Below are 56,878 nucleotides of genomic sequence, written 5' to 3' on the forward strand. Positions count from 1 at the left end.
GTAGTTGGGGGACTCCCCCTGTGAGAGTAGGACGTCGCTAGGCACATGATAAAAACCGTTCCCGTTGTGGAGCGGTTTTTTGTGCAAAAAAGCAGTGAATTAAAGGCTTAATTTCCTACTAATTGGATCCTGGACTCAGAAAAAGTGAATCATCGGCTTAGAAAGGGCTTCAATTCGATTCAGAAATCATTCTCCCCTTTAAAAATTATCAGCACTAACTCATTAAATGTTCATCAGTCCCCCTTTTTGCTCAGAAAAAGAGTCACTATAATAAATTTCATTCGAAAAACGATCATCAAAACACAGTCATAAAAACCCTCACCACATATATCCATAGTATGTGCACAACTATCTTCAATGAAGTTGTAATTCGTTGCAAATCTAAATCTCACTGTTGTATAATTTATGTCAAAGATAGTCAAAGTCAGAGGGGTGGGACTCGTGAAAAATATTTCCGACGTCATCGAAATTTATTTGAAAAAGGTTTTAGAAAATAGTGAAAGTGAAGTAGTGGAAATAAAGAGAAGTGAAATTGCAGATAAGTTTCAATGTGTGCCATCGCAGATTAACTATGTAATTAACACTCGTTTTACGCTAGAGAGAGGGTATGTGGTTGAAAGTAAGCGTGGCGGTGGCGGTTATATTCGCATTATTAAGGTGAAAAGCCACGATCAGTCTCATCTAATTGATCAGGTACTTGCGTTACTGCAGTCACATGTTCCACAAGCTGCAGCAGAGAATGTTGTATATCGATTGCATGAACAGGAATGTATTTCCAAAAGAGAGGCAAAGCTGATGTTAGGTGCGATGGATCGGGCATCACTGCAGCTAGAACTTCCGCTTCGAGATGAAATTCGTGCGCGTGTGTTAACGTCAATGTTAATGACGTTAAAGTATAAATGAATTTGCGAGGTGAATAGAATGCTTTGTCAAGAATGCCAAGAGCGTCCGGCAACATTACTTTTTACAAAAGTAGTCGACGGAAAGAAAACAGAGGTTCACCTGTGTCAGGTATGCGCACAAGATAAAGGGGATACGTTTCTTTCAAACGATGCGAGTTCGTTCTCATTTAATAACTTACTTGCAGGTCTTTTAAATATTTCTCCTGTTGTCCAACAAGCAAAGCAACCACAGCAAACGGAACACGATCAGGTTCGCTGTGATGGGTGTCATTTAACGTTTTCGCAATTTTTAAAGCTTGGTAAGTTTGGTTGTTCGCAGTGTTATGAATCTTTTCGAGCGCAATTACCTCCGATTTTAAAGAGACTACACAGTGGAAATAAGGTTCACCAAGGAAAGGTTCCAGCTCGCGTAGGAGGAACGATTCACGTGAAGCGCAAAATCAGTGAACTACGATTAGAGTTAAAAGGATTGATTGAACAAGAAGAATTCGAGCAAGCAGCGACAATCCGAGATCAGATTCGTTCACTTGAAAAGGGTATGCGTGAGCAGAGAGGTGAGCATTCATGACTTTAGAGAAATTTTTAACGCAGGCTGTTAGCTCATGGATGAGTGAGGAAGGGCCTGATTCAGAAATTGTCCTGTCGACGCGCATTCGACTTGCACGCAATAGTAAACATTATGCGTTTCCAACTGTTTTTACTGAAGGTGAGGCAAAGAATGTTTCAGCAGAGGTCAAAAAGGCCATGGAGCATGTGGAAGAGCCGCTTGAGTTACTTCAAATGAATGAACTAAAAGAACTTCAAAAACGAGTGCTTGTTGAAAAGCATTTAATTAGTCCGAACTTAGCTAAGAATTCAACTGCAGCTGCGGTTTGGTTGTCTGAACACGAAAATATCAGCATTATGGTTAATGAAGAAGATCATTTGAGAATTCAATGTCTTTATCCTGGACTTCAATTAAAAGAAGCGTTGGAAAAAGCAAATCAGTTAGATGACGTGTTAGAAGCACAGTTTGATTATGCATTTGATGAGAAATTTGGTTATTTAACGACCTGTCCTACAAATGTTGGTACAGGATTGCGGGCTTCTGTGATGATGCATCTACCAGGTTTAATGATGACGCATCAGATGAACAGAATTATTCCGGCAATTGGACAATTTGGTCTTGTTGCTAGAGGAATTTACGGGGAAGGTAGCGAATCTTTAGGTAACATCTTTCAAATTTCTAATCAAATCACGCTTGGGAAGTCTGAGGAAGACATTGTCGAGGATTTACTTCGAGTCGTTCATCAAATTATTGCCCAGGAAAAAGCCGCGAGAGAAGAGCTGGTTCAAACGTCTGGTATTAGATTAGAAGATCGCGTTTTTCGGTCGTATGGTGTTTTGCGCTACAGCCGAGTCATAGAATCAAAGGAAGCGGCTAAATGCCTTTCGGACATGCGTTTGGGCATTGATTTAGGTTTTATAAAAGATGTACCTAGGACGATCTTAAATCAATTGATGATTTTGACTCAGCCGGGTTTCCTTCAGCAATACGCTGGAGGGTTTTTAGGCCCATTTGATCGTGATTTGCGAAGAGCTTCTCTAATTCGAGAGAGATTGGAAATGGATGATTCACAGTATAAAGGAGGAACAGACCTATGATGTTTGGACGATTTACTGAAAGAGCACAAAAGGTATTGGCATTAGCGCAGGAAGAAGCAATCCGTCTGTCTCATTCAAATATAGGCACAGAACATATTTTGCTGGGGCTTGTTCGTGAAGGAGAAGGAATTGCGGCAAAAGCACTTCAAAGCTTGAATCTAAGTACCAATAAAATTCAAAAGGAAGTAGAAGAACTAATTGGTCAAGGGACTGAACAATCACCTAGCGTTCACTACACACCTCGCGCGAAAAAAGTAATCGAACTGTCAATGGACGAATCACGTAAGCTAGGTCATTCTTATGTGGGAACCGAGCATATCCTTCTTGGACTTATTCGTGAAGGAGAAGGCGTTGCTGCACGTGTATTAAATAACTTAGGTGTGAGTTTAAATAAAGCGCGCCAGCAGGTGTTACAGCTATTAGGTAGTAATGAAGCAAACGGGCATCAAGGGAGTTCAAACACTAATGCGAATACGCCAACGCTCGACGGTTTAGCTCGAGATCGAACGGTAATTGCACGTGAAGGCAGTCTAGATCCTGTTATTGGACGCAGCAAAGAAATTCAACGTGTGATTGAAGTACTTAGCAGACGTACAAAAAACAATCCTGTTCTAATCGGGGAGCCAGGTGTTGGTAAAACAGCCATTGCTGAAGGGTTAGCACAGCAAATTGTTCAAAATGAAATACCAGAAATTTTGCGCGATAAGCGTGTAATGACACTTGATATGGGTACAGTTGTTGCTGGTACAAAATACCGTGGTGAATTTGAAGATCGCTTGAAAAAAGTGATGGATGAAATTCGCCAAGCGGGTAACATCATTTTATTCATTGACGAGCTGCACACGTTAATTGGAGCAGGTGGAGCGGAAGGGGCAATTGATGCATCAAACATCCTGAAACCATCGCTTGCTCGTGGTGAATTGCAATGTATTGGTGCAACAACAATGGATGAGTACCGCAAATACATCGAAAAAGATGCTGCTTTAGAACGTCGCTTTCAACCAATTCAAGTGAATGAGCCAACAGCTGAGGAATCTGTTCAAATTCTTACAGGATTGCGTGATCGTTACGAAGCCCACCATCGTGTTTCCATTACAGATGCAGCAATAAACGCAGCAGTAAAACTTTCAGATCGTTATATCTCAGATCGTTTCTTACCAGATAAAGCAATTGATGTAATTGATGAAGCAGGATCAAAAGTGCGACTTCGTTCTTACACGACACCACCAAATTTAAAAGAGCTTGAAGTAAAGCTTGAAGAAATTCGTAAAGAAAAAGACGCTGCTGTTCAAAGTCAAGAGTTTGAAAAAGCAGCTTCGTTACGTGATTCTGAGCAAAAGACGAAAGAGAAATTAGATGAAACGAAGAGAATTTGGAAAGAAAAGCAGGGGCAAGAAAATACTGAAGTAACCGTTGAAGACGTAGCGCACGTTGTGTCGACGTGGACAGGTGTCCCTGTTTCTCGTCTGGCTGAAACGGAAACACAAAAACTTCTTAATCTAGAAGAAACATTACACGGACGTGTCGTTGGACAAAGTGATGCTGTGACAGCAATATCAAAAGCGGTTCGTCGTGCACGTGCTGGATTAAAAGATCCAAAACGTCCAATCGGATCATTTATTTTCCTTGGGCCTACAGGTGTCGGTAAAACTGAGCTTGCTCGTGCTCTAGCTGAAACGATGTTCGGTGACGAGGATTCGATGATTCGAATCGATATGTCTGAGTATATGGAGAAACACTCGACTTCACGTCTTGTTGGTTCACCTCCAGGTTATGTAGGGTATGAAGAAGGAGGTCAATTGACGGAGAAAGTTCGTCGCAAGCCTTATTCAGTTGTGCTTTTAGATGAAATTGAAAAAGCGCACCCAGACGTGTTTAATATTTTGCTACAAGTGTTAGAGGATGGTCGTTTGACAGATTCAAAAGGACGTACAGTTGATTTCCGTAATGTTGTGCTGATTATGACGTCAAACGTTGGGGCAAGTGCACTTAAATACAATAAACATGTTGGTTTTAACGTGCAAGACTCAAAACAAGATTACAAGGATATGAAAGGGAAAGTGCTTGAAGAATTAAAGCGTGCTTTCCGTCCTGAGTTCTTAAACCGTATTGATGAAATGATTGTCTTCCACGCATTAGAGAAAGGTCATCTAAAAGAAATCGTCATGCTTATGGCGAACGAATTGGTGAAGAGGTTGAAAGAGCAAGATATTAATCTCATCATTACGGAAGCTGCGAAAGAAAAAATTGCGGATGAAGGATATGACCCTGAGTACGGGGCAAGACCACTTCGTCGTGCGATTCAAAAACATATTGAAGATCGATTGTCAGAAGAACTTCTTAAAGGAAACGTGCTCACTGGGTACACGGTCGAAATTGATATTGAAGAAGGCCGATTTGTAGTGAATCGTAAAGAAGAAGTGCATTCAGCTACAATTTGAGAACTAAAGAGCAAGCGATTCGTTCAGCCAAGGCAAGCATAAAGAGTGATGCACAATTAGGCGCATTTTGTCGAATAGGTAGTGCGACTAATGACCTCGAGGGGCTAGCCGCTTGCGCTGGATGAATAATTACTCAAAGTAAATCCACATATATCTGATTTAACTATAATTTACTAATATAATAAAAATCTTTTGGTGCACGTGTTTTAATGTAACGTGCACCATTTTATTTGATAGACCATTTATAAGGAGTTGAGTGACTGCGTGGCAAAGAAGAAAACGAAATTCATGTGTCAGTCCTGTGGATATGAATCTGCAAAGTGGATGGGGAAATGTCCAGGATGTGGCGAATGGAATTCAATGGTTGAAGATGTAATGATTACTGGCAAACAACCGAGAAAATCCTTTACTCATACACCTGAGGGGGCTTTAACAAAAGCTACACCTCTTGTTGCCGTAGAATCGATTGAAGAACCGAGAGTAAAAACGAAAATCGCTGAATTAAATCGTGTATTAGGTGGCGGTGTGGTCCCTGGTTCACTTATTTTAATTGGTGGAGATCCTGGCATTGGGAAGTCTACGTTACTTCTGCAAGTATCCTCACAGCTAGCAGAAACGAACAACAAAGTTTTATATATTTCCGGTGAAGAATCAGTTAAACAAACAAAGCTTCGTTCTGATCGATTAAATGTTTCGTCAAAAGAACTTTATGTGTATGCAGAAACAAATTTAGAATCCATCCATCAATCTATCGAGCAATTATCCCCTGATTTTGTAGTCATTGACTCTATACAAACCGTCTATCATCCTGAGGTCACTTCCGCTCCTGGTAGTGTGTCACAGGTTCGTGAATGTACGGCCGAGCTCATGCGAATCGCTAAAACGAAAAACATCGCTGTTTTCATTGTAGGACATGTCACAAAAGAAGGTTCGATTGCGGGCCCGAGAATTTTAGAGCACATGGTGGATACTGTTCTTTATTTTGAAGGCGAACGCCACCATACCTATCGAATTTTACGCGCGGTAAAAAACCGATTTGGTTCAACGAATGAAATGGGCATTTTTGAAATGAAGGAAACAGGATTAGAGGAAGTCGCAAATCCATCGGAAATTTTTTTAGAAGAACGCTCTCAAGGTGCGGCAGGGTCGACCGTTGTCGCATCAATGGAAGGAACGAGACCAGTACTTGTTGAAATGCAAGCGCTAGTCACGCCGACGAGCTTTAATAATCCAAGACGAATGGCAACAGGTGTCGATCAAAATCGCGTGTCACTGTTGATGGCCGTCCTTGAAAAACGAGTAGGACTTCTATTACAGCAACAAGATGCGTATTTAAAAGTAGCGGGTGGCATACGATTGGATGAACCAGCAATTGATTTAGCAGTGGCGATTAGTATTGCATCAAGCTTCCGAGATCAACCATCGAATGCTTTTGATTGTATTATTGGCGAAGTTGGTTTAACAGGGGAAGTACGACGTGTGTCTCGGATTGAGCAGCGGGTGCAGGAGGCTGCCAAACTTGGGTTTAAACGAGTAATTATCCCATCTAATAACATTGGAGGATGGAAGTTCCCAGAGGAGATTCAAGTCGTTGGTGTTTCAAATGTCAATGAAGCGTTAAAGCAAGTATTGGGGGAGTAGAGGATGGAGGACAAGAAAAAGAAAGAGCGTCCAGTCGTTGATATCATTCAACTCGTTGCGCCAGGTACTCCACTTCGAGAAGGAATTGATAATGTCCTTCGTGCTAATACAGGGGGACTGATTGTCGTCGGTTATAATGACAAAATGAAATCAATTGTTGATGGAGGATTTCAAATCAATTGTCCGTTTTCACCGACGTATTTATACGAACTGGCTAAAATGGATGGTGCGATTATTTTAAATGAAACAGGTAGCAAGATTTTGATCGCGAATGCCCAACTTACCCCCAGTCCACTCATACCTTCATCTGAAACAGGTATGAGACACCGAACAGCAGACCGTGTTGCTCGGGAAACAAATGCACTGGTGATTGCAATTTCACAACGTCGAAATGTCATCACGCTTTACAAAGGAGCGTTCCGTTATGCGCTAAAAGAAATTGCTGTCATTTTGGCAAAAGCGAATCAAGCAGTTCAAACGCTTGAAAAATACCGTGTCGTGCTTGATCAAAGCATTTCAAATCTAACGTTGCTTGAATTTGAAGAGATGGTGACGTTTAGCGATGTTATACAAGTGCTTCATCGATTTGAGATGGTGCTACGCATAAAAAACGAATTGTTAATGTATTTAAATGAACTTGGTACAGAAGGTAGGCTTGTCCGTCTGCAATTAAATGAGTTAATTGCAGATATGGAAGAAGAAACGATGATGATCATGAGGGACTATGCCAAGGAGCGCCATATCAAATCATATGAAGTGATTCATCGTTTTCAAGAAATGGTCACGCCAGAAGTGCTAGACGATTCAATTATATTAAAGTTACTCGGTCATCAAGGTTATGTTGCACTTGAAGATGTGATTGAACCGCGTGGTTACCGTGTGTTAAATAAAATACCTCGTATCCCAATCAATATTGTGGAAAATTTGATCAATGAATTCATGAACTTAAATCAAATGGTTCGAGCTTCCGTCCAAATGCTTGATGATGTGGATGGAATCGGTGAAGTTAGGGCACGAAAAATTAAAGATGGCCTCCGTTTAATCAAAGACCAGTCCATTGCAGACAATCAGTTATAAAAAAATATTGTAGGATATGTAGATTTATGATATAATATGTCGTTTTGAATTAATTGACTTTCATATTCAGATCGTGCTACTCTTTTCACAAGAAGAATAGATATATAGGTAAAAACTAATCACTTACGAATGAAAGAGCATTATAAAGCAATGAAAGGTTTGAAATTTGTTAGATTGTAAATAATAAAACAAGGAGGTGAGGGAATGTTAAAAAGAATTATTCAATCTTGTTTTTTTATTATAGGTGGTACATTAGGAGTTTTTCTAATGCCGGCATTGTTACTAGGACCTTTAAATTTAGTGGATCATGCACTTATTAATAATCCTTACGTCACCGCGATTCTTGGAGCAGTGATCTTTTATGCATTATCGTTCTGGCTCATTGATTACGTGGTCAATTTTGTGAAGTGGGTTGAGGATAAGTTAATCAAAACACCAGTGACGGATATTTTATTTGGAACACTAGGACTTATTATCGGATTAATTGTTGCTTTCCTTCTAGGTGTTCCAATCAATAATTTTAAAATTCCGTTCATCGATCCTGTCATTCCAATCTTACTCACGCTTATTATTGGGTACCTTGGTTTTCAAGTTGGATTTAAGAAACGTGATGAACTGATTCAGCTTTTCTCCCGTACTGGAACAAGCAAGAAACAAGTGGATATTAATGGACAAGTACTTACACTAGAACAGCCAGTATCAAAACGTCATAAAATCCTTGATACAAGTGTGATTATTGATGGACGTATTGCTGACATTTGTCAGACAGGTTTTTTGGATGGTGAAATTGTCATTCCCCAATTTGTCCTTGGCGAGCTTCAGCACATTGCTGATTCATCTGATGCGCTAAAACGAAATCGTGGACGTCGTGGATTGGATATCTTAAAACGGATTCAGCGTGACATTCCGATTCAAGTGACGATTTATGAAGGTGACTTTGAAGAAATTCAAGAAGTCGATAGTAAACTAGTGAAACTTGCGAAATTGCTAAATGGAATTGTTGTAACGAATGATTTTAATTTAAATAAAGTATGTGACTTGCAGGATGTCCAAGTATTGAATATTAACGACCTTGCCAATGCAGTGAAACCAGTAGTTCTTCCTGGTGAAGAGCTCCATGTTCAAATGATTAAAGACGGCAAAGAGCACAACCAAGGTATTGCGTATCTAGATGATGGTACGATGATTGTCGTGGAAGATGGCAAGAACTATATCGGTAAACACATTGATGTTATTGTGACGAGTGTACTGCAAACGTCAGCTGGTCGTATGATTTTTGCGAAGCCGAAAGCGTATGGAAAAGCGCTATAATTTAACGTGTGAACAGGAGCTAAAACCATGGAATACGAAGTAGTGATCCCTGCTGCAGGGCAAGGAAAACGAATGGGTGCGGATCGTAATAAGCTGTTACTTGAGGTAGAAGGGAAGCCGATTATCATCCATACGCTCGAGGTGTTTGAAAAAGATGTGAATTGCCTAGGCATTATTTTAGCTATTCACGCTAGCGACCGAGAAGAGCTGGTATCCCTTTTTAATCAATTTAATATTTGTAAGGTCATTCATACGGTTGAAGGCGGAAGAGAACGACAGCAAAGTGTGCACAATGCACTTAAAAAAGCTTCATGTGACATTGTCCTCGTTCACGATGGGGCCCGCCCGTTTATCCAACCCTCGACGATTCAAAAGCTTGTGCAAACAGCGAATGATAGCGGAGCAGCGATTGCAGCGGTTCCAGTGAAAGATACAATAAAAGTGGTGCGTAAAGGAACTGTGGATAAAACAATTGAACGTTCTAGCTTGTGGTCGATCCAGACGCCACAAGCTTTTCGTCTTTCCATGATCATTAAAGCTTACGACGAAGCTGAGCTCGATGGTGTGATGGGAACGGATGACGCATCACTCGTTGAAAAAATGGGTGAAAAAATTCAAGTTGTTGAGGCAGATTATGATAATATAAAGCTGACGACAAAAGAAGACTTAATTTTCGCTGAAGCGATTTTTAAAAAAAGAAGACGAAGCTAACTCCATCAAAATATACATAGAGAGGGGAGATACGAATGTTTCGAATTGGCCAAGGATACGATGTCCATCAGCTGACAGAAGGACGACCGCTTATTATAGGGGGTGTTACGATCCCTCATGAAAAAGGCTTGCTAGGTCATTCGGATGCAGATGTTTTGTTACATGTTGTAGCAGACGCGGCGCTTGGAGCGATCGGAGCGGGAGATATCGGAAAACATTTTCCTGATAATGACCCTGCATTTAAAGGTGCCGATTCAGGCAAACTTCTTCAGCACGTATGGGACCTTGTGAAAAAAGAAGGCTACATACTAGGGAACATCGATTGCACGATTATTGCACAAAAACCAAAAATGGCGCCACATATCGAATCAATGAGGACGCGTATTGCTGAACTTATAGAAGCATCGCCGGCCCAAGTGAATGTGAAAGCAACGACAACGGAAAAGCTTGGTTTTGCAGGTCGTGAAGAAGGAATTGCTGCACAAGCAACCATTTTACTGCAAGCTACTAACTAATAAGTATTTAAACTATAGGAGGATTATTATGTCATCAGAAATTCGTGTGCGTTATGCACCAAGTCCGACAGGGCATTTACATATAGGAAATGCACGAACAGCTTTATTTAATTATTTGTTTGCTAAAAATAAAGGTGGTAAATTTATTATTCGAATTGAAGACACTGACCAAAAACGTAACATCGAAGGCGGGGAACAATCCCAGCTTAACTACTTAAAGTGGTTAGGTATTGAGTGGGATGAAAGCGTGGATGTCGGTGGAGAATATGGTCCATATCGTCAGTCTGAGCGTAACGATATTTATTCAAAACACTACAACGAGCTGCTTGAAAAAGGATTAGCATACAAGTGTTACTGTACACCTGAAGAACTTGAAGCAGAGCGCGAGGCACAAAGTGCACGCAACGAAATGCCACGTTACAGCGGAAAATGCCGTCATTTAACAGATGAACAGCGTGCCGCTCTTGAGGCAGAAGGACGCGAACCAAGCATTCGTTTTGCTGTGCCAGCAGGGAAGGTCTACACGTTCAACGATATGGTAAAAGACGATGTTTCATTTGAATCAGATGGCATTGGCGACTTTGTTATAGTGAAAAAAGACGGTATCCCAACATATAACTTTGCCGTTGCAGTAGATGATCACTTTATGAAGATTTCTCACGTGCTACGTGGAGATGACCACATTTCTAATACACCTAAACAAATGATGATTTTTGAAGCGTTTGGTTGGGATGTACCCGTGTTTGGTCACATGACTTTGATTGTAAATGAAAATCGTAAAAAGCTGAGCAAGCGTGATGAGTCGATCATTCAATTTATCGAGCAGTACGAAGGCTTAGGTTATCAACCAGATGCATTATTTAACTTCATTGCAATGCTTGGATGGTCACCAAATGGGGAAGAAGAAATTTTCTCGAAGGATCAATTCATCGAGATCTTTGATGCGGATCGTTTATCGAAATCACCAGCTGTCTTTGATCAACAAAAGCTTGTGTGGATGAACAACCAGTATTTGAAAAACCTTGATTTAGATCAAGTTGTTGAGCTTGCTATGCCGCACCTTGAAGAAGCGAAGCGCATTTCAAAAGATCGTTCAGCTGAAGAGGATGCATGGGTGCGTAGCCTTGTTGCGCTCTATCAAGAACAAATGAGTTATGGTGCAGAAATCGTTGGACTGTCCGAGCTGTTTTTCAAAGATGAAATTGCATATGATGAAGAAGCCAGTGCAGTGTTAGCAGAAGAGCAAGTACCAGAAGTGATGGCTGAGCTTCGAAAACAACTTGAAGAACTTGATTCGTTTGAAGCAGCTGAAATTAAAAAGTCGATTAAAGTAGTTCAAAAACAAACAGGTCATAAAGGCAAAAAGTTATTTATGCCAATTCGTGTAGCGGTAACAGGGCAAACGCATGGTCCCGAATTGCCAAATTCAATTGAGGTGCTAGGAAAAGAACGTGTCCTAACCCGCATAAGCAAGCTTTCAAATTAACATTTTCGAAAAAAAAGTATATAGTATATAGTAACACTAGAAGACGATGAAAAAGAACTCGTCTTTGTAGGTAATTACACACGAAATATATTTAAAGCATAGATGAGGAAGAGTAAAGAAATGATGCCAATAAGAGAGAACCACCACTGGCTGAGAGTGGTTCAGGCTACTCGTTTTTTGAAGTGCCCCTCAGAGTCTTTTGCCGAACTTTAGTAGGTAAGAGCGGTTCAGGCCGTTATCCTGATAAGTGGGGAGCAGTGAATGATTGCTGTTTCAAACAGAGTGGAACCGCGCAAACAAAAGCGTCTCTGTCAATCGACAGAGGCGTTTTTTCTATGGGAATGGGGCAATGGGGATAATTACAGGTCATTGGTATGAGCCGTAATAGGGCAACAGAGGAGGGGTGGTACAATGTTTAGGAATATCAAGGAAGACATAGAAACAGTATATGACCAAGATCCTGCTGCACGTTCATCGTTTGAAATTATCTTAACGTATTCTGGACTACATGCGATTTGGGCGTATCGAATTGCGCATAAGTTTTATCGTCGAAAATTGTATTTTATTGCCCGGGTAATATCGCAGATTGCACGATTTGCCACTGGGATCGAAATTCACCCAGCAGCTAAGATCGGTCGGAGGTTCTTTATTGATCACGGTATGGGTGTGGTCATTGGTGAAACGTGTGAAATTGGTGATAATGTCACGGTGTTTCAAGGCGTCACGCTCGGCGGAACTGGGAAAGAAAAAGGAAAACGTCATCCGACTTTAGAGGATAATGTACTAATCGCAACAGGTGCGAAGGTGTTAGGTTCCATCGTTATTGGCGAAAATTCTAAAGTAGGGGCAGGTTCGGTTGTGCTGCATGATGTGCCAACGCATTCAACGGTCGTCGGCATTCCAGGGAAAGTCGTCATTAAAGATGGTGTGAAGGTTCGACGAGACCTTGACCATCAGGATATGCCTGATCCAGTGTTTGATCGCTTGTGCATACTTGAAAAAGAATTAGCTTCTGTAAAAGAACAAATGAAGAAAGAGAAAGGGGAGCTTAATAAATGAGCATCCAACTATACAATACATTTACTCGAAATAAAGAACCTTTTAAACCACTTGAAGAAGGAAAAGTGTCCATGTATGTGTGTGGTCCAACTGTTTATAATTATATTCATATAGGAAATGCACGTCCGCCGATCGTTTTTGATACGGTTCGACGTCACTTAGAATACCGCGGATACGATGTGAAGTATGTGTCGAATTTTACAGATGTTGACGATAAATTAATTCGTGTAGCTAACGAATTAGGTGAAGATGTCCCAAGCATTGCGCAACGCTTTATCGACGCATTCTTTGAAGATGTTGAAGCACTCGGATGCAAACGAGGAAGCGAACACCCTCGGGTAACAGAGAACATTGAATTGATTGTTGATTTTATTCAAGCATTGATCGATAAAGGGTATGCCTATGAATCGAGTGGAGATGTTTATTATCGTACACGAAAGTTTAAAGACTACGGCAAGCTTTCTCATCAATCGATTGATGAACTCCGAATTGGTGCAAGAATTGCGAGTGACGAGCGTAAAGATGATGCACTTGATTTCGTCCTATGGAAAGCGGCAAAAGAAGGAGAGATTTCCTGGGAAAGTCCGTGGGGGAATGGACGTCCAGGGTGGCATATTGAATGCTCAGCTTTGGCGCGTAAGTATTTAGGTGACACAATTGACATTCATGCGGGTGGACAGGATTTAGCCTTTCCTCATCATGAAAATGAAATTGCGCAGTCGGAAGCAATAACAGGTAAGTCTTTTGCAAACTATTGGATGCACAATGGCTACATCAACATTGACAATGAAAAAATGTCAAAATCTCTCGGGAATTTTGTGCTCGTTCACGATATCCTAAAAGAACACGACCCTCAAGTTTTGCGTTTCTTTATGCTTTCTGTACATTATCGTCACCCGATCAATTACAACCTTGAACTTTTAAACGCAGCAAAAGCTGGTCTGGAACGATTAAGAACAGCTTACGACAATATTCTTCACCGTAAATCTTCCAGCGCGGGACTAACGGAAGAAAACAACAAGTGGTTAAATGATATCGAAAAAATAAAAGAAGCCTTTGGAGAAGCGATGGATGATGATTTTAACACGGCAAATGCTATTTCTGTATTGTTCGACTTATCTCGTCAAGCAAACATGTATTTACGTGAAAAAAACACTTCGGATGAAGTTTTAAATGCTTACCTTACAGCATTTGATGAATTAGCAGGTGTGTTAGGATTGACAATGCAAAAACAAGAAGAATTACTGGATGAAGATATTGAAGAGTTGATACAGAAGCGTGAACAAGCGCGTAAAGATCGCAATTTTGCGGTAGCTGACGAGATTCGTAACCAGTTAAAAGACTTAAATATTTTATTGGAAGATACAGCGCAAGGCATTCGTTGGAGAAGAGGGTAGGGCATGGAACTAAAAAGTGAATATAAACTAAATCCGCAACAACTCAATGCGTTAGCTCTAGCTTACATGGGAGATGCTGTCTACGAACAATATATTAGGCATCATCTCTTGATAAACGGAATGGTACGCCCTAACTTTCTTCAAAAAACGTCTATTCAATATGTTTCAGCACGTGGACAGGCGTTTGTATTAAAAGTAATGACTCAAAAAGATTGGTTCACAGAGGAAGAGCAGGCCATTATCCGTCGTGGACGAAATGCAAAATCAGGCTCCACCCCTAAAAATGTAGACGTTCAAACGTATCGTTACAGTACGTCGTTTGAGGCACTGATTGGCTATTTGTATTTAACTGAGCAAAAAGAACGCTTGGAGCAAATTGTGGAAGAAGCGATCAAGATCATAATGGACAAGCAGAAAGGAGAACAGTGATGAGCCAAGAATTTATCGGAGGAAAAAATCCTGTTATCGAGGCGTTAAAATCAGGACGCGATATCAATAAAGTATGGATTGCAGAAGGCTCCCAAAAAGGGCAGATGCAGCAAGTGATTCATCATGCAAAAGAAGCGGGAGTTCTCGTGCAATTTGTACCGAAGAAAAAAATCGATCAATTGCTTGAAGGTCAGCATCAAGGTGTAGTAGCTTCTGTTGCGGCGTACCAATATGCAGAAATTGACGATATGCTTGCACTAGCAAAAAGCCGAGGTGAGGAGCCATTTATTCTTTTGTTGGATGAACTTGAAGATCCACATAATTTAGGGTCCATTATGAGAACAGCAGACGCCATCGGTGTTCACGGTATTGTCATTCCGAAGCGCCGAGCTGTTGGCTTAACAGCGACGGTGGCAAAATCTTCAACCGGCGCAATTGAGCACGTACCTGTTGCGCGCGTGACTAATCTTGCTCGAACTATCGATGATCTAAAGGAACTTGGTCTGTGGATTGCCGGAACGGATGCAAAAGAGAGCGAAGATTACCGTCGATTTGATGGCACAATGCCCCTAGGACTCGTGATTGGAAGTGAAGGTCGCGGTATGGGTCGATTGATTCGAGGGAAATGCGATTTCCTTATCCATTTACCGATGACAGGACATGTTACATCGTTGAATGCTTCCGTTGCAGCGAGCATCTTGATGTATGAAATCTATCGTAAACGTCACCCGTTAGAGGGATAATGTTCAATGAACAATATCCTTCTTGTTGATGGATATAACATCATTGGAGCTTGGCCGGAATTAACCGAACTTAAACAACATAATTTAGCTGCAGCCCGTGACCGCTTAATTGAACTGATGGCTGAGTATCAAGGCTACACCGGGTATCGTGTTATTGTTGTGTTTGATGCGCAGTTTGTTCAAGGCATCGCGAAAAAACACAAAAATTACCGAATCGAAATTGTGTTTACACGTGAAAGTGAAACGGCAGATGAACGGATTGAAAAACTGGCGATTGAACTAAATGACATTAAAACACAAGTCATCGTTGCAACAAGTGATTTTACAGAACAATGGGTGATTTTTGGTCAAGGGGCGTTACGAAAGTCAGCCCGTGAATTTTTAATCGAAATGAAACAGATCGAGAAAAAAATAGCGAAAAGAGTCCAACGAATTCAAGGGGAGCGCCCTATTTCAAAAATTCCTTTGACGGATGAAATAGCCGAAACATTCGAAAAATGGCGACGAGGAAATAAATGAGTAGTTGACGCTCGAAATTCGTGTGCCGTATAATGATTTTATCTATTTGTTTCTGTGCGGTCGGGGGGATCCAGTTGAACGAATACAAACGGGTATCAAATGATCGGGAAATATTTCAGCTGATGGAAGATGATTCGATTATTGAACTAGTACACAACGGAAATAGTGAAGCGCTTGATTTTTTGATTAACAAGTATCGTAACTTTGTCAGAGCAAAAGCTCGATCTTATTTTTTGATCGGTGCGGATAAAGAGGACATTATTCAAGAAGGCATGATTGGACTGTATAAAGCGATTCGAGACTATAAAGAAGAGAAGTTGACATCGTTCAAAGCTTTTGCTGAGCTTTGTATTACTCGCCAAATCATCACAGCCATTAAAACGGCTACACGACAAAAACACATTCCGCTAAACTCGTATGTATCGCTTGATAAGCCAATTTATGATGAAGAATCTGACCGAACACTAATGGATGTGGTTTCGGGAGCAAAGTCAACAGATCCAGAAGCACTCATCATCCACCGAGAAGAATTCAGTAAAATAGAAGGCAAGGTGGCAGAGGTGTTAAGCGATCTTGAACGGCAGGTGCTGTCGCTTTACCTCGATGGTCAATCCTACCAAGAGATATCGGAGGAATTAGGCCGTCATGTCAAATCGATTGATAATGCACTACAACGTGTAAAACGCAAGCTAGAGCGCTATTTACAAGCGCGAGAGCTGACACTTTGACCCTGTCGCTTATTGACAGTCTAGTGACAAGATGTTATTTTTTTATGTATTAAGAAACTATATTTTTGAAATAAATATGGGTAAATAGACTTTTGTCTTTTGTCATCGAGCTCCATGCTGTAAGCTACTCGTGGGTCTATTTCACTTTAAAGGAATGACAATCATGAGTAAAAAGTTAATTCTAGCTTGTTCAACTTGCGGTGCACGGAATTATTTTGTTCCTCAAGGAAAAGACAAGCAGTCCTATAGATTAGAAATAAAAAAGTTTTGTCGTTTTTGCAACGCCCATACATCACACAAAGAGACGATTTGAAGTTGGGCTCGTTCGTTCCCTGTCCAAGGCAGACGGACAACCGAAATAACATTGGTTGGAGGGTACATCAGCATGGGTAAAATCAGTAAATTCTTCCGCAACGTTGCTTCTGAAATGCGTAAGGTCAGCTGGCCAAAGCGTAAGGAGCTTACTCGCTATACGATTACGGTGCTTAGTACAGTCATATTTGTAGCTGTGTTTTTTGCAATTGTTGATCTAGGTATTTCTGCCGTTATTGACTGGATCTTGTAATGGATGATGGAGATTCTCTTCGCGTATGCGAAAATTTTCGTGTACAATAGGGAGAGAAATAAAAAAGCCCGTTTAGCGGGTTTTTTCATTGGAGAAAATAAGTTTGAAAAAAACGATCATATTTGATTGTACGTATAGGGTAGACTGATCAAGCCACTTACACATTTAAGTCGTATCTAGTTCCTAGCGGTAAGTTCATGGGTTTGTTGACAAAGGGCGGGCGTCAACCTTCCCGTCCATCTTATGCTTATTGTAGCTAAAGGGGCGCTTTGTAATTTAAAATTTAGAAAGGGGTGCCAACGTGGAGAAAAATTGGTATGTAGTTCATACGTATTCTGGTTATGAAAATAAAGTTAAAATGAATTTAGAAAAACGCGTTGAAACCATGGGAATGTCGGATAAAATCTTCCGCGTAGTCATTCCTGAAGAAGAAGAAACCGAGATTAAAGATGGTAAAGCAAAAACAGTGAAACGTAAAACATTCCCTGGTTACGTTCTTGTTGAAATCGTGATGACCGATGACTCTTGGTATGTCGTTCGAAATACACCTGGTGTAACAGGTTTCGTTGGTTCATCTGGTGGCGGATCGAAGCCAACGCCATTGCTTCCTGAAGAAGTAACACAGCTATTGAAACAAATGGGAATGCAAGAAAAGACCATTGAGGTCGACTTTGAAGTTGGCGAAAGCATAACGGTTAATGAAGGACCATTCGCTAACTTTGCTGGTGTAATTGAGGAGATTGACACAGCAAAAGGAAAAGTGAAAGTTCTTGTAAATATGTTTGGCCGTGAAACACCAGTGGAGCTTGAATTTACACAAGTTAACAAAATATAATTAGAAACATGTTGAATTTTAATTTGAAAGATGGTAATATCTTTAAAGTCAGTATGTCTCAATAGAGAGACTGAACTATCACTTACATTCTTAATATAAAAGAATCGATTTTGAGTGGGAGGGTATAACCCTATTACCACATCACGGACTTAAGGAGGTGTGTCTCGTGGCTAAAAAAGTTATTAAATTGGTAAAGCTTCAAATCCCAGCCGGGAAAGCTAATCCAGCTCCGCCGGTAGGTCCTGCATTGGGTCAAGCTGGTGTCAACATCATGGGATTCTGTAAAGAGTTCAATGCTCGTACAGCTGATCAAGCTGGTCTTATTATCCCTGTTGAAATTACGGTTTTTGAGGACCGTTCATTTACATTCATTACGAAAACTCCCCCTGCTGCAGTTCTTCTTAAGAAAGCAGCTGGTATCGAGTCAGGTTCAGGTGAACCTAACCGCAATAAAGTAGCGACTGTTAAGCGTGACAAGGTACGTGAAATCGCAGAAACAAAAATGCCAGATCTTAACGCAGCTGACGTTGAAGCAGCTATGCGTATGGTTGAAGGTACGGCTCGTAGCATGGGTATTACGATTGAAGACTAATTGATGCATGGCTTGGACGAGGTTGCGAAGTTGAAAAGTTTTTTCACTCGCAACCTTTATACGTGGGAGGTTATTCCGCTAAAACCACAATCGAGGAGGAAATAAAGAAATGGCTAAAAAAGGTAAAAAGTACGTTGAAGCAGCGAAACTTGTAGACCGCACTACAGCTTATGAAATCAACGAAGCGATTGATCTTGCGAAGAAAACAAGTTCAGTGAAATTCGATGCAACAGTAGAAGTGGCGTTCCGTCTAGGAATCGATACACGTAAAAATGATCAACAAATCCGTGGAGCAGTTGTACTTCCAAACGGAACTGGTAAAACGCAAAGTGTTCTTGTTTTCGCTAAAGGCGAAAAAGCGAAAGAAGCTGAAGCGGCTGGAGCTGACTTTGTTGGCGAAGGTGATCTAGTTCAAAAAATCCAAGGTGGTTGGTTCGACTTTGACGTAATCGTTGCTACACCAGATATGATGGGTGAAGTTGGTAAACTTGGGCGTGTCCTTGGACCAAAAGGCTTAATGCCGAACCCGAAAACTGGCACTGTGACATTCGATGTTGAGAAAGCTGTTAAAGAAATCAAGGCTGGTAAAGTTGAATACCGTGCTGAAAAAGCAGGTATCATCCACGTGCCAATCGGAAAAGTTTCTTTTGACTCTGCTAAGCTTGTTGAGAACTTCAATGCGATTTTTGACACAGTTCAAAAAGCAAAACCTGCTTCATCTAAGGGAACTTACATGAAGTCTGTGGCTGTATCAACAACAATGGGTCCTGGAATTAAGGTTGACCCATCTTCAGTTGTAACAAAGTAATAAACAAAAAATAATATTGACAGAGCGTTTGGTTTCTGCTAGTATTTAATATGTTGTGTAAGTATATAACCATTTGTACCGTAGACAGTAGGTGTCCGCTTGGACTTAATTTCCTGCCGAGGTCATTGCGATTTAAAGATGAAATCTTTTTATTGAAATGATACGCCTCTATGTCTACAAAAGACATAGAGGCTTTTTGATTGATCGACCGGTATAAATGACGCTCCAGATAAATCTACAGGAGGTGTTAAGATGAGCAGCATTATCGAGCAAAAGAAACAACTTGTAACAGAAATCCAAGAGAAGCTTCAAGGAAGTGTGTCAACAATTGTTGTTGACTATCGTGGACTATCTGTTGCGGAAGTAACTGAGCTACGTAAGGAACTTCGTGAAGCGGGTGTTGAGTTCAAAGTTTATAAAAACTCTATGACTCGCCGTGCAGCAGAAGGGGCTGGTCTTGGAGGTTTGAACGAAAACCTAACAGGACCAAACGCAATTGCATTCTCTACAGAGGACGCAGTTTCGCCAGCGAAGATCATCAACAACTTCGCTAAAAAACATGAGGCACTTGAAATTAAAGCTGGTGTCATGGAAGGTAATATTATCTCCGTTGAAGAAGTTAAAGCTCTTGCTGAACTTCCATCACGAGAAGGTCTTCTTTCTATGCTTCTTAGCGTACTTCAAGCACCAATTCGTGGTCTTGCGGTTGCTACTAAAGCAGTTGCAGATCAAAAAGAAGAACAAGGCGCTTAATTTTAAGCCATTATTAACCGGATGATGAAAATCATCTAAAAAAATTAAAACATCCACTAAGGAGGAACTATATCATGACTAAAGAACAAATGATCGAGGCTATCAAAGAAATGACAGTTCTTGAACTAAACGATCTTGTTAAAGCAATTGAAGAAGAATTTGGCGTATCTGCTGCTGCTCCTGTAGCTGCTGCTGGTGCTGCAGGTGGCGAAGCTGCTGCAGAGCAAACTGAATTTGACCTGATCCTTACACAAGCTGGATCTCAAAAAATCAAAGTTATCAAAGCGGTTCGTGAAATCACTGGTCTTGGCTTGAAAGAAGCTAAAGAAATAGTAGATAACGCTCCTAAAGCACTTAAAGAAGGCATTGCTAAAGAAGAAGCTGAAGAATTTAAAGCTAAGCTTGAAGAAGTTGGAGCTGGCGTAGAAGTTAAGTAATAACTTGGTGTAGAAAAAAGCTCGCTTGAATAGGCGAGCTTTTTTTAACGAAGAAATTATTGTAGGAGGGTGATCTGGCATGTCAGATCATTATTATTCCAAAACCCCTGGAGCAAATAGCAATCCGCAATGGTGGAATTTCCTTTTGCGCGGATATGAAATGCGATTTAAAACAGACCATGGTGTCTTTTCGAAACGAGAAGTAGACTTTGGCTCCAGGATATTAATTGAAGCGTTCACTGAACCGGAAATCGAAGGACCGTTATTAGACGTCGGATGTGGCTATGGGCCAATCGGACTTTCTTTAGCAAAAAGCTTTGCGAATCGCCAGGTGCATCTTGTAGATGTCAACAATCGTGCGCTAGACCTAGCGCGAGAAAATGCCTTACAGAATGACGTTTCTTCTGTAAAGGTATACGAGAGTGATTGCCTTGACCAAGTAACACCGACGAATTTCGCGGCAATTTTAACAAATCCTCCAATCCGAGCTGGCAAAAGGGTTGTTCATCGAATTTTAGAACAGAGTGTCGATCGACTAGCTCCAGGCGGAGAGTTGTGGGTGGTCATTCAGAAAAAACAAGGTGCACCCTCTGCTAAAGCGAAGTTAGAAGAACTTGTTCAAGACGTAAAAGTAGTGGATAAAAACAAAGGCTACTTTATTCTAAAAGCAAAAAGGGTTTGACCACCTTTTTTACGTGTGCTAGTATTGTAGGATGCAAAATTATTATCGTCACTAAGTATGTCCTTTTGTATAAAAGGATAAGTTAATGGAAATAATGGTTTAAATAATTGTACGTAAAATGGAAAATGTGGTTATTATAACCTCGTTTTCTATTTGTCTTATGTCCATTGTGTGATGACATTGAGCACATTGGGCACAATCAAAACGCTTGATTTGAGGGGTGAATCAGTTGACAGGTCAACTTGTTCAGTATGGACGACACCGCCAGCGCAGAAGTTTTGCGCGCATCAATGAGGTATTGGAACTTCCAAATCTGATTGAGATCCAGACGGCTTCATATGAATGGTTTTTAGAAGAAGGATTGAGAGAAATGTTTCGCGATATTTCCCCAATCGAAGACTTCACTGGAAATCTTTTGCTAGAGTTTATCGATTATAGCCTTGGAGAACCAAAGTATTCAGTAGATGAATCCAAGGAGCGTGATGTAACATATTCTGCTCCGCTCCGAGTTAAGGTTCGGTTGTTGAATAAAGAAACAGGTGAAGTAAAAGATCAAGATGTATTTATGGGAGATTTCCCTGTCATGACTGAAACGGGTACGTTTATCATCAACGGTGCTGAACGTGTAATCGTATCTCAGCTTGTTCGTTCACCAAGTGTTTATTTCCATGGTAAATTAGACAAAAACGGTAAGAAGGGCTTCGGAGCGACGGTGATTCCTAACCGTGGTGCGTGGCTAGAGTATGAAACGGATGCAAAAGACGTCGTGCACGTTCGAATTGATCGCACACGTAAGTTGCCAGTAACTGTTTTATTACGTGCATTAGGGTTCGGCACAGATCAAGAAATGATTGATTTGCTCGGAGACAATGAATATCTTCGTAATACGCTTGAGAAAGATAATACGGAAAGTGTTGAAAAAGCACTTTTAGAAATCTATGAACGTCTACGTCCTGGTGAACCACCAACAGTAGAGAATGCAAAGAGCCTTCTAGAGTCGCGATTCTTTGATCCAAAGCGTTATGACCTAGCAAATGTAGGTCGCTATAAAATGAATAAAAAGCTTGATATTAAGAATCGTCTTTTCGGTCAAGTTCTAGCGGAAACGCTAGCGGATCCTGAAACAGGTGAAATCTTAGCAGAAAAAGGAACAACGCTTGATCGTCGTAATTTAGATAAGTTAATCCCGTATCTTGAAATGGGAGTAGGCTTCAAGAAGGTCAATCCAGCTGGAAGTGTAGTTGAGGGAGATTTAACAATTCAATCAATTCGCATCCAAGTTCCAAATGCAGATAGTGACAAAGAAATCACCTTAATTGGAAACGCGTATGTAGATGATAGTGTTAAGAACATTACGGTTGAGGATATCATTTCGTCAATTAGTTATTTCTTTAACCTTTTACACGGTGTCGGTCTTACAGATGATATCGACCACCTTGGAAATCGTCGTCTGCGTTCTGTAGGTGAACTCCTTCAAAATCAATTCCGCATCGGGTTATCCCGTATGGAACGTGTTGTTCGTGAAAGAATGTCGATCCAAGACACTAATACGATCACACCTCAGCAACTCATCAATATTCGTCCGGTTATTGCATCAATTAAAGAGTTCTTTGGTAGCTCTCAATTATCGCAGTTTATGGACCAAACAAATCCGCTTGCTGAGTTGACGCATAAACGTCGTCTATCAGCACTTGGACCCGGTGGTTTGACACGAGAACGCGCAGGCTTTGAAGTGCGTGACGTTCACTACTCTCACTACGGTCGTATGTGCCCAATTGAAACGCCTGAGGGACCAAATATCGGTCTGATCAACTCCCTATCTAGTTTCGCAAAAGTAAATCGTTTTGGTTTTATCGAAACACCTTACCGCCGCATTGACCCTGAGACGGGAAAAGTAACGGATCGTATCGATTACCTAACGGCTGACGTAGAAGATAATTACGTAGTTGCACAAGCAAACGCTCGTCTTGGTGAAGATGGCTCATTCCTTGATGAAGAAGTAGTTTCCCGTTTCCGCGGTGAAAACACTGTAATCAGGCGTGATCGTCTCGACTACATGGACGTTTCTCCGAAGCAGGTAGTTTCTGCAGCGACAGCATGCATTCCTTTCTTAGAAAACGATGACTCCAACCGCGCTCTAATGGGAGCGAACATGCAGCGTCAAGCAGTTCCATTGATGAATCCAGAAGCTCCATTTGTAGGTACAGGTATGGAACACGTTTCTGCGAGGGATTCAGGTGCTGCTGTTATTAACAAACATGAAGGTATTGTTGAACGCGTTCAAGCAAGCCAAATTTGGGTTCGACGTCTTGTCGACATTGACGGCAAGGAAACAGAAGGCGATCTTGATAAATACAAAATGCAAAAATTCATTCGTTCAAACCAAGGAACATGTTATAACCAACGCCCAATCGTGGCAGTTGGCGACCGTGTTGTAAAAGGAGAAATTCTTGCAGATGGTCCATCGATGGAAAAAGGCGAGCTTGCACTAGGAAGAAACGTGCTCGTTGGTTTCATGACATGGGATGGATACAACTATGAGGATGCTGTCATTATGAGTGAGCGTCTGGTAAAAGACGACGTATACACGTCGATTCATATTGAAGAATATGAGTCAGAGTCACGTGATACAAAGCTTGGACCAGAAGAAATCACACGTGATATTCCAAACGTTGGGGAAGATGCATTGCGCAATCTTGATGAGCGTGGAATCATTCGTGTTGGTGCAGAAGTAAAAGACGGTGACATCCTTGTTGGTAAAGTAACGCCTAAAGGGGTTACAGAATTAACAGCGGAAGAACGTCTTCTACACGCTATTTTTGGTGAAAAAGCACGTGAAGTTCGTGATACTTCCTTAAAAGTGCCTCACGGTGCCGGTGGAATTATCCTTGATGTGAAGATCTTTAACCGTGAAGACGGCGATGAACTTCCACCTGGAGTGAATCAACTTGTCCGTGCGTATATCGTCCAAAAGAGAAAAATCTCTGTTGGGGATAAAATGGCGGGGCGTCACGGAAACAAAGGTGTTATTTCGCGTATTCTTCCAGAAGAAGATATGCCTTATATGCCAGATGGCACCCCGATTGACATCATGTTAAACCCACTTGGTGTACCATCACGTATGAACATCGGACAAGTTCTTGAAATGCACATAGGAATGGCTGCTCGCGCAATGGGAATCCATATTGCAACGCCAGTATTCGATGGAGCGAACGAGGAAGATGTTTGGGCAACGATCGAAGAAGCAGGTATGTCACGTGACGGTAAAACGGTACTTTATGATGGAAGATCCGGTGACCCGTTCGACAATCGTGTATCCGTTGGGATTATGTATATGATTAAACTGGCTCACATGGTTGATGATAAGCTTCACGCTCGTTCAACTGGACCTTACTCACTTGTTACTCAGCAGCCACTAGGTGGTAAAGCTCAGTTTGGTGGACAACGTTTTGGTGAGATGGAAGTTTGGGCACTTGAAGCATATGGTGCTGCTTATACACTACAAGAGATTCTTACAGTTAAGTCAGATGATGTTGTTGGTCGTGTGAAAACATACGAAGCCATTGTCAAAGGGGATAGCGTACCTGAACCGGGCGTACCTGAATCATTCAAAGTATTGATCAAAGAGCTTCAAAGCTTAGGTATGGACGTTAAGATGCTATCAAGTAACGATGAAGAAATTGAAATGCGTGACCTTGATGAAGAAGAAGAAGTTCATCAAGCGGATGCATTGAACATTGCTCCGGAAGCCGGTGTAGCGTCATCAGAAACCGTTGCAACAAAAGAATGAACACTATTGTGCAGATAACCGACAAAAGGGCAAATCCTGTAAACGAAAAGGGAGGTAGGCTCCTTGATAGATGTTAACAATTTTGAGTACATGAAAATTGGTTTGGCGGCTCCTGATAAGATCCGTTCATGGTCTTTCGGTGAAGTCAAAAAGCCAGAAACTATTAACTATCGTACATTAAAGCCTGAAAAGGATGGTCTTTTCTGCGAGCGTATTTTCGGTCCACAAAAGGACTGGGAATGTCACTGTGGTAAATACAAACGTGTCCGTTATAAAGGCGTTGTTTGTGACCGCTGTGGAGTAGAAGTTACACGTGCGAAAGTACGTCGTGAACGCATGGGCCATATCGAATTAGCAGCACCTGTTTCTCATATTTGGTACTTCAAAGGAATTCCAAGCCGTATGGGACTTGTTCTTGACATGTCTCCTCGTGCATTGGAAGAAGTTATTTACTTCGCTTCTTATGTTGTAACTGAAGCTGGTGATACAGCACTTGAGAAAAAACAATTGCTTTCAGAGAAAGAATATCGTGCATATCGCGATAAATACCGCAATAAATTCCAAGCAGCTATGGGAGCAGAAGCAATCAAAAAACTTCTTCAAGACCTAGACTTGGACAAAGAAGCAGAAATGCTAAAAGAAGAACTTAAAACCGCTCAAGGTCAACGTCGTACTCGTGCGATCAAACGCCTTGAAGTAGTCGAATCTTTCCGTAACTCAGGCAACTATCCTGATTGGATGATTCTTGACGTACTTCCTGTCATCCCACCGGAGCTTCGCCCGATGGTTCAGTTGGATGGTGGCCGTTTTGCTACATCTGATTTAAATGACTTGTACCGTCGTGTAATTAACCGTAACAACCGCCTTAAGCGACTATTGGATCTTGGTGCTCCTAGCATCATCGTTCAGAATGAAAAGCGTATGTTGCAAGAAGCGGTTGATGCATTGATTGATAATGGTCGTCGTGGCCGTCCGGTAACAGGACCAGGTAACCGTCCGTTGAAATCACTTTCTCATATGCTTAAAGGGAAGCAAGGACGTTTCCGTCAAAATCTTCTCGGTAAGCGTGTTGACTACTCAGGTCGTTCTGTTATCGTAGTTGGGCCTAATCTGAAGATGTATCAGTGTGGTCTTCCTAAGGAAATGGCACTTGAGCTGTTTAAACCATTCGTTATGAAAGAACTTGTTGGACGTGGACTAGCACACAACATTAAAAGTGCAAAACGTAAGATCGAACGCGGTCACAATGAGGTATGGGATGTTCTTGAAGAGGTAATTAAGGAACACCCCGTGTTGCTTAACCGAGCACCAACGCTTCACCGTCTTGGAATTCAAGCATTCGAACCTACTCTTGTAGAAGGTCGTGCGATCCGTCTGCATCCACTTGTATGTACTGCATACAACGCCGATTTTGATGGTGACCAAATGGCGGTTCACGTTCCACTTTCTTCTGAAGCACAAGCTGAAGCGCGTCTACTTATGTTAGCAGCGCAAAACATCTTGAATCCGAAGGACGGAAAGCCAGTAGTTACCCCATCTCAGGATATGGTCTTGGGTAACTACTACGTGACACTCGAGCGCAAAGACGCAGTAGGTGAAGGACATATTTTCCGTGATGCGGATGAAGTACTTCTTGCTTATCAAAATGGATATGTACACCTTCACAGTCGTATTGCGATTCATGCAAGCTCAGTGAAAAAAGATAATTTTACAGAAGAGCAGCTTAAGAAGCTTCTTTTAACTACACCAGGGAAGATCATCTTTAACGAAATTCTTCCGAAATCATTCCCATACATCAATGAGCCGACAATGGAAAACTTAGAAGTGGCAACACCGGATAAGTTCTTCGTTGATCCAACGACAGATGTTAAAGAATATATCAAATCAAGTGAGATAGTCTCACCATTTAACAAAAAATATCTAGGAAATGTTATCGCTGAAGTGTTTAAGAGATTCCATATTACGGAAACATCGAGTATGCTTGATAGCATGAAAAACCTAGGCTTTAAGCATTCTACACGTGCAGGTATTACAATCGGTATCGCGGACATCGTTGCATTACCAGAGAAGCAAGGCATTTTAATTGAAGCTCAAGATAAAGTAGACAAAGTGACAAAGCAGTTCCGACGCGGTCTTATTACCGAAGAAGAACGCTACGATCGTGTCATCTCAATCTGGAGTTCCGCGAAAGATGTGATTCAAGATAAACTAATGCTCACGCTTGATCACCTAAATCCAATCTACATGATGAGTGATTCAGGTGCCCGTGGTAACGCATCTAACTTTACGCAACTAGCTGGTATGCGTGGTCTAATGGCCAACCCAGCTGGACGTATCATCGAACTACCAATCAAATCAAGTTTCCGTGAGGGACTAACAGTACTTGAGTACTTTATCTCTACACACGGTGCGCGTAAAGGTCTTGCTGATACAGCACTGAAAACGGCTGATTCAGGTTACCTAACTCGTCGTCTTGTCGATGTGGCACAAGATGTAATCGTTCGTGAAGAAGATTGCGGCACTGACCGTGGACTTCGTGTTCGTTCATTAAAAGATGGAACTGAAACCATCGAACCACTTGAAGAACGTCTAGAAGGACGTTATTCAAATCAAACTATTAAACATCCTGAAACAGGTGAAGTATTTGTTAAGAAAAATCAATTGATTACAGAAGATATAGCGCGTCAAATTATCGAAGCTAGTATCGAAGAAGTGTCAATTCGCTCGGCGTTCACTTGTAACACGCGCCATGGTGTATGTGAGAAATGTTATGGTAAGAACCTTGCAACAGGTGAAAAGGTTGAAGTAGGAGAAGCGGTTGGAATTATCGCTGCTCAATCAATCGGAGAGCCTGGTACACAGTTAACCATGCGTACGTTCCATACAGGTGGGGTAGCAGGTAGTGATATTACACAAGGTCTTCCTCGTATCCAAGAAATCTTTGAAGCCCGTAATCCAAAAGGACAAGCGGTTATTTCTGAGATTGCTGGTGTGGTAACCGCTATTAGCGAAGGGAAAGATCGTCAGCAAGAAATCACTGTTAAAGGCGAGATAGAAACAAGAAGCTATTTAGCTCCTTATACAGCACGTCTAAAAGTGGATATTGATGATGCTATCGCTCGTGGTCAGGCACTTACAGAGGGTTCGATCGATCCGAAAGAACTGATTAAGATCCGTGATGTAGCTGCAGTTCAAGAGTACTTGTTGCAGGAAGTGCAAAAAGTTTACCGCATGCAGGGTGTTGAGATCGGTGACAAGCACGTTGAAGTAATGGTTCGTCAGATGCTTCGAAAAGTACGCGTGATTGAAGCTGGTGAGACAGAACTGCTTCCTGGCTCGTTACTTGATATCCATCAATTCTTGGAAGCAAATAACAACATATTGCTAGAAGGTAAACAACCTGCAACTGGTCGCCCGTTGATTCTCGGAATCACAAAAGCGTCTCTTGAAACAGAATCCTTCTTATCAGCGGCATCTTTCCAGGAGACAACTCGTGTCCTTACAGATGCAGCTATTAAAGGTAAACGTGATGAACTTCTAGGTCTTAAAGAGAATGTTATCATCGGTAAGCTTGTTCCAGCTGGAACGGGTATGCAGCGTTATCGCCAAGCTGAAATCGAATCCGAAGATACTACTGTTGAAGAACCAGTATCGGTAGACTAATTCAGTTCTATCGTTTCAATTTTTGAACGGCAAATGGTAGCTCTTTAAAAAGAGTGAAAATGCGATGCCGAACAATGGCATCGCATTTTCAATTTCTTTTTAAACGTTTGTTGACATCACATAGGTGAGATGATAATATAATCAAGGTTGCTCCTATCTGTAACCTGTTACTTTGGAGGATATGAAGATGTCTTATGAAAAAGTATCACAGGCTAAACACATCATTGTAGGATCTAAGCAAGTCGTAAAGGCCCTCAAGGCAGGATCAATCCTAGAGGTGATCGTAGCTGATGATGCGGATGTCCATTTAATCGCTAAGATTATACACACCGCTAAAGATATGAACGTGTCTATTTCCCATGTTGAATCAATGAAGAAGCTTGGGAAAGCATGCGGAATCGAAGTCGGTGCCGTTGCGGTAGCCATTACTGTTTAAACGTGTTTTTGTAGTAATACACTACAAAAGCTTTGTTTTTACCTAAAAATGAACCACCTGGATGTGTGGGCTTACAACAATTTTGAAAGGAGGAAAAAACTCATGCCAACTATTAACCAATTAGTGCGTAAACCACGCAAATCAAAAGGTACGAAATCTACAGCACCTGCATTGAACAAAGGTTACAATAGCTTCAAGAAAAAAGCTACTAATGCAACCTCACCTCAAAAACGCGGTGTTTGTACTCGTGTTGGAACAATGACACCGAAGAAACCAAACTCGGCTCTTCGTAAATATGCACGTGTTCGTTTAACAAACCAAATCGAGGTTAATGCTTACATTCCTGGCGTAGGACACAACCTGCAAGAACACAGTGTTGTTTTACTTCGCGGAGGACGTGTGAAGGATTTACCAGGGGTACGTTACCACATCGTTCGTGGTGCGCTTGATACTGCTGGAGTTGATGGACGCCGTCAAGGTCGTTCTAAATACGGTACTAAGAGACCGAAAGTTAAAAAATAATATAGCTATATAAATTGATTTTCTCATGAAAGGAGGAACATACATGCCTCGTAAAGGTGCAGTAGCAAAACGTGACGTGTTACCAGATCCGATTTATAATTCGAAATTGGTTACTCGTTTAATTAACAAAATTATGATTGACGGTAAGAGAGGTACAGCTCAAAAAATTCTTTATTCAGCGTTTGATGTGATTCAAGAACGCAGCGGTAAGGATGCTCTTGAAGTATTCGATCAAGGCCTTAAAAACATCATGCCAGTTCTTGAAGTTCGCGCACGCCGTGTAGGTGGAGCAAACTATCAAGTACCAGTTGAGGTTCGCCCTGAACGTCGTACAACTCTAGGTCTTCGTTGGTTAGTTGATAACGCTCGTAAGCGTGGAGAAAAGACAATGCAAGAACGTCTTGCTAACGAAATTCTTGATGCAGCAAACAACACTGGAGCTGCAGTGAAGAAACGCGAAGATACACACAAAATGGCAGAAGCAAATAAAGCATTTGCTCACTACCGCTGGTAAGATTGAAATAAAGTTCTACCATATTACTATCTTAGGAAGGAGAAAGACCCATGCCTAGAGAGTTCTCCTTAAAAGACACTCGTAATATCGGTATCATGGCTCACATCGATGCTGGTAAAACGACTGCTACGGAGCGTATCCTGTACTATACAGGTCGTATTCATAAGATCGGCGAAACGCATGAAGGTGCTTCACAAATGGACTGGATGGAGCAGGAGCAAGAGCGTGGAATCACGATTACTTCTGCTGCAACAACAGCTTCATGGAATAACCACCGCGTTAACATCATTGATACACCAGGACACGTAGACTTCACTGTTGAAGTTGAACGTTCACTTCGTGTACTTGATGGTGCAGTAGGTGTACTTGATGCCCAATCGGGTGTTGAGCCACAAACTGAAACTGTATGGCGTCAAGCGACGACATATGGTGTACCTCGTATTGTGTTCGTTAATAAAATGGACAAAATTGGTGCGGATTTCTTGTACTCAGTTGGTACAATTCATGATCGTCTACAAGCTAATGCACACCCAATTCAACTTCCAATTGGTGCTGAAGATGACTTCGAAGGTATCATTGATCTTGTTGAAATGGTTGCACATTTCTATGCAGATGATCTTGGAACTAGCATTGAACAACGCGAAATTCCAGAAGATTATAGAGAACTAGCTGACGAATACCGTGGAAAACTTATTGAAGCGGTAGCGGACCTAGACGAAGATCTTATGATGAAATATCTTGAAGGTGAAGAATTCACTACTGAAGAACTTAAGGCTGCAATCCGTAAAGGAACTGTAAACGTTGAGTTCTACCCAGTAATCTGTGGTTCTGCTTTCAAAAACAAAGGTGTTCAACTTTTGTTGGATGCTGTTATCGACTACCTGCCATCGCCATTAGATGTAGAGTCTATCAAAGGGATCGTTCCAGATTCTGACGAAGAAGTGTCTCGCCCACCAAGCGACGACGAACCATTTGCTGCTCTAGCATTCAAAGTAATGACAGATCCGTATGTTGGTAAACTAACGTTCTTCCGTGTATACTCAGGTGTACTTAAATCCGGTTCATACGTTCAGAACTCTTCTAAAGGTAAGCGTGAGCGCGTAGGACGTATCCTACAAATGCACGCAAACTCTCGTGAAGAGATTCCTGAAGTATATGCTGGTGATATCGCGGCTGCTGTTGGTCTTAAAGATACAACAACAGGGGACACTCTATGTGAAGAAAAGAGTCTTGTAATTCTTGAGTCTATGGAATTCCCAGAGCCAGTTATCTCTGTTGCGATCGAACCTAAGTCGAAAGCTGACCAAGATAAAATGGGTCAAGCTCTTCAAAAACTTCAGGAAGAAGATCCAACATTCCACGCGCACACTGACCAAGAAACTGGTCAAACGATCATCGCAGGTATGGGTGAACTACACCTTGATATCCTTGTTGACCGTATGCGTCGTGAATTTAAAGTAGAAGCAAACGTGGGTGCTCCTCAGGTCTCTTACCGTGAGACATTCCGTGGCTCTGCACAAGTGGAAGGGAAATTCGTACGCCAATCTGGTGGACGTGGACAATTTGGACACGTTAAAATCGAATTCGCTCCAAATGAAGAAGGAAAAGGCTTTGAATTCGAAAATGGTATCGTAGGTGGTACTGTTCCTCGTGAATACATCCCTGCTGTTCAAGCAGGTCTTGAAGATTCACTAGATAACGGTGTACTTGCTGGTTACCCACTTATCGATATTAAAGCTCGTCTATATGATGGTTCTTACCATGATGTTGACTCTTCTGAAATGGCGTTTAAGATCGCTGCATCAATGGCACTGAAAAATGCTGTATCTAAGTGTAATCCAGTACTTCTTGAGCCGCTTATGCGTGTGGAAGTAACAATTCCTGAAGAGTACATGGGTGATATCATGGGTGACATTACGTCACGCCGTGGTCGAGTTGAAGGTATGACATCTCGCGGTAACGCACAGGTCGTTAAATCATTCGTTCCACTAGCTGAAATGTTTGGCTATGCAACGTCACTTCGCTCGAATACACAAGGACGTGGAACATTCTCAATGTTCTTCGATCACTATGAAGAAGTACCTAAATCAATCTCCGAAGAAATCATTAAGAAAAACAAAGGGGAATAATTGATTTAGCAATTGCTATCAAGTATAACTACATTTATGTAAGTCATGGTGCTGAGGAGTGTCTTGCACTCCTCAACACCATATCAAAATAAAATTTGAATATTTACTATCTAAAGGAGGAATTCTCAAATGGCTAAGGAAAAATTTGACCGTTCGAAAACCCATGCTAATATTGGTACAATCGGACACGTTGACCATGGTAAAACAACTCTAACTGCTGCAATCACAACTGTACTTCATAAGAAATATGGTCGTGGAGAAGCAATGGCATATGATCAAATTGATGGTGCTCCAGAAGAGCGCGAGCGCGGAATCACAATCTCAACAGCACACGTTGAGTACGAAACTGAGACTCGTCACTATGCACACGTTGATTGCCCAGGACACGCTGACTATGTTAAAAACATGATCACGGGTGCTGCACAAATGGACGGAGGAATCCTAGTAGTATCTGCTGCTGATGGTCCAATGCCACAAACTCGTGAGCACATCCTTCTTTCTCGTCAAGTAGGTGTACCTTACCTTGTTGTATTCATGAACAAATGTGACATGGTAGACGACGAAGAGCTTCTTGAATTAGTTGAAATGGAAATCCGTGATCTTCTTTCAGACTACGACTTCCCTGGCGACGATATTCCAGTAATCAAAGGTTCTGCTCTTAAAGCTCTTGAAGGAGAAGCTGAGTGGGAAGAAAAAATCTATGAGCTTATGGAAGCTGTAGATAGCTATATCCCAACTCCAGAGCGTGACACTGAAAAACCTTTCATGATGCCAATTGAGGATGTATTCTCAATCACTGGACGTGGAACAGTTGCTACAGGACGTGTTGAGCGTGGACAAGTTAAAGTTGGTGACGTAGTTGACATCATCGGTTTAACTGAAGAGCCAAAATCAACAACTGTAACAGGTGTTGAAATGTTCCGTAAGCTTCTTGACTATGCTGAAGCTGGTGACAACATTGGTGCACTTCTTCGTGGGGTATCACGTGAAGACATCAACCGTGGACAAGTTCTTGCTAAGCCAGGAACAATCACTCCGCACACTAACTTCAAAGCTGAAGTTTATGTTCTTTCAAAAGAAGAGGGTGGACGTCACACTCCATTCTTCACTAACTACCGCCCACAGTTCTACTTCCGTACAACTGACGTAACTGGCGTTTGTAACCTTCCTGAAGGAGTAGAAATGGTTATGCCTGGCGACAACATCGAAATGACTGTTGAGCTAATCTCTCCTATCGCGATCGAAGAAGGAACTAAGTTCTCTATTCGTGAAGGTGGACGTACAGTAGGCGCTGGCGTAGTTGCTACTATCCAGAAGTAATTATTGCTAATGCTTTTAACCCCCCACACTCAATTTTGAGTGTGGGGGGTTTATTTTATAGTTAACAAAAATTGCTGAAAACAATAGGGAAAAGAAATTTGCTTTTCTATAGAAGAAAAACGATTTGGTGTATGGTGAGATCGTGTTAAAGCCAAGAACACACACAATAAATCATTTAGTAACTTTGAAGTTATTACACTTTGACTAGAAGAACCGTTTACGAGTAACTGTTATCCTCATAAGAGGGAATAACCTATGAATTTTCTGCCTATTACAGCACCGCTTGAAAGATTGGAACATCCCTCGTATAATGAAGAAAGTGTGTTATTAAGGTAATTTCATAAAAAGACTTGCGGAATTTATTTATTTTCTGTATAATATCTAATGTTGGTCTTTGACTGCGATGATGCGGGAGGTTGCCGACACACCAGGCCGCTTTGCCATGGCAAGTGTGTGGGAAATTTCCGCGGAGAATGTCTATTATTAAATAGGCGAAAAAGGAGGGAAAATAATGGCAAAACAAAAAATTCGTATCCGTTTGAAAGCGTACGATCACAGAATCCTTGATCAATCAGCAGAGAAAATTGTTGAAACTGCAAAACGTTCAGGTGCAAGCGTATCAGGTCCAATCCCGCTTCCAACTGAAAAGTCAGTTTACACGATTCTTCGTGCGGTACACAAATACAAGGATGCTCGTGAGCAGTTCGAAATGCGCACGCACAAACGTCTAGTTGATATTGTGAACCCAACACCACAAACGGTAGATGCTCTTATGCGTCTTGACTTACCGTCTGGCGTTGACATCGAAATCAAACTTTAAACAAAAAATAAATAACTAAAACAAATTAGGAGGTGTGACTAATGACCAAAGGAATCTTAGGTAGAAAGATTGGAATGACTCAAGTTTTTGCTGAAAATGGTGACTTGATCCCTGTAACTGTAATCGAAGCAACGCCAAACGTTGTTCTTCAAAAGAAAGCAGTTGATACAGACGGATACGAGGCAATCCAAATTGGTTTCGAAGACAAGCGCGCAAAGCTTTCGAACAAACCAGAAGGTGGCCATGCAACTAAGGCAGGAACTACTCCTAAGCGCTTCGTCCGTGAAATCCGCGGTGTTGAACTTGGAGAGTATGAGGTTGGTCAAGAAGTCAAGGTAGAAATTTTCGCAGAAGGCGATGTAGTGGATGTGACAAGTACTTCGAAGGGTAAAGGTTTCCAAGGTGCGATTAAGCGCCACAACCAATCCCGCGGACCTATGTCTCATGGTTCTCGCTATCACCGTCGTCCTGGTTCAATGGGTCCTGTAGATCCGAACCGTGTATTCAAAGGTAAAAAATTACCTGGACGCATGGGTGGGAAAAGAAAAACGATTCAAAACCTATCAATTGTTAAAGTTGATGTTGATCGTAACCTTCTTCTCATTAAAGGAAATGTCCCAGGCCCGAACAAATCAATGATTCAAGTAAATAGTGCGGTTAAAGCTAACTAATAGACACTATCGGAAAGGAGGAAACAAGAATGCCTAAAGTATCTCTATACAAACAAGACGGTTCGACAGCTGGTGAACTTCAGCTAAACGAAACGATCTTCGGTATTGAGCCAAACAACGCAGTGATGTTTGAGGCAGTAGTAATGCAACGCGCATCATTACGCCAAGGATCACACAAAGTAAAAAATCGTTCTGAAGTACGTGGCGGTGGACGTAAGCCATGGCGTCAAAAAGGTACAGGTCGTGCTCGTCAAGGGTCAATCCGCTCACCACAATGGCGTGGCGGTGGCGTAGTCTTCGGACCAACACCACGTAGCTACAGCTATAAGCTTCCTAAAAAAGTACGTCGCCTAGCGATTAAATCAGCTCTTTCTTCCAAAGTGGTTGAAGAGAAACTAGTAGTACTAGAGGCGCTTTCATTCGAAACGCCAAAAACAAAGGAATTTGCATCAGTGCTTAAAAACCTTTCAGTAGACAAGAAAGTCCTAGTTGTGACTGACGGTCTTGATGAAAATGTTGCACTAGCTGGTCGCAATATTCCAGGTGTAACAATCGTTTCTGCTAACGGAGTCAGCGTTCTTGACGTGCTTGGTCACGACAAGTTAATTATGACAAAATCAGCAGTTCAAAAAGTAGAGGAGGTGCTTGTATAATGGAAGCTCGTGATATCATTAAGCGCCCCGTAATTACTGAACGTTCTTCAGACCTTATGGGTGAGAAGAAATATACGTTTGAAGTTGACACTCGTGCCAATAAAACACAAGTTAAACACGCAATCGAAGAAGTTTTTGGTGTAGACGTATCTAAAGTAAACATCATGAACTACAAAGGTAAATACAAGCGCATGGGTCGTTATGCTGGTTATACTAACAAGCGTCGCAAAGCGATTGTAACCCTAACAACAGAAAGCAAAGAAATCGAATTTTTCGAAGCTTAATAACTAATTTTTAGAAGAGGAGGGAACAGAATGGCGATTAAAAAGTACAAACCTACCTCTAACGGTCGTCGCGGCATGACAACTTCTGATTTTGCTGAGATTACAACTAGCACGCCAGAAAAATCACTCCTTGCGCCTATAAAGCGTAAAGGTGGTCGTAACAACCAAGGTAAGTTAACCGTTCGTCATCAAGGTGGCGGTCACAAGCGTCAATACCGTGTCATCGATTTCAAGCGTAACAAAGATGGCATTCCAGGACGCGTTGCCACAATCGAGTATGATCCAAACCGTTCAGCAAACATTGCACTTATCAATTACATTGATGGTGAAAAACGTTACATCCTAGCTCCTAAGGGACTAGTAGTGGGCATGGAAGTTATGTCTGGTCCAGAAGCGGACATCAAAACAGGTAATACACTTCCACTTATCAACATTCCTGTTGGTACAGTAATCCACAATATCGAGCTAAAACCTGGTAAAGGTGGTCAGCTAGTACGTTCAGCTGGTACATCAGCACAGGTTCTTGGTAAAGAGGGTAAATACGTACTTGTACGTCTTAACTCAGGTGAAACACGTATGATCCTTGCTACTTGCCGCGCTACAGTAGGTCAAGTTGGTAACGAACAACACGAACTTATCAACATTGGTAAAGCAGGTCGTTCTCGTTGGTTAGGCAAACGCCCAACTGTACGTGGATCTGTAATGAACCCGAACGATCACCCGCACGGTGGTGGTGAAGGTAAAGCACCAATCGGACGTAAATCACCAATGTCTCCATGGGGTAAACCAACTCTTGGTTACAAAACGCGTAAGAAAACGAATAAATCCGATAAATTTATCGTACGTCGCCGTAAAAAATAACGGGATTGAGCTGCGGTTCAACAATCGAACCGTAGGACAATCACGAAGGGAGGTTCCAATATGGGTCGCAGCTTGAAAAAAGGACCTTTTGTGGACGATCATTTGATGGTAAAGGTTGAGAAGCTTAACGAAGCAGATAAGAAACAAGTTGTTAAAACTTGGTCTCGTCGTTCAACGATCTTCCCAGCATTCATCGGTCACACAATCGCTGTATACGATGGACGCAAACATGTTCCAGTATACGTCACAGAAGACATGGTAGGACACAAGCTTGGTGAATTTGCACCTAGCCGTACGTACAGAGGCCATGGCAACGATGACAAGAAAACAAGACGCTAATTGAGAGGAGGCTATCCTAATGCAAGCTAAAGCTGTTGCAAGAACAGTTCGTATTGCTCCTCGTAAAGTACGCCTAGTAGCAGATTTAATCCGAGGTAAACAGATCGGAGAAGCGGTTGCTATTTTAAACCACACTCCACGTTCTGCTTCACCAGTTGTTGAAAAGGTATTGAAATCTGCTGCAGCGAACGCTGAGCATAACTACGATATGGACATCAATAATCTAGTGATTACAGAGGCCTACGTAAACGAAGGTCCAACACTTAAACGTTTCCGTCCACGTGCGATGGGTCGTGCAAGTGCAATCAACAAACGTACTAGCCACATTACAATCGTGGTATCTGAACAAAAGGAGGGATAATACGTGGGTCAAAAAATACATCCAATAGGATTACGTATAGGAATCATTCGTGACTGGGATTCAAAATGGTTCGCGGGCAAAGACTATGCAGATCTTCTTCATGAAGACCTTAAAGTTCGTGACTATATCGATGGACGCCTGAAAGAAGCTTCTGTTTCTAAGGTTGAAATCGAACGTGCGGCTAACCGCATTAACATTACAATTCACACTGCTAAGCCTGGTATGGTTATTGGTAAAGGTGGAACTGAAGTGGAAGCACTTCGTAAAGACCTTAACAAAATCACTAACAAGCGTGTTCACATCAACATTGTTGAAATCAAGAGAGCTGATCTTGATGCGAAACTAGTAGGTGAAAACATTGCACGTCAATTGGAAAACCGCGTGTCATTCCGTCGTGCACAAAAACAATCAATCCAACGTACTATGCGTGCTGGCGCTAAAGGGATCAAAACACAAGTTTCTGGTCGTCTTGGTGGAGCTGACATCGCTCGTGCTGAACATTACAGCGAAGGAACTGTTCCACTTCATACTCTTCGTGCTGACATCGATTACGCTCATGTTGAAGCGGATACTACGTATGGTAAGCTTGGAGTTAAAGTATGGATTTATCGTGGAGAAGTCCTTCCTACTAAGAACAAGAAGAATGTCGAGGAAGGAGGAAACTAATCATGTTATTGCCTAAGCGCGTTAAATATCGTCGTGTACACCGTGGGAAAATGCGCGGTCAAGCGAAGGGTGGTACTGAAGTAAGTTTCGGTGAATACGGCCTGCAAGCTGTTGATGCTAGCTGGATCACAAACCGTCAAATCGAAGCTGCTCGTATTGCAATGACTCGTTACATGAAACGTGGCGGTAAAGTATGGATTAAAATTTTCCCGCACAAACCTTTCACGAAAAAACCTCTTGAAGTCCGAATGGGTTCTGGTAAAGGTGCTCCTGAAGGATGGGTTGCAGTCGTGAAACCGGGTAAGGTTATGTTTGAAATTGCTGGAGTTTCTGAAGAGGTAGCACGCGAAGCTCTTCGCCTTGCAGCACACAAACTTCCTATCAAATGTAAGTTTGTAAAACGTGAAGAAATTGGTGGTGAATCAAATGAAAGCTAATGAAATTCGTGAACTAACCACTGCTGAAATTGAACAAAAAGTAAAATCACTTAAAGAAGAGCTTTTCAACCTTCGTTTCCAACTTGCAACAGGTCAATTGGAAAACACAGCTCGTATTCGTCAAGTACGTAAAGCCATTGCTCGCATGAAAACCGTGATTCGTGCAAGAGAAATTGGCGCAAACAACTGATAACTGAGAGGAGGTTTGCAGCATGAGTGAACGCAATCAGCGTAAAGTTTATACTGGCCGTGTTGTGTCTGATAAAATGGACAAAACAATCACTGTGTTGGTTGAGACGCAAAAGAAACATTCACTTTATGGCAAACGAGTAAAATACTCTAAAAAGTATAAAGCTCACGACGAACAGAATGAAGCCAAAATTGGCGACATCGTTCGTGTAATGGAAACTCGCCCGCTTTCAGCAACTAAACGTTTCCGTCTAGTGGAAGTCGTAGAAAAAGCGGTTATTATCTAATATATTGTTCGGATATGTTAATTCCGAGGGGAGGTAACCTACATGATTCAACAAGAATCCCGTTTAAAAGTAGCTGACAATTCTGGCGCACGTGAAGTATTAACAATTAAAGTACTTGGTGGCTCTGGCCGCAAAACTGCTAACATTGGTGATGTGATCGTCTGCACAGTGAAACAAGCAACACCAGGTGGCGTTGTTAAAAAAGGTGAAGTTGTAAGAGCAGTAGTTGTTCGTACAAAGAGTGGAGTACGCCGCGTTGATGGTACTTACATCAAATTCGACGAAAACGCTTGTGTTATCATCAAAGACGACAAGAGCCCTCGTGGAACCCGTATCTTCGGACCGGTTGCTCGTGAACTTCGTGACAATAGCTTCATGAAGATCGTTTCTCTTGCACCAGAAGTTCTGTAATTGATCAATAACCACCGTATCAAGGAGGTGCGACAGGATGCACGTAAAAAAAGGCGATAAAGTAATGGTTATTTCGGGTAAAGATAAAGGCAAGACAGGTACAATTCTTGCTTCTTTCCCTAAAAAAGATCGCGTGCTTGTTGAGGGTGTAAACATCGTCAAGAAGCACTCTAAACCTTCTCAAATGAATCCACAAGGTGGAATCATGAACATGGAGGCAGCAGTTCACGTATCAAACGTGATGCTAATCGATCCAAAGACAAATGAGCCAACACGCGTTGGTTACAAAGTTGAGGACGGTAAAAAAGTACGTATTGCAAAAAAATCAGGTGAATCTTTAGATAAATAGTCAAAGAAGAAGGGAGGTACTCAAGAATGAACCGCCTAAAAGAAAAGTTCAATAACGAAATCACACCTGCACTAGTTAGCAAATTTAACTACACGTCAGTGATGCAGGTACCAAAAATCGATAAAATCGTAATCAATATGGGTGTTGGTGACGCAGTTCAAAACACTAAATCTCTAGATACAGCGGTAGAAGAACTAGCTACAATCACTGGCCAAAAGCCACTTGTGACAAAAGCTAAGAAATCAATCGCGGGCTTCCGTCTACGTGAAGGTATGCCAATCGGAGCGAAAGTAACACTTCGCGGCGAGCGCATGTACCAATTCCTAGACAAGCTTATCTCTGTATCACTTCCACGTGTACGTGACTTCCGTGGAATCTCTAAGAAGTCATTTGATGGTCGTGGAAACTATACTCTTGGTGTTAAAGAGCAGCTTATCTTCCCGGAGATTGATTATGATAAAGTATCCAAGGTTCGTGGCATGGACATCGTGATTGTTACAACAGCGAATTCTGATGAAGAATCTCGTGAGTTGCTTACACAATTCGGAATGCCATTCCAAAAGTAATCTCTAAAAGGGAGGCGTAAACGTGGCTAAAAAATCAATGATTGCGAAACAAAAACGCACACAAAAATTTAAAGTACAAGAGTACACTCGCTGCGAACGTTGCGGACGTCCACACTCAGTACTACGTAAGTTTAAGCTTTGCCGTATTTGTTTCCGTGAACTTGCATACAAGGGTCAAATTCCTGGCGTTAAAAAAGCCAGCTGGTAATACCCGATTTTGGGAAGGAGGTAAAATATTATGACAATGACAGATCCAATCGCAGATTTGTTGACTCGCATTCGTAATGCGAATCAAGTTCGTCACGAAAAACTAGAGGTCCCTGCTTCCAATATTAAAAAGGAAATTGCAGAAATCCTTAAACGTGAAGGTTTTATCCGTGACGTAGAATATATCGAGGACAGCAAGCAGGGGATTATTCGTATCTTCTTAAAGTATGGTACGAACAACGAACGTGTTATTACTGGCCTTAAGCGTATCTCTAAGCCTGGTCTTCGTGTTTACGCGAAAGCGGACGAAGTTCCACGTGTATTGAATGGTTTAGGAATCGCACTTGTGTCAACTTCCAACGGTGTGTTTACGGACAAAGAAGCTCGCTCTAAGCAAATTGGCGGAGAAGTTCTAGCATACGTTTGGTAATATTTTTGATTAGGAATGGAGGTGCAACAGAATGTCTCGCGTAGGTAAAAAACCAGTTGAGGTACCTTCTGATGTAACGCTTACTATTGACGGTTCAACCGTTACAACTAAAGGACCAAAGGGTGAATTAAGTTTCACTTTCAATAAAGATATGAAATTTGAGCAAGAAGGCACTACACTTACTGTAGTACGTCCTTCTGATTCTAAAGAACACCGTACAATCCACGGAACAACTCGTGCGATCCTATCAAACATGGTAGAAGGTGTATCAAAAGGATTCGAACGCGGTCTTGAATTAATCGGGGTCGGGTACCGTGCTCAAAAACAAGGAAACAAACTAGTCCTAAACGTTGGTTACTCTCACCCAGTTGAGATCACACCAGAAGCAGGAATTGAAGTTGAAGTTCCTTCAAATACAAAAATCATCATCAAGGGTGCAAGTAAAGAGCGCGTAGGTGCACTTGCTGCAAACATCCGTGACGTACGTCCTCCAGAGCCTTACAAAGGTAAAGGAATTCGTTATGAAGGCGAACAAGTTCGTCGTAAAGAAGGTAAAACAGGTAAATAATGTCGCTTAGGCGCATGAAAGGAGTGACCTTGATTGATTACAAAAGCTGACAAAAATGCGGTACGTAAAAAACGTCATGCTCGTGTACGTTCTAAAATCTCTGGAACTACATCACGCCCACGTTTAAACATCTTCCGCTCTAACAAGCACATCTATGCTCAACTAATCGATGATGTAAATGGTACTACACTAGCTAGTGCTTCTACATCTGACAAGGAGCTTGGCATTGAAGATAGCGGTAATGTTGACGCAGCAACTAAAGTTGGTCAATTACTCGCTACGCGTGCAATTGACAAAGGCATGAAATCAGTCGTATTTGACCGTGGAGGATATCTTTACCACGGACGCGTGAAAGCTCTAGCAGACGCTGCACGTGAAAACGGACTTGAATTTTAATAGAAAAAGGAGGGACAAACCAGATGCTTCGCATTGATCCAAACAAACTCGAACTTGAAGAACGCGTAGTTACGATTAACCGTGTAGCTAAGGTTGTTAAAGGTGGACGCCGCTTCCGTTTCTCCGCTCTAGTAGTGGTAGGCGACAAGAACGGCCACGTTGGATTCGGTACAGGTAAAGCCCAAGAGGTTCCTGATGCGATCCGTAAAGCAATCGAAGACGCAAAGAAAAATCTAATTGAAGTACCAATGGTAGGAGGAACAACTCCTCACCTAGTAACAGGTCATTTTGGTGCAGGGTCAATCCTGATTAAACCAGCATCTCCTGGTACAGGAATTATTGCTGGAGGACCTGTACGTGCGGTACTTGAGCTTGCAGGTGTTGCAGACATCCTGTCTAAATCTCTAGGATCTAACACACCAATCAACATGGTTCGTGCTACTATCAACGGTCTTACGCAACTTAAGCGTGCTGAAGACGTCGCGAAACTTCGTGGTAAATCAGTAGAAGAACTGTTAGGATAAGGAGGGAAATTTGATGGCGAACAAACTAGCAATTACCCTCACTCGTAGCTTGATCGGCCGTAACAAAGATCAACGCAAAACAGTTGAAGCACTAGGCTTACGCAAGACAAACCAAACTGTTGAGCAACTAGATAACGCTGCGATCCGTGGTATGGTTAACAAAGTTTCTCATTTGGTATCAGTAAAAGAACTTTAATATAATGTCTATCAACAAGGAGGTGCCACTATGAAACTTCATGAGTTAAAGCCTTCAGAAGGTTCTCGTAAAGAACGTAACCGTGTAGGTCGCGGTATCGGTTCTGGTAACGGTAAAACTTCTGGTAAAGGTCATAAAGGTCAAAACGCTCGTTCAGGCGGCGGAGTACGTCCTGGCTTCGAGGGTGGTCAAAACCCATTGGCTCGTCGTCTTCCAAAACGAGGATTCACTAACATCCATCGTAAGGAATTGGCGATCGTCAACCTTGACGCATTGAACCGTTTCGAAGAAGGTACGGAAGTAACTCCGGAGCTTCTCATCGAAACAGGTGTTGTAAGTAATGAAAGAGCAGGTATCAAGATTCTTGCAAAAGGGAAAATCGAGAAAAAACTAACAGTTAAAGCTCACAAATTCTCCTCTACTGCTAAAGAAGCCATTGAAGCTGCTGGCGGAACAACCGAGGTGGTTTAATGTTTCGAACAATCTCCAATTTTATGCGCGTGGGTGATATAAGAAACAAAATTATCTTCACCCTTTTAATGTTGGTGGTATTCCGAATCGGTACATTTATTCCAGTTCCTGGAGTGGATGCTAGTGTAATTCAAGACGAAATGTCAGGTTTAATTGGCTTCATGAATACCTTCGGGGGCGGAGCCTTAGTCAACTTCTCAATCTTAGCGATGGGTATCATGCCGTACATCACGGCATCCATCATTGTTCAACTTTTACAAATGGACGTCGTTCCAAAGTTTGCAGAGTGGGCAAAGCAAGGGGATGTTGGGCGTCGTAAGTTGGCTCAGTTCACAAGATATTTCACAATTGTCCTTGCATTCGTCCAAGCGATTGGAATGTCTTACGGCTTTAACATTATGTATGGTGGTGGGCTGATTGCAGATAATTCTGTCGGAACGTATCTGTTAATCGCAATCGTACTAACAACTGGTACAGCCTTCTTGCTGTGGTTAGGAGAGCAAATCACGGCAAAGGGTGTTGGAAATGGTATTTCCATCATCATCTTTGCAGGTATCGTGGCGGCTATTCCTAGCACTGTTAGTCAAATTTACGCTACAAAACTTCAAGGCGCTGGAGAACAGCTTTTCTTGAATATTATCATTATTTTGTTACTTCTATTGGCAATTCTTGCGATTACAGTTGGGGTTATTTTCGTTCAACAAGCGTTACGTAAAATCCCTGTGCAATACGCAAAACGTGTAGGTGGAAAAAATGCACCTGCTACGGGTGGTCAATCGACTCACTTGCCTTTAAAAGTAAATGCAGCGGGAGTAATTCCGGTTATCTTCGCGAGCGCCTTTATTATTACGCCGCAAACACTTGTATCATTCTTTGGATCGAACAACATTACAGTAACGATCCAAGAAATCTTTGACTATACACAGCCGATAGGAATGACAATTTATGTTGGTTTAATTATTGCGTTTACGTATTTTTATGCCTTCATTCAAGTTAATCCAGAAAACATGGCTGAAAACCTTAAAAAACAAGGTGGCTATATCCCAGGCATTCGTCCAGGAATGGCAACTCAGGATTACTTGACGAGCCTCCTTTACCGTTTAACATTTGTAGGAGCAATCTTCTTATCGGTTGTTTCAATTCTTCCACTCTTCTTTATTAACTTAGCTGGACTTCCTCCGTCTGTTCAAATTGGCGGAACAAGCCTTTTGATCATTGTAGGTGTTGCGCTTGAGACAATGAAGCAGTTGGAAGGACAACTTGTGAAGCGTAGTTATAAAGGATTTATGAGATAGCCACATGGTTTTGGGGTCACAAAGTCTACCCCGAAGCCCATCTAGACTGAGGGGGCTTACTTGTGAATATTGTATTAATGGGTTTACCTGGTGCTGGTAAAGGTACCCAGGCTGAACAGATTATTGAAAAATATGAAATCCCTCATATCTCAACAGGAGATATGTTCCGTGCAGCCATTAAAAATGGCACGGAATTAGGCTTGAAAGCAAAATCGTTCATGGACCAAGGAAACTTGGTACCAGATGAAGTAACCATCGGAATTGTGCATGAACGATTAAGTAAAGATGATTGCCAAAAAGGGTTCTTGCTTGACGGTTTTCCAAGAACAGTAGCTCAAGCTGACGCGCTTGACTCGTTACTTACTGACCTTGGCAAAAAATTAGACTATGTTCTAAACATCAAGGTGGAACAAGAAGAATTGATGAAACGTCTTACAGGACGTTGGATTTGCAAAACTTGCGGAGCCACATATCATACAATCTTTAATCCTCCTGCAGTAGAAGGTATCTGTGATAAAGACGGTGGAGAACTTTACCAGCGTATAGATGACAAGCCTGAGACTGTTAAGAATCGTTTAGATGTTAATATGAAACAAACGCAGCCTCTTCTTGATTTTTATAGTCAAAAGGGCGTGTTAAAGGATATTGATGGTCAACAGGATATTAAGAAAGTATTTGTTGATATCAATGACTTGCTCGGAGGCCTTCGCTAATGATCATTTGCAAGACTCCTCGTGAGATCGAGATCATGCGCGAAGCAGGCAAAATTGTTGCGTTAACCCATCAGGAGTTGCAAAAGCATATAGCGCCTGGAATCACAACGAAGGGACTAGATGAGATTGCTGATCGGTTTATCCGTCAGCATGACGCTGTTCCGTCCTTTAAAGGATACAATGGTTTTCGCGGCAGCATCTGTGCATCGGTTAATGAAGAGCTCGTTCATGGGATACCGGGCAACCGGACCTTGGTTGATGGTGACATCATCAGCATCGATATCGGTGCTAACTACAAGGGTTACCATGGCGATTCAGCTTGGACGTATCCGGTTGGAAGTATATCTACTGACACACAGAAGCTCCTAGATGTCACGGAAGAATCACTCTTTCTTGGCTTAAAGGAAGCGAAGCCGGGTGAGCGTCTTTCGAACATTTCTCATGCCATACAAACGTTTGTTGAAGACAATGGTTTTTCAATTGTACGTGAGTATGTAGGGCACGGAGTTGGGCAAGACTTGCATGAGGCACCACAAATTCCTCACTACGGTCCACCTAACAAAGGGCCACGCCTAAAGCCCGGCATGGTACTAGCCATTGAGCCGATGGTGAATGCAGGAAGTCGATATGTCAATACTCTTTCTGATAACTGGACAGTCGTAACCGTAGATGGTAAAATGTGTGCTCATTTCGAACACACAATTGCGATCACTGAGAGCGGTTATGAAATCCTGACAAAAGCCTAAATGAAGGTAATCCTAATTGTTTAAATTCGATTTCGGCCCCCGGGATAGGGCAAATCGTGCATGTGAACAAGGGCCGTGATACTTTCGTATATTCGGTTGTCATTCATCGGTTGGATGAGAAGTTTGTTTTAATTGTGGACGGTGAACGCCGGAAGTTCAATCGACCCAAGACGAAAAACATTCAATATTTGACTTCATAAAATTATGTATCCCCAGAAGTTCAAAATAGTATGTCCGAGACTAGGCGTGTGACAAATGACAAACTGCGTCATGCAGGTATAAAAATTTGTCCATGAGATCCTGGAATTTTAATAAAGAAGGGAGACTTGTTCGATGGCGAAAGACGATGTTATCGAGATTGAAGGAACCGTAGTTGATACTTTGCCTAACGCAATGTTTAAGGTAGAACTAGAGAATGGTCATAGTGTACTTGCACATGTATCCGGTAAAATTCGTATGCATTTCATTCGAATCTTACCAGGCGATCGAGTAACAGTGGAGTTATCTCCATATGACTTGACGCGTGGCCGTATCACATACCGTTACAAATAACATTTTGCACTCCGACCACTAAGGAGGTTTAGATAAGATGAAAGTCAGACCATCTGTTAAGCCGATCTGCGAAAAGTGTAAAGTCATCCGCAGACGCGGCAAAGTAATGGTGATTTGCGAAAATCCTAAGCATAAACAAAAACAAGGCTAATAAAGAAGGAGGTGCTCTTTAAATGGCACGTATTGCTGGTGTAGATATTCCGCGTGACAAGCGCGTAGTAATCTCTCTAACGTATATCTTTGGTATCGGTAAATCAACAGCAGGTCAAATTCTTGCTGAAGCAGGCGTATCTGAAGATACTCGCGTTCGCGATTTAACTGAAGATGAGCTAAATAAAATTCGTGAAATCGTAGACCGTTTGAAAGTTGAAGGTGACCTTCGTCGTGAAGTATCACTTAACATCAAACGCCTAATGGAAATCGGTGCATACCGTGGACTTCGTCACCGTCGTGGACTTCCGGTTCGTGGACAACACACGAAGAACAACGCGCGTACTCGTAAAGGTCCTCGTAAGACCGTAGCTAACAAGAAAAAATAATTAGTAAAGGAGGTTTCTTCTCAACATGGCACGTAAACAACAAACACGTAAGCGTCGTGTGAAAAAAAATATCGAAGCTGGTATTGCACACATTCGCTCAACTTTTAACAACACAATCGTGATGATTACAGACACTCATGGTAATGCAATTGCATGGTCAAGTGCAGGTGCACTTGGTTTCAGAGGTTCTCGTAAATCAACACCATTCGCAGCGCAAATGGCAGCTGAAACAGCAGCTAAAGCTTCAATGGAGCATGGTTTGAGAACTCTTGAAGTAACAGTTAAAGGTCCTGGTGCAGGTCGTGAAGCGGCTATCCGCGCACTACAAGCTGCAGGTCTTGATGTAACAGCGATCAAAGACGTTACTCCAGTTCCACATAATGGTTGTCGCCCACCGAAACGTCGTCGTGTTTAATTTTTTCTGTATAAAATCTTGATCCTTGTCGATACTGGGATCAGTAGATTCCTTCTTGCAGAAATGAAAGATCCAGTTGTATGCACAATGGGAACCGTAGACATGGGGAATTTCGGAATGATTCATAGAATCTATAATCCGGGGTTTCGACGTTTTGAAGGAGGGTGAATTTGAATGATCGAAATTGAAAAACCAAAAATTGAGACGGTTGAGATCAACGATGATGCCAATTACGGAAAATTCGTTGTAGAACCACTTGAGCGTGGGTATGGTACAACATTGGGTAACTCCTTGCGTCGTATCCTATTATCCTCACTTCCTGGTGCTGCGATCACTTCAATTCAAATTGATAGTGTACTTCACGAATTTTCAACTATTGAAGGTGTCGTAGAGGATGTTACAACAATCATTTTGAATATCAAGAAATTAGCGCTAAAGATCTATTCAGATGAAGAAAAAACACTTGAAATCGATGTTCAAGGTGATGGAGTGATAACAGCAGCTGATATCACACATGACAGTGATGTTGAGATTCTCAACCCTGATCTGTACATTGCAACAATCGGTAAAAATGGACATCTTCGTATGCGTTTAAGTGCGACACGCGGTCGTGGATACATGCCTGCTGTACAAAACAAACGTGAAGATCTTCCAATCGGTGTAGTTCCAATCGATTCGATCTATACACCTATTTCTCGTGTAAACTATCAGGTTGAAAATACTCGTGTTGGTCAAATGACTAACTTCGATAAACTTTCTCTTGATGTCTGGACAGATGGAAGTATTGGTCCGAAAGAAGCAGTAGCTCTAGGTGCTAAAATTCTGACTGAACACCTTAACATTTTTGTAGGTTTGACCAACGAAGCACAGAATGCCGAAATCATGGTAGAAAAAGAAGAAGATCAGAAAGAAAAAGTTCTTGAGATGACGATCGAAGAACTTGATTTATCAGTTCGTTCTTATAACTGCTTGAAGCGTGCAGGAATCAACACAGTTCAAGAGCTGGCTAGCAAGTCAGAAGAGGACATGATGAAAGTGCGTAACCTTGGTCGTAAATCACTAGAAGAAGTTAAGGTAAAATTAGATGAACTTGGATTAGGACTTCGTAAAGAAGACTGAACCCACGTACGAATACAACAACGATAGACACAATTTCAACAAAGGAGGGAACCCTTCATGGCTTACAGAAAGTTAGGACGCACAAGCTCTCAACGTAAGGCACTACTTCGTGATCTTACTACAGACTTGATCGTTAACGAGCGCATTGAAACAACTGAATCTCGTGCGAAAGAACTTCGCTCAGTTGCAGAAAAAATGATCACACTTGGAAAGCGCGGTGACTTGCACGCTCGTCGTCAAGCAGCTGCTTACATCCGTCGTGATCAAGCAGTTACAACAGATGAAGAAGGTACAGAAACATCTGTAATGGCTCTTCAAAAATTATTTGAAGATGTAGCGCCACGCTATGCAGAACGTCAAGGCGGATACACCCGTATCATGAAAGTTGGTCCTCGTCGTGGCGACGGCGCACCAATGGTTATCATCGAATTAGTATAATTCGAACACCACAGAGGGCGGAACAGTTAGAGCCTAACTGCTCTCGCCCTCTTTCTTTAAAAGCTAAACGATCAATACGACACGCAAAAAGCAGAGTGTTATGATGAGCAGGTTTGCCTGTCTTGTCTAGCTCTTAGCACCTCATTCATCCATCCATCGTCACAATGGAATTGGAACAGGATAGTTTTTTTAATCAAGCGAGCGCATTTCCTTGAATGAGGTGCGCGCTTTTTTTGTATGAAAGAAGTTTATAAATTAGTTGGGACGAACAAAGTATGCTGTAGGTGGGTTCTAGTTTCAGTGGACAACTCCTCGAGCCCCGCAGACTAGTTGGCAAAGAGCGCTATCTTGTCAGCGTAGCTTATGCCTGCCGGAGCTAAACGCCAGCTTACGTGTTTTGGATATAATCTAGCTTCAGTGGCTAGCTCCTTGGGGTCATAACCCACGCTCGTCAGCGCGTTTTATGCCTGTCGGAGCTGGGCTAGCTACTTACGCTTTTTGGATAGGGGGTTAGACGTGTGACTAGAGAAATCATTTCATTAGATTCTATTACATTTCGCTACCCTGGTTCGGAGCAGGATGTATTAAAGAATGTTTCCTTTTCGATTCATGAAGGTGAATGGGTTGCTATTGTCGGTCACAACGGATCTGGCAAATCAACACTCGCGAAACTGATGAATGGACTTTATTTTCCTGACCAAGGTGAAATTCGCATTGCAGAAATGAAACTGGAGTCTACAACGGTTTGGGATACGAGAAAACACATCGGGATGGTGTTTCAAAACCCCGACAACCAATTTGTTGGAACAACTGTACAAGATGATGTGGCTTTTGGTTTGGAGAACCACGGGATCCCACATGAAGAGATGGTCAAACGCGTTCACAGCGCACTCGAACAAGTGAAAATGGACGATTTTCTAAATCAAGAGCCACACCATCTGTCGGGTGGTCAAAAACAGCGAGTCGCGATGGCAAGCGTGCTTGCGTTAAGATCCGATATTATTATTTTGGATGAAGCAACCTCTATGCTTGATCCAACTGGACGTCAAGAAGTAATTTCGCTTGTTCGTAATTTAAAAGAAGAACAGCAAATGACGGTGCTTTCGATTACGCATGATCTAGAAGAAGCAGCTAAAGCGGATCGAATAATCGTTATGAACCAAGGGGAAGTATTCAAAACAGGTACGCCTGAAGAAATCTTCCAACTTGGCGATGAACTCGTCAAGCTAGGACTTGACCTGCCATTCCCGCTAAAAATGAGCAATGCATTTAAAACGCAAGGCGTTCCACTAAAGGGACAGCATTTAACAGAAGAAGAGTTGGTGAATGAGCTATGGATGTCTCACTTCAACAAGTAGAATATCGATATGCAGCAGGATCTCCTTTTGAAAAGAAGGCGATTAGAGGGGTTACGTTTACGATTCCGAGTGGTCAATACGTTGCGATTATTGGTCATACCGGATCAGGTAAATCAACCTTGCTTCAGCATTTAAATGCACTGCTTAAACCGACATCTGGTTCCGTTGTTATTGGAGATCGTACGGTGAAAGCAGGTCGCAAAGAAAAGGACTTGAAGTCGATTCGTCAAAAAGTTGGTATTGTGTTTCAATTTCCTGAACAGCAATTGTTTGAAGAGTCGATACTCAAGGATATTTGCTATGGTCCGATGAACTTTGGTGTGAGTGAAGAGGAAGCCAAAGAACGTGCTGCTTACTGGATCGAAGAAGTTGGCTTATCAAAAGACATATTAGACCAATCACCGTTTGATCTGTCAGGCGGGCAAATGCGTCGAGTGGCAATTGCGGGTGTATTAGCCATGCAACCAGATGTTCTAGTACTTGACGAGCCAACTGCCGGGTTAGATCCACGTGGTCGTAAAGAAATGATGGATATGTTTTATCGTCTGCACAAAGAACGCAAACTAACAACGATATTAGTCACACACAGCATGGAAGACGCTGCTGCATATGCGGATAAGATTGTTGTTTTGCATAAAGGAAAGAAAGTACATGAAGGAACGCCTAAGGAACTATTTAGTGATGCGGATCGTCTCGCTGAATGGGGATTAGGGGTACCTGAAGTTGTGCAATTCCAACGTATGCTTGAGCAGAAGACAGGTCGTACGTTTTCGGGTGTTTGTTTGACGATGGATGAACTCGTTGCTGAGTGGAAAGACTTGTCAAGGGGGCGTCCGTTATGATGGAAAAAATGATTTTTGGGCGCTATATCCCTGCCGATTCCATTGTACACAGAATGGATCCACGGGCAAAGCTAGTATTTGTTTTCGCGTTTATTGCTATCATTTTTATCGCGAATAATGTTTGGGCTTATGCCGCAGCCGCAGCATTTACTGTCGGTTGTATCTGGCTATCTGGCATAACCATACGTTTTTTAATTAAAGGACTTAAGCCTGTAATGATTCTTATCGCACTCACATTTATTTTGCAAATGTTTTTTGCGCGTGAAGGAAATGTGGTCGTCGATATGGGGTTTATGAAGATTTATGAAGAGGGCATTCGCCAAGCGTTCTTTATATCAACACGCTTCTTGCTACTTGTCTTTATGACTTCCCTCTTGACACTGACGACGACACCAATTTCGATCACAGATGGACTTGAAAGTTTATTAAATCCACTAAAAAAAATTAAATTTCCAGCTCATGAGCTTGCGCTAATGATGTCGATTGCACTTCGCTTTATCCCAACCTTAATGGATGAAACGGACAAAGTTATGAAAGCGCAAATGGCGAGAGGATCAGACATGTCGAGTGGCCCGTTAAAAGATCGTCTAAAGGCGGTTGTGCCGCTTATGATCCCTCTTTTCGTCAACGCATTTAAACGAGCTGAGGATTTAGCAACAGCAATGGAAGTTCGTGGGTACCGTGGAGGAGATGGGCGTACAAAATACCGCTTGCTTGAATGGCATGTGCGAGATACGTTCGCATTGTTTTCTCTCGTGCTCCTAGCGACGATTTTCATTGTGTTGAGGCTTTGGATGTAAGGGGGACTTCTCGTGCCTAGATTTAAATGTATCGTATCCTATGACGGCTCCGGCTTTTCTGGTTATCAAGTTCAGCCAAACAAGCGTACCGTGCAATGCGAGCTTGAACGCGTCTTAACGGATATTCATAAAGGGAAGAAAACACGAGTCACTGCTAGTGGTCGCACCGATGCAGGAGTGCATGCGGTTGGTCAGGTGATTCATTTTGACACGGACTATCAGATTCCAGGAGAAAAGTGGCCTGTCGTGTTGAATCAAAAGCTTCCAAATGAAATAGTGGTGAGACATGCTGCCCAGGTTCCTGAAACCTTTCACGCACGTTTTTCAGTTACTGGCAAAGAATATCGCTATGTAATCGACCGCGGTGAAGTGCCGACACCTTTTCGCAGACACTATGCCGTACATCATCCACTAACACTGGACCTTGATTTGATTAGAGAAGCGGCACAGCAGTTAATCGGAGAACACGATTTTACAAGTTTTTCTTCTGCTAGGACAGAGGTGTTGGATCGTGTCCGAACGATTGAGCGCTTTGACATCATCGAAAGAGGATCCGAGTGGATTTTTATTGTAAAAGGAAATGGATTCCTATATAACATGGTACGTATTATGGTGGGGACATTGCTTGACGTTGGTTACGGAAAATTTAAGCCCAGTGACATTCGCGCACTGCTTGAAGCAAAAGACCGAACCCTAGCTGGTAAAACTGCACCAGCCCACGGCTTGTATTTGTGGGAAGTAGAGTATAGTGATGCCCGTCGTAAATAGCGAGATAAAATATTTATTATGCTGATTTTTAGTATGTGGATAGCTCCTTGAGGTTTAAATCACGCTGTCCAGTTGGCAAAGGATGCGATAAACATCGGAGCTGACCGAATTATATGCACTTTTATAATAACAACTCTACCTGGTGTAACATGTCCTTGACATAAGAGTCGAGAGGTTATATCATATACTATGGTATGTATTTCACCCCTGATGAGACCCGGACCTTATCAGTGCGAAGTGTATAAATACGGCTCAAAAGAATAGATGCAACACCTTAAACTTAATTAGGAGGTAAACTCATGCGTACAACATTTATGGCTAAAGGTCACGAAGTAGAACGCAAGTGGCTCGTTGTAGACGCCGAAGGCAAGACTCTTGGACGTCTATCAAGCGAAGTTGCTGCAATCTTGCGTGGTAAAAATAAACCAACATTTACACCACACGTTGACACTGGTGATCATGTAATCATCATCAACGCTGAAAAAATTGAACTTACAGGTAAAAAGCTAACGGACAAAATTTACTACCGTCACAGCATGCACCCAGGTGGTTTGAAGCAACGTACAGCGCTAGAAATGCGTACAAACTACCCAACAAAAATGCTTGAACTTTCAATTAAAGGTATGCTTCCAAAGAACTCTCTTGGACGTCAAATCTTTAAAAAGCTTCACGTTTATGCTGGAGCAGAGCACCCACATGCAGCACAACAACCAGTTGCTTACGAGCTACGCGGTTAATTCATTTTAAGAGGAGGGAATTATCTTGGCACAAGTTCAATATATCGGAACAGGACGTCGTAAAAGTTCTACTGCACGTGTACGTTTAGTACCAGGCGACGGTCAAATCGTGGTCAACGGACGCGAAGTTGAAAACTACATTCCATTCGCAGCACTACGCGAAGTAATCAAACAACCACTTAACATTACTGAAACTCTAGGAAGCTACAATGTTTATGTAAACGTTAATGGTGGTGGTTATACTGGACAAGCGGGAGCAATTCGTCACGGGATTTCTCGTGCATTGCTAAACGTTGACCCAGAATACCGTGGCGCACTTAAGAGCGCGGGTCTACTAACTCGTGACTCACGTATGAAAGAGCGTAAGAAGCCAGGTCTTAAAGGCGCTCGTCGTGCACCTCAGTTCTCAAAACGTTAATCTTTCTTTTCAAAAGCTCTCAACCTTTTATGGGTTGGGGGTTTTTTTGTTGGTGTGAACAATATTACGAAAATCGCGAATCATATATTGTTGTTCATCTCACTTTTCCAGACTGTACATCCGGTTTATTTTTCGTTTTCCTGCGCAGATTGTCGGCATGTGTGAGTGGCAAAAAAGACAGACGTCTTATACTCACCTAATTTTATGAATGGATTGGGTATTCCGTCCAGTTCAAATGCTACTTCTTATACCCTATTCAACTTCTACGAAAAGCTAGATAAGCATATGCTAGTCCATCTATCTTTAAGGTGGGTGGGACGCATGAAAAAACGAATCATTTTTTCTCTCGTGGTCGTGATGGTGGGGATCACTGTATTTAGTTGGAGGGTGGATCGCGTAATCATTAACGCGATTGAACAATGGGGGATGCCGCTGTCAGGAGAAGTGATTGTATTAGATCCAGGTCACGGTGGTGCAGATGGCGGTGCTTCGTATGAGAAGATTCTAGAAAAGAACCTGACGTTAAAAATTGCGAATCAGTTACGAGCGTATTTAGAAGAACAAGGGGCAATCGTGCGGATGACTAGAGAAACGGATATGGATTTGGCTGACGAGGATACAACTCGCATCAGGGATCGGAAAAGTGAAGATCTCAAAAATCGATTAGATTTACTTAATGACAAGGATAACGACCTTTTTATCAGCATCCATTTAAATGCAATTCCGCAAACCCAGTGGAGCGGGGCGCAAACGTTTTATACCAAATTTAATGACGACAACGAACGAATTGCGCGTTTTGTCCAACAAGAGCTTGTTCGCCATTTACCCAACAACACTCGTAAAGCGAAAACAATTGATGGTATTTATGTGCTGAGTCATGCCGAAACGCCTGGTGTGTTGGTGGAGGCAGGCTTTTTATCAAATAAAGAGGAACGTCAGTGGCTTTTGCAGGAAGAATATCAACAACAAATCGCTGCAGCTATTTATTTAGGGATTTTGCGTCATTACTCAGATGAGGAAAGTTTGAAAGAAGAATTGTAACGAGAAAACCTATAGGTTCCCTTCAAAGACGTAGTTATTTTCCTGTGTTATACTGACTAGGATGTAAACGAATTCAATGAAGGAGTGTCATGCTTTGATTACAGAACAACAAGCACACGAACTTATAGGCTCCATGAATGATCCAATCCTACATACAACACTTGCCGAAACAGGCGGGATTGTTGAAATCAGAATAAAAGAAGAAAAACAACATGTCAGCGTAAAAATTGCACTTGCGAAAACAGGTACAGCTGAGCAAATGCAGCTTCAAATGGCTGTTGTCGACGCACTTAAAAAAGCGGGTGCTGACTCAGTTGGTATTCGTTTTACTGAATTACCTCCTGAAGCACTTGAACAATTTCGCGGAAAAACAGGAGACGCAGTGGAAGATAATCTGCTCTCTCCAACCAATAAAGTACAATTCATCGCCGTGGCAAGTGGTAAAGGTGGAGTAGGAAAATCAACCGTTTCAGTAAACTTGGCTGTTGCTCTTGCACGTGCAGGTAAAAAAGTTGGTTTAATCGATGCCGACATCTATGGGTTCAGTGTTCCGGATATGATGGGGATCAACCAACGCCCAGTTGTTCGTGGTGAGCGGATCATCCCAGTAGATCGTTTTGGTGTAAAAGTTATTTCAATGGCTTTTTTCGTTGAAGATAATGCGCCGGTTATTTGGCGTGGGCCAATGCTTGGGAAAATGTTGAATAGCTTCTTTACGGAAGTAGAGTGGGGTGAACTTGATTACCTACTACTCGATCTTCCGCCTGGGACAGGTGATGTGGCGCTTGATGTTCACGCGATGCTTCCGTCAAGTAAAGAAATAATCGTTACAACACCTCACCCGACAGCTGCCTTCGTAGCAGCAAGGGCGGGTGCAATGGCATTGCAAACAGACCACTCAATCCTCGGTGTGGTTGAAAACATGTCATTTTACGAAAGTAAAAAGACGGGCGAACGCGAATATGTATTTGGTCAAGGAGGAGGAGAGAAACTCGCAGACGAACTGCGCACAGACCTCCTTGGTAAACTGCCGCTCCAACAACCAGACTGGGATGAAAACAACTTCGCCCCATCTGTATACGGCGAAGACCACCGATTAGGTGAAATTTACGCAGACATCGCACAACAAGTGATTGACAGAACATGAAATCAAAGAGCTTGACTACGTTGTAAAACGTGGTCAAGCTTTTTGTGATAAAAATGATGGATGAATGACTTGATTAGCATATTCGAGATTTTCATATCAACTGACTGAGTTCGCATAACCAAAATTAGAGGTTACTCATTGCCATTACCCTCACCTGATCCATCTGAACTTTCTTCTTCATCGCCTCCACCTTCTTCATCACCAGAATCTTCTTGTTTGTCATCGTCAGACTCAGCTAATTTCTTCGCGGCTTCTACCAACAAATCCTGCATCTCTTTTTGAACCAGCGGGCTTTCCATAACCTCCATCATTTGTTTCTTCGTTTCTTCACGATACGCTTGGCTATTCATCAAATCGAGCGTTTGCTCTTGCATAGTAGGGTCCTGTAAAAGTTGTAACATCATCTCTTGATATTCGGGATCTTTCATTAATCCTTTAATTAACTTTTCATGCTCATCTTTCATGCTTTTTGCTAAAACCTCAGCAAAAGCAGGATCTTTAAAAGTGTCTTCCCAAAACTTTTTCCCATCTTTAGATAACAACGTAGTATCGATGGCTTCTTTTACCACTTGTTGATCCAGGACTAATTCTTTTTTTATGTCTTCATCTGAAAAA

The 56,878-nt window shown here is 42.0% G+C and carries 70 protein-coding genes and 2 other annotated features (1 of these 72 cut by a window edge); of the genes, 69 read left to right on the plus strand and 1 reads right to left on the minus strand.

Translation table 11 applies throughout. The features are described from left to right. The first annotated feature begins 441 nt into the window (after positions 1-441). From AB1471_RS12870 to salA, 69 genes are all read left to right on the plus strand, one after another. Positions 442-903, plus strand: a complete 462-nt coding sequence (locus AB1471_RS12870; RefSeq protein WP_367780177.1) for a CtsR family transcriptional regulator — start codon at positions 442-444, stop codon at positions 901-903. 18 nt (positions 904-921) lie between these two features. After that, on the plus strand, positions 922-1,470 hold the full coding sequence (gene mcsA, locus AB1471_RS12875) for a protein-arginine kinase activator protein McsA (protein ID WP_367780178.1): 549 nt from the start codon (positions 922-924) through the stop codon (positions 1,468-1,470). After that, positions 1,467-2,546, plus strand: a complete 1,080-nt coding sequence (mcsB, locus tag AB1471_RS12880; protein ID WP_367780179.1) for a protein-arginine kinase McsB — start codon at positions 1,467-1,469, stop codon at positions 2,544-2,546. Before mcsA ends, mcsB begins: the two co-directional genes overlap by 4 nt. Continuing rightward, positions 2,543-4,987 carry an ATP-dependent protease ATP-binding subunit ClpC gene (gene clpC / locus AB1471_RS12885; RefSeq protein ID WP_367780180.1) on the plus strand — a complete coding sequence of 815 codons (2,445 nt, stop codon included), beginning with the start codon at positions 2,543-2,545 and terminating at the stop codon, positions 4,985-4,987. Before mcsB ends, clpC begins: the two co-directional genes overlap by 4 nt. A gap of 264 nt (positions 4,988-5,251) precedes the next feature. Further along, entirely contained in the window at positions 5,252-6,628 is a 1,377-nt protein-coding gene (gene radA, locus AB1471_RS12890) for a DNA repair protein RadA (RefSeq protein ID WP_367780181.1), read from the plus strand. A 3-nt stretch (positions 6,629-6,631) separates the two neighbouring features. After that, the gene (gene disA, locus AB1471_RS12895) at positions 6,632-7,705 is read left to right on the plus strand and encodes a DNA integrity scanning diadenylate cyclase DisA (RefSeq protein WP_367780182.1); all 1,074 of its coding nucleotides are present in this window, start codon (positions 6,632-6,634) and stop codon (positions 7,703-7,705) included. Between the two features lie 204 nt (positions 7,706-7,909). Beyond that, positions 7,910-9,016: a PIN/TRAM domain-containing protein gene (locus AB1471_RS12900; protein WP_367780183.1), complete on the plus strand. Its 1,107-nt coding sequence runs from the start codon at positions 7,910-7,912 to the stop codon at positions 9,014-9,016. Between the two features lie 27 nt (positions 9,017-9,043). Continuing rightward, a complete protein-coding gene (ispD, locus tag AB1471_RS12905) occupies positions 9,044-9,727 on the plus strand; it encodes a 2-C-methyl-D-erythritol 4-phosphate cytidylyltransferase (RefSeq protein WP_367780184.1) in 684 nt (227 codons plus the stop codon). Positions 9,728-9,762: 35 nt separating this feature from the next. Next, positions 9,763-10,242, plus strand: coding sequence for a 2-C-methyl-D-erythritol 2,4-cyclodiphosphate synthase (ispF, locus tag AB1471_RS12910; protein WP_367780185.1), 480 nt, complete (start codon positions 9,763-9,765; stop codon positions 10,240-10,242). A gap of 28 nt (positions 10,243-10,270) precedes the next feature. Beyond that, positions 10,271-11,728: a glutamate--tRNA ligase gene (gene gltX / locus AB1471_RS12915; RefSeq protein WP_367780186.1), complete on the plus strand. Its 1,458-nt coding sequence runs from the start codon at positions 10,271-10,273 to the stop codon at positions 11,726-11,728. 90 nt (positions 11,729-11,818) lie between these two features. After that, positions 11,819-12,041: a binding site (T-box leader), on the plus strand. A gap of 98 nt (positions 12,042-12,139) precedes the next feature. Beyond that, positions 12,140-12,787: a serine O-acetyltransferase gene (cysE, locus tag AB1471_RS12920; RefSeq protein ID WP_367780187.1), complete on the plus strand. Its 648-nt coding sequence runs from the start codon at positions 12,140-12,142 to the stop codon at positions 12,785-12,787. Next, positions 12,784-14,184, plus strand: a complete 1,401-nt coding sequence (gene cysS, locus AB1471_RS12925) for a cysteine--tRNA ligase (protein WP_367780188.1) — start codon at positions 12,784-12,786, stop codon at positions 14,182-14,184. Before cysE ends, cysS begins: the two co-directional genes overlap by 4 nt. A 3-nt stretch (positions 14,185-14,187) precedes the next feature. After that, positions 14,188-14,613 carry a Mini-ribonuclease 3 gene (locus tag AB1471_RS12930; RefSeq protein ID WP_367780189.1) on the plus strand — a complete coding sequence of 142 codons (426 nt, stop codon included), beginning with the start codon at positions 14,188-14,190 and terminating at the stop codon, positions 14,611-14,613. Then, a complete protein-coding gene (gene rlmB, locus AB1471_RS12935) occupies positions 14,613-15,356 on the plus strand; it encodes a 23S rRNA (guanosine(2251)-2'-O)-methyltransferase RlmB (RefSeq protein ID WP_367780190.1) in 744 nt (247 codons plus the stop codon). Before AB1471_RS12930 ends, rlmB begins: the two co-directional genes overlap by 1 nt. A 6-nt stretch (positions 15,357-15,362) precedes the next feature. Beyond that, a complete protein-coding gene (locus tag AB1471_RS12940) occupies positions 15,363-15,875 on the plus strand; it encodes an NYN domain-containing protein (protein ID WP_367780191.1) in 513 nt (170 codons plus the stop codon). Between the two features lie 32 nt (positions 15,876-15,907). Next, positions 15,908-16,603 (plus strand): RNA polymerase sporulation sigma factor SigH, encoded by a 696-nt coding sequence (sigH, locus tag AB1471_RS12945; RefSeq protein ID WP_367780192.1) that lies wholly within the window; start codon positions 15,908-15,910, stop codon positions 16,601-16,603. Positions 16,604-16,766: 163 nt separating this feature from the next. After that, complete coding sequence (rpmG, locus tag AB1471_RS12950) at positions 16,767-16,916, plus strand: 50S ribosomal protein L33 (protein ID WP_367780193.1); 150 nt, start codon at positions 16,767-16,769, stop codon at positions 16,914-16,916. A gap of 72 nt (positions 16,917-16,988) precedes the next feature. Then, complete coding sequence (gene secE / locus AB1471_RS12955; RefSeq protein WP_367780194.1) at positions 16,989-17,168, plus strand: preprotein translocase subunit SecE; 180 nt, start codon at positions 16,989-16,991, stop codon at positions 17,166-17,168. Between the two features lie 301 nt (positions 17,169-17,469). Continuing rightward, on the plus strand, positions 17,470-18,003 hold the full coding sequence (nusG, locus tag AB1471_RS12960) for a transcription termination/antitermination protein NusG (RefSeq protein ID WP_367780195.1): 534 nt from the start codon (positions 17,470-17,472) through the stop codon (positions 18,001-18,003). Between the two features lie 166 nt (positions 18,004-18,169). Then, the gene (gene rplK / locus AB1471_RS12965; RefSeq protein ID WP_367780196.1) at positions 18,170-18,595 is read left to right on the plus strand and encodes a 50S ribosomal protein L11; all 426 of its coding nucleotides are present in this window, start codon (positions 18,170-18,172) and stop codon (positions 18,593-18,595) included. Between the two features lie 109 nt (positions 18,596-18,704). Then, the gene (gene rplA / locus AB1471_RS12970) at positions 18,705-19,403 is read left to right on the plus strand and encodes a 50S ribosomal protein L1 (protein ID WP_367780197.1); all 699 of its coding nucleotides are present in this window, start codon (positions 18,705-18,707) and stop codon (positions 19,401-19,403) included. Positions 19,404-19,463: 60 nt separating this feature from the next. Next, positions 19,464-19,610: a sequence feature (ribosomal protein L10 leader region), on the plus strand. Between the two features lie 45 nt (positions 19,611-19,655). Then, positions 19,656-20,156, plus strand: a complete 501-nt coding sequence (gene rplJ, locus AB1471_RS12975) for a 50S ribosomal protein L10 (protein ID WP_367780198.1) — start codon at positions 19,656-19,658, stop codon at positions 20,154-20,156. A gap of 74 nt (positions 20,157-20,230) precedes the next feature. Continuing rightward, positions 20,231-20,593, plus strand: a complete 363-nt coding sequence (gene rplL / locus AB1471_RS12980; RefSeq protein WP_367780199.1) for a 50S ribosomal protein L7/L12 — start codon at positions 20,231-20,233, stop codon at positions 20,591-20,593. A gap of 79 nt (positions 20,594-20,672) precedes the next feature. Beyond that, complete coding sequence (locus tag AB1471_RS12985) at positions 20,673-21,275, plus strand: class I SAM-dependent methyltransferase (RefSeq protein ID WP_367780200.1); 603 nt, start codon at positions 20,673-20,675, stop codon at positions 21,273-21,275. Positions 21,276-21,504: 229 nt separating this feature from the next. Continuing rightward, positions 21,505-25,065, plus strand: coding sequence for a DNA-directed RNA polymerase subunit beta (rpoB, locus tag AB1471_RS12990; RefSeq protein ID WP_367780201.1), 3,561 nt, complete (start codon positions 21,505-21,507; stop codon positions 25,063-25,065). Between the two features lie 63 nt (positions 25,066-25,128). Then, positions 25,129-28,728, plus strand: coding sequence for a DNA-directed RNA polymerase subunit beta' (gene rpoC / locus AB1471_RS12995; RefSeq protein WP_367780202.1), 3,600 nt, complete (start codon positions 25,129-25,131; stop codon positions 28,726-28,728). Positions 28,729-28,915: 187 nt separating this feature from the next. Continuing rightward, a complete protein-coding gene (locus AB1471_RS13000) occupies positions 28,916-29,164 on the plus strand; it encodes a 50S ribosomal protein L7ae-like protein (protein WP_367780203.1) in 249 nt (82 codons plus the stop codon). 102 nt (positions 29,165-29,266) lie between these two features. Further along, positions 29,267-29,686, plus strand: coding sequence for a 30S ribosomal protein S12 (rpsL, locus tag AB1471_RS13005; RefSeq protein ID WP_367780204.1), 420 nt, complete (start codon positions 29,267-29,269; stop codon positions 29,684-29,686). A gap of 43 nt (positions 29,687-29,729) precedes the next feature. Further along, positions 29,730-30,200: a 30S ribosomal protein S7 gene (rpsG, locus tag AB1471_RS13010; RefSeq protein ID WP_367780205.1), complete on the plus strand. Its 471-nt coding sequence runs from the start codon at positions 29,730-29,732 to the stop codon at positions 30,198-30,200. 50 nt (positions 30,201-30,250) lie between these two features. Then, positions 30,251-32,329, plus strand: coding sequence for an elongation factor G (gene fusA, locus AB1471_RS13015; RefSeq protein ID WP_367780206.1), 2,079 nt, complete (start codon positions 30,251-30,253; stop codon positions 32,327-32,329). Positions 32,330-32,458: 129 nt separating this feature from the next. Then, positions 32,459-33,649 carry an elongation factor Tu gene (gene tuf, locus AB1471_RS13020; protein ID WP_367780207.1) on the plus strand — a complete coding sequence of 397 codons (1,191 nt, stop codon included), beginning with the start codon at positions 32,459-32,461 and terminating at the stop codon, positions 33,647-33,649. A gap of 511 nt (positions 33,650-34,160) precedes the next feature. After that, positions 34,161-34,469 carry a 30S ribosomal protein S10 gene (gene rpsJ, locus AB1471_RS13025; protein ID WP_039806276.1) on the plus strand — a complete coding sequence of 103 codons (309 nt, stop codon included), beginning with the start codon at positions 34,161-34,163 and terminating at the stop codon, positions 34,467-34,469. A gap of 41 nt (positions 34,470-34,510) precedes the next feature. Next, positions 34,511-35,140, plus strand: coding sequence for a 50S ribosomal protein L3 (rplC, locus tag AB1471_RS13030; protein ID WP_367780208.1), 630 nt, complete (start codon positions 34,511-34,513; stop codon positions 35,138-35,140). A 29-nt stretch (positions 35,141-35,169) separates the two neighbouring features. After that, the gene (rplD, locus tag AB1471_RS13035; RefSeq protein ID WP_367780209.1) at positions 35,170-35,793 is read left to right on the plus strand and encodes a 50S ribosomal protein L4; all 624 of its coding nucleotides are present in this window, start codon (positions 35,170-35,172) and stop codon (positions 35,791-35,793) included. Next, a complete protein-coding gene (gene rplW, locus AB1471_RS13040; protein ID WP_367780210.1) occupies positions 35,793-36,077 on the plus strand; it encodes a 50S ribosomal protein L23 in 285 nt (94 codons plus the stop codon). Before rplD ends, rplW begins: the two co-directional genes overlap by 1 nt. 30 nt (positions 36,078-36,107) lie before the next feature. Then, positions 36,108-36,938, plus strand: coding sequence for a 50S ribosomal protein L2 (rplB, locus tag AB1471_RS13045; protein ID WP_367780211.1), 831 nt, complete (start codon positions 36,108-36,110; stop codon positions 36,936-36,938). Between the two features lie 60 nt (positions 36,939-36,998). Further along, positions 36,999-37,277, plus strand: coding sequence for a 30S ribosomal protein S19 (rpsS, locus tag AB1471_RS13050; protein WP_367780212.1), 279 nt, complete (start codon positions 36,999-37,001; stop codon positions 37,275-37,277). Between the two features lie 19 nt (positions 37,278-37,296). Next, complete coding sequence (gene rplV, locus AB1471_RS13055) at positions 37,297-37,638, plus strand: 50S ribosomal protein L22 (RefSeq protein WP_367780213.1); 342 nt, start codon at positions 37,297-37,299, stop codon at positions 37,636-37,638. Between the two features lie 3 nt (positions 37,639-37,641). Beyond that, positions 37,642-38,304: a 30S ribosomal protein S3 gene (gene rpsC, locus AB1471_RS13060; protein WP_367780214.1), complete on the plus strand. Its 663-nt coding sequence runs from the start codon at positions 37,642-37,644 to the stop codon at positions 38,302-38,304. A gap of 2 nt (positions 38,305-38,306) precedes the next feature. After that, positions 38,307-38,741: a 50S ribosomal protein L16 gene (rplP, locus tag AB1471_RS13065; RefSeq protein ID WP_367780215.1), complete on the plus strand. Its 435-nt coding sequence runs from the start codon at positions 38,307-38,309 to the stop codon at positions 38,739-38,741. Continuing rightward, the gene (gene rpmC, locus AB1471_RS13070; RefSeq protein WP_367780216.1) at positions 38,731-38,931 is read left to right on the plus strand and encodes a 50S ribosomal protein L29; all 201 of its coding nucleotides are present in this window, start codon (positions 38,731-38,733) and stop codon (positions 38,929-38,931) included. The genes rplP and rpmC overlap by 11 nt, the downstream gene beginning before the upstream one ends. Positions 38,932-38,953: 22 nt before the next feature. Next, positions 38,954-39,217 carry a 30S ribosomal protein S17 gene (gene rpsQ / locus AB1471_RS13075; protein ID WP_041085447.1) on the plus strand — a complete coding sequence of 88 codons (264 nt, stop codon included), beginning with the start codon at positions 38,954-38,956 and terminating at the stop codon, positions 39,215-39,217. A 42-nt stretch (positions 39,218-39,259) separates the two neighbouring features. Beyond that, positions 39,260-39,628, plus strand: coding sequence for a 50S ribosomal protein L14 (rplN, locus tag AB1471_RS13080; protein WP_041054699.1), 369 nt, complete (start codon positions 39,260-39,262; stop codon positions 39,626-39,628). A gap of 37 nt (positions 39,629-39,665) precedes the next feature. Then, a complete protein-coding gene (gene rplX, locus AB1471_RS13085; RefSeq protein WP_367780217.1) occupies positions 39,666-39,977 on the plus strand; it encodes a 50S ribosomal protein L24 in 312 nt (103 codons plus the stop codon). A gap of 26 nt (positions 39,978-40,003) precedes the next feature. Then, on the plus strand, positions 40,004-40,543 hold the full coding sequence (rplE, locus tag AB1471_RS13090) for a 50S ribosomal protein L5 (protein ID WP_367780218.1): 540 nt from the start codon (positions 40,004-40,006) through the stop codon (positions 40,541-40,543). A 22-nt stretch (positions 40,544-40,565) separates the two neighbouring features. Further along, on the plus strand, positions 40,566-40,751 hold the full coding sequence (gene rpsN / locus AB1471_RS13095; RefSeq protein WP_010285078.1) for a 30S ribosomal protein S14: 186 nt from the start codon (positions 40,566-40,568) through the stop codon (positions 40,749-40,751). A 30-nt stretch (positions 40,752-40,781) separates the two neighbouring features. Further along, positions 40,782-41,180 carry a 30S ribosomal protein S8 gene (gene rpsH, locus AB1471_RS13100; protein ID WP_367780219.1) on the plus strand — a complete coding sequence of 133 codons (399 nt, stop codon included), beginning with the start codon at positions 40,782-40,784 and terminating at the stop codon, positions 41,178-41,180. A 31-nt stretch (positions 41,181-41,211) separates the two neighbouring features. Continuing rightward, the gene (gene rplF, locus AB1471_RS13105; protein ID WP_367780220.1) at positions 41,212-41,748 is read left to right on the plus strand and encodes a 50S ribosomal protein L6; all 537 of its coding nucleotides are present in this window, start codon (positions 41,212-41,214) and stop codon (positions 41,746-41,748) included. A 33-nt stretch (positions 41,749-41,781) separates the two neighbouring features. Further along, complete coding sequence (gene rplR / locus AB1471_RS13110; RefSeq protein WP_367780221.1) at positions 41,782-42,144, plus strand: 50S ribosomal protein L18; 363 nt, start codon at positions 41,782-41,784, stop codon at positions 42,142-42,144. A gap of 23 nt (positions 42,145-42,167) precedes the next feature. Further along, a complete protein-coding gene (gene rpsE / locus AB1471_RS13115; protein WP_367780222.1) occupies positions 42,168-42,668 on the plus strand; it encodes a 30S ribosomal protein S5 in 501 nt (166 codons plus the stop codon). Between the two features lie 13 nt (positions 42,669-42,681). Further along, complete coding sequence (gene rpmD / locus AB1471_RS13120; protein ID WP_367780223.1) at positions 42,682-42,864, plus strand: 50S ribosomal protein L30; 183 nt, start codon at positions 42,682-42,684, stop codon at positions 42,862-42,864. A gap of 30 nt (positions 42,865-42,894) precedes the next feature. After that, positions 42,895-43,335 (plus strand): 50S ribosomal protein L15, encoded by a 441-nt coding sequence (gene rplO / locus AB1471_RS13125; protein ID WP_367780224.1) that lies wholly within the window; start codon positions 42,895-42,897, stop codon positions 43,333-43,335. Then, on the plus strand, positions 43,335-44,630 hold the full coding sequence (gene secY, locus AB1471_RS13130) for a preprotein translocase subunit SecY (protein WP_367780225.1): 1,296 nt from the start codon (positions 43,335-43,337) through the stop codon (positions 44,628-44,630). Before rplO ends, secY begins: the two co-directional genes overlap by 1 nt. Before the next feature lie 62 nt (positions 44,631-44,692). Further along, positions 44,693-45,343: an adenylate kinase gene (locus tag AB1471_RS13135; protein WP_367780226.1), complete on the plus strand. Its 651-nt coding sequence runs from the start codon at positions 44,693-44,695 to the stop codon at positions 45,341-45,343. Continuing rightward, complete coding sequence (map, locus tag AB1471_RS13140) at positions 45,343-46,089, plus strand: type I methionyl aminopeptidase (protein ID WP_367780227.1); 747 nt, start codon at positions 45,343-45,345, stop codon at positions 46,087-46,089. Before AB1471_RS13135 ends, map begins: the two co-directional genes overlap by 1 nt. Positions 46,090-46,422: 333 nt before the next feature. Then, a complete protein-coding gene (gene infA, locus AB1471_RS13145) occupies positions 46,423-46,641 on the plus strand; it encodes a translation initiation factor IF-1 (protein ID WP_367780228.1) in 219 nt (72 codons plus the stop codon). A 37-nt stretch (positions 46,642-46,678) separates the two neighbouring features. Then, entirely contained in the window at positions 46,679-46,792 is a 114-nt protein-coding gene (rpmJ, locus tag AB1471_RS13150) for a 50S ribosomal protein L36 (RefSeq protein WP_000868344.1), read from the plus strand. 22 nt (positions 46,793-46,814) lie between these two features. After that, on the plus strand, positions 46,815-47,180 hold the full coding sequence (gene rpsM / locus AB1471_RS13155) for a 30S ribosomal protein S13 (RefSeq protein ID WP_367780229.1): 366 nt from the start codon (positions 46,815-46,817) through the stop codon (positions 47,178-47,180). A 25-nt stretch (positions 47,181-47,205) separates the two neighbouring features. Further along, positions 47,206-47,595 (plus strand): 30S ribosomal protein S11, encoded by a 390-nt coding sequence (gene rpsK / locus AB1471_RS13160; protein ID WP_367780230.1) that lies wholly within the window; start codon positions 47,206-47,208, stop codon positions 47,593-47,595. 174 nt (positions 47,596-47,769) lie between these two features. Next, positions 47,770-48,714 carry a DNA-directed RNA polymerase subunit alpha gene (locus AB1471_RS13165; protein WP_367780231.1) on the plus strand — a complete coding sequence of 315 codons (945 nt, stop codon included), beginning with the start codon at positions 47,770-47,772 and terminating at the stop codon, positions 48,712-48,714. Between the two features lie 57 nt (positions 48,715-48,771). Next, positions 48,772-49,152 carry a 50S ribosomal protein L17 gene (rplQ, locus tag AB1471_RS13170; RefSeq protein WP_367780232.1) on the plus strand — a complete coding sequence of 127 codons (381 nt, stop codon included), beginning with the start codon at positions 48,772-48,774 and terminating at the stop codon, positions 49,150-49,152. A gap of 518 nt (positions 49,153-49,670) precedes the next feature. Beyond that, on the plus strand, positions 49,671-50,510 hold the full coding sequence (locus AB1471_RS13175) for an energy-coupling factor ABC transporter ATP-binding protein (RefSeq protein WP_367780233.1): 840 nt from the start codon (positions 49,671-49,673) through the stop codon (positions 50,508-50,510). Continuing rightward, the gene (locus AB1471_RS13180; protein ID WP_367780234.1) at positions 50,486-51,352 is read left to right on the plus strand and encodes an energy-coupling factor ABC transporter ATP-binding protein; all 867 of its coding nucleotides are present in this window, start codon (positions 50,486-50,488) and stop codon (positions 51,350-51,352) included. The genes AB1471_RS13175 and AB1471_RS13180 overlap by 25 nt, the downstream gene beginning before the upstream one ends. Continuing rightward, on the plus strand, positions 51,349-52,152 hold the full coding sequence (locus AB1471_RS13185) for an energy-coupling factor transporter transmembrane component T family protein (RefSeq protein WP_367780235.1): 804 nt from the start codon (positions 51,349-51,351) through the stop codon (positions 52,150-52,152). The genes AB1471_RS13180 and AB1471_RS13185 overlap by 4 nt, the downstream gene beginning before the upstream one ends. A gap of 12 nt (positions 52,153-52,164) precedes the next feature. Further along, positions 52,165-52,920, plus strand: a complete 756-nt coding sequence (truA, locus tag AB1471_RS13190; RefSeq protein ID WP_367780236.1) for a tRNA pseudouridine(38-40) synthase TruA — start codon at positions 52,165-52,167, stop codon at positions 52,918-52,920. A 299-nt stretch (positions 52,921-53,219) separates the two neighbouring features. Further along, entirely contained in the window at positions 53,220-53,657 is a 438-nt protein-coding gene (gene rplM / locus AB1471_RS13195; protein WP_367780237.1) for a 50S ribosomal protein L13, read from the plus strand. A gap of 25 nt (positions 53,658-53,682) precedes the next feature. Beyond that, entirely contained in the window at positions 53,683-54,075 is a 393-nt protein-coding gene (rpsI, locus tag AB1471_RS13200; RefSeq protein WP_367780238.1) for a 30S ribosomal protein S9, read from the plus strand. 321 nt (positions 54,076-54,396) lie between these two features. After that, entirely contained in the window at positions 54,397-55,116 is a 720-nt protein-coding gene (gene cwlD / locus AB1471_RS13205; protein ID WP_367780239.1) for an N-acetylmuramoyl-L-alanine amidase CwlD, read from the plus strand. Between the two features lie 94 nt (positions 55,117-55,210). Further along, positions 55,211-56,263 carry an iron-sulfur carrier protein/transcriptional regulator SalA gene (gene salA / locus AB1471_RS13210; RefSeq protein WP_367780240.1) on the plus strand — a complete coding sequence of 351 codons (1,053 nt, stop codon included), beginning with the start codon at positions 55,211-55,213 and terminating at the stop codon, positions 56,261-56,263. Positions 56,264-56,394: 131 nt separating this feature from the next. On the opposite strand, the gene gerD is transcribed toward salA, so the two are convergent. Next, positions 56,395-56,878: the 3' portion of a spore germination lipoprotein GerD gene (gerD, locus tag AB1471_RS13215; RefSeq protein ID WP_367780241.1), read on the minus strand. It continues 149 nt past the right edge of the window; 484 of the gene's 633 nt are visible here — the last part of the coding sequence; the start codon falls outside the window, past its right edge; it ends in the stop codon at positions 56,395-56,397.

The organism is Jeotgalibacillus marinus (assembly GCF_040801915.1).
Classification (GTDB): Bacteria; Bacillota; Bacilli; order Bacillales; family Jeotgalibacillaceae; genus Jeotgalibacillus; species Jeotgalibacillus marinus.

Bases quoted from the DNA above. Each gene is read 5' to 3' on its own strand.
- rplC (WP_367780208.1), top strand. From the start codon at position 34,511: ATGACCAAAGGAATCTTAGGTAGAAAGATTGGAATGACTCAAGTTTTT.
- mcsB (WP_367780179.1), top strand. From the start codon at position 1,467: ATGACTTTAGAGAAATTTTTAACGCAGGCTGTTAGCTCATGGATGAGT.
- rpsE (WP_367780222.1), top strand. From the start codon at position 42,168: ATGCTTCGCATTGATCCAAACAAACTCGAACTTGAAGAACGCGTAGTT.
- ispD (WP_367780184.1), top strand. From the start codon at position 9,044: ATGGAATACGAAGTAGTGATCCCTGCTGCAGGGCAAGGAAAACGAATG.
- infA (WP_367780228.1), top strand. From the start codon at position 46,423: ATGGCGAAAGACGATGTTATCGAGATTGAAGGAACCGTAGTTGATACT.
- rplB (WP_367780211.1), top strand. From the start codon at position 36,108: ATGGCGATTAAAAAGTACAAACCTACCTCTAACGGTCGTCGCGGCATG.
- rpmJ (WP_000868344.1), top strand. From the start codon at position 46,679: ATGAAAGTCAGACCATCTGTTAAGCCGATCTGCGAAAAGTGTAAAGTC.
- tuf (WP_367780207.1), top strand. From the start codon at position 32,459: ATGGCTAAGGAAAAATTTGACCGTTCGAAAACCCATGCTAATATTGGT.
- map (WP_367780227.1), top strand. From the start codon at position 45,343: ATGATCATTTGCAAGACTCCTCGTGAGATCGAGATCATGCGCGAAGCA.
- rplF (WP_367780220.1), top strand. From the start codon at position 41,212: ATGTCTCGCGTAGGTAAAAAACCAGTTGAGGTACCTTCTGATGTAACG.
- rpmD (WP_367780223.1), top strand. From the start codon at position 42,682: ATGGCGAACAAACTAGCAATTACCCTCACTCGTAGCTTGATCGGCCGT.
- rplE (WP_367780218.1), top strand. From the start codon at position 40,004: ATGAACCGCCTAAAAGAAAAGTTCAATAACGAAATCACACCTGCACTA.
- secY (WP_367780225.1), top strand. From the start codon at position 43,335: ATGTTTCGAACAATCTCCAATTTTATGCGCGTGGGTGATATAAGAAAC.
- gltX (WP_367780186.1), top strand. From the start codon at position 10,271: ATGTCATCAGAAATTCGTGTGCGTTATGCACCAAGTCCGACAGGGCAT.
- rplD (WP_367780209.1), top strand. From the start codon at position 35,170: ATGCCTAAAGTATCTCTATACAAACAAGACGGTTCGACAGCTGGTGAA.
- rplW (WP_367780210.1), top strand. From the start codon at position 35,793: ATGGAAGCTCGTGATATCATTAAGCGCCCCGTAATTACTGAACGTTCT.
- rplQ (WP_367780232.1), top strand. From the start codon at position 48,772: ATGGCTTACAGAAAGTTAGGACGCACAAGCTCTCAACGTAAGGCACTA.
- AB1471_RS12940 (WP_367780191.1), top strand. From the start codon at position 15,363: ATGAACAATATCCTTCTTGTTGATGGATATAACATCATTGGAGCTTGG.
- AB1471_RS12900 (WP_367780183.1), top strand. From the start codon at position 7,910: ATGTTAAAAAGAATTATTCAATCTTGTTTTTTTATTATAGGTGGTACA.
- sigH (WP_367780192.1), top strand. From the start codon at position 15,908: ATGATTTTATCTATTTGTTTCTGTGCGGTCGGGGGGATCCAGTTGAAC.
- rpsM (WP_367780229.1), top strand. From the start codon at position 46,815: ATGGCACGTATTGCTGGTGTAGATATTCCGCGTGACAAGCGCGTAGTA.
- rplM (WP_367780237.1), top strand. From the start codon at position 53,220: ATGCGTACAACATTTATGGCTAAAGGTCACGAAGTAGAACGCAAGTGG.
- rpmC (WP_367780216.1), top strand. From the start codon at position 38,731: ATGAAAGCTAATGAAATTCGTGAACTAACCACTGCTGAAATTGAACAA.
- rplO (WP_367780224.1), top strand. From the start codon at position 42,895: ATGAAACTTCATGAGTTAAAGCCTTCAGAAGGTTCTCGTAAAGAACGT.
- rpsL (WP_367780204.1), top strand. From the start codon at position 29,267: ATGCCAACTATTAACCAATTAGTGCGTAAACCACGCAAATCAAAAGGT.
- rplN (WP_041054699.1), top strand. From the start codon at position 39,260: ATGATTCAACAAGAATCCCGTTTAAAAGTAGCTGACAATTCTGGCGCA.
- rpsS (WP_367780212.1), top strand. From the start codon at position 36,999: ATGGGTCGCAGCTTGAAAAAAGGACCTTTTGTGGACGATCATTTGATG.
- disA (WP_367780182.1), top strand. From the start codon at position 6,632: ATGGAGGACAAGAAAAAGAAAGAGCGTCCAGTCGTTGATATCATTCAA.
- rplP (WP_367780215.1), top strand. From the start codon at position 38,307: ATGTTATTGCCTAAGCGCGTTAAATATCGTCGTGTACACCGTGGGAAA.
- mcsA (WP_367780178.1), top strand. From the start codon at position 922: ATGCTTTGTCAAGAATGCCAAGAGCGTCCGGCAACATTACTTTTTACA.
- cysE (WP_367780187.1), top strand. From the start codon at position 12,140: ATGTTTAGGAATATCAAGGAAGACATAGAAACAGTATATGACCAAGAT.
- rpsJ (WP_039806276.1), top strand. From the start codon at position 34,161: ATGGCAAAACAAAAAATTCGTATCCGTTTGAAAGCGTACGATCACAGA.
- rpsK (WP_367780230.1), top strand. From the start codon at position 47,206: ATGGCACGTAAACAACAAACACGTAAGCGTCGTGTGAAAAAAAATATC.
- rplV (WP_367780213.1), top strand. From the start codon at position 37,297: ATGCAAGCTAAAGCTGTTGCAAGAACAGTTCGTATTGCTCCTCGTAAA.
- rplJ (WP_367780198.1), top strand. From the start codon at position 19,656: ATGAGCAGCATTATCGAGCAAAAGAAACAACTTGTAACAGAAATCCAA.
- AB1471_RS12930 (WP_367780189.1), top strand. From the start codon at position 14,188: ATGGAACTAAAAAGTGAATATAAACTAAATCCGCAACAACTCAATGCG.
- rpsH (WP_367780219.1), top strand. From the start codon at position 40,782: ATGACAATGACAGATCCAATCGCAGATTTGTTGACTCGCATTCGTAAT.
- rpmG (WP_367780193.1), top strand. From the start codon at position 16,767: ATGAGTAAAAAGTTAATTCTAGCTTGTTCAACTTGCGGTGCACGGAAT.
- fusA (WP_367780206.1), top strand. From the start codon at position 30,251: ATGCCTAGAGAGTTCTCCTTAAAAGACACTCGTAATATCGGTATCATG.
- rplX (WP_367780217.1), top strand. From the start codon at position 39,666: ATGCACGTAAAAAAAGGCGATAAAGTAATGGTTATTTCGGGTAAAGAT.
- clpC (WP_367780180.1), top strand. From the start codon at position 2,543: ATGATGTTTGGACGATTTACTGAAAGAGCACAAAAGGTATTGGCATTA.
- AB1471_RS13180 (WP_367780234.1), top strand. From the start codon at position 50,486: ATGGATGTCTCACTTCAACAAGTAGAATATCGATATGCAGCAGGATCT.
- rpsG (WP_367780205.1), top strand. From the start codon at position 29,730: ATGCCTCGTAAAGGTGCAGTAGCAAAACGTGACGTGTTACCAGATCCG.
- secE (WP_367780194.1), top strand. From the start codon at position 16,989: ATGGGTAAAATCAGTAAATTCTTCCGCAACGTTGCTTCTGAAATGCGT.
- rpsQ (WP_041085447.1), top strand. From the start codon at position 38,954: ATGAGTGAACGCAATCAGCGTAAAGTTTATACTGGCCGTGTTGTGTCT.
- AB1471_RS13165 (WP_367780231.1), top strand. From the start codon at position 47,770: ATGATCGAAATTGAAAAACCAAAAATTGAGACGGTTGAGATCAACGAT.
- rlmB (WP_367780190.1), top strand. From the start codon at position 14,613: ATGAGCCAAGAATTTATCGGAGGAAAAAATCCTGTTATCGAGGCGTTA.
- AB1471_RS13185 (WP_367780235.1), top strand. From the start codon at position 51,349: ATGATGGAAAAAATGATTTTTGGGCGCTATATCCCTGCCGATTCCATT.
- rplA (WP_367780197.1), top strand. From the start codon at position 18,705: ATGGCTAAAAAAGGTAAAAAGTACGTTGAAGCAGCGAAACTTGTAGAC.
- cwlD (WP_367780239.1), top strand. From the start codon at position 54,397: ATGAAAAAACGAATCATTTTTTCTCTCGTGGTCGTGATGGTGGGGATC.
- AB1471_RS13000 (WP_367780203.1), top strand. From the start codon at position 28,916: ATGTCTTATGAAAAAGTATCACAGGCTAAACACATCATTGTAGGATCT.
- ispF (WP_367780185.1), top strand. From the start codon at position 9,763: ATGTTTCGAATTGGCCAAGGATACGATGTCCATCAGCTGACAGAAGGA.
- rplL (WP_367780199.1), top strand. From the start codon at position 20,231: ATGACTAAAGAACAAATGATCGAGGCTATCAAAGAAATGACAGTTCTT.
- AB1471_RS12985 (WP_367780200.1), top strand. From the start codon at position 20,673: ATGTCAGATCATTATTATTCCAAAACCCCTGGAGCAAATAGCAATCCG.
- cysS (WP_367780188.1), top strand. From the start codon at position 12,784: ATGAGCATCCAACTATACAATACATTTACTCGAAATAAAGAACCTTTT.